General features: G+C 62.8%; 49 protein-coding genes, 1 tRNA gene and 2 pseudogenes (1 of these 52 only partly in view). 22 read left to right on the top strand and 30 right to left on the bottom strand.

Annotated elements, in window-relative coordinates; genetic code table 11:
• The coding region (locus tag HU750_RS21875) for an IS3 family transposase (protein WP_186679064.1) at positions 1–82 on the top strand (82 nt) is incomplete at its 5' end.
• Between the two features lie 70 nt (positions 83–152).
• Here the strand turns inward: HU750_RS21875 and nagZ are convergent.
• The 3 genes from nagZ to HU750_RS21890 are packed head-to-tail and all read right to left on the bottom strand — an operon-like array spanning position 153 to position 2449.
• A complete protein-coding gene (gene nagZ / locus HU750_RS21880) occupies positions 153–1151 on the bottom strand; it encodes a beta-N-acetylhexosaminidase (RefSeq protein WP_172961393.1) in 999 nt (332 codons plus the stop codon).
• A 22-nt stretch (positions 1152–1173) separates the two neighbouring features.
• Positions 1174–1698, bottom strand: a complete 525-nt coding sequence (locus tag HU750_RS21885; RefSeq protein ID WP_186682341.1) for a L,D-transpeptidase — start codon at positions 1696–1698, stop codon at positions 1174–1176.
• Positions 1699–1738: 40 nt separating this feature from the next.
• The gene (locus tag HU750_RS21890) at positions 1739–2449 is read right to left on the bottom strand and encodes a TetR/AcrR family transcriptional regulator (RefSeq protein WP_027596622.1); all 711 of its coding nucleotides are present in this window, start codon (positions 2447–2449) and stop codon (positions 1739–1741) included.
• A gap of 206 nt (positions 2450–2655) precedes the next feature.
• Here HU750_RS21890 and lexA point away from each other — a divergent pair, with 206 nt between their 5' ends.
• Positions 2656–3264, top strand: coding sequence for a transcriptional repressor LexA (gene lexA, locus HU750_RS21895; protein WP_027596623.1), 609 nt, complete (start codon positions 2656–2658; stop codon positions 3262–3264).
• Positions 3265–3277: 13 nt separating this feature from the next.
• A complete protein-coding gene (gene sulA / locus HU750_RS21900) occupies positions 3278–3754 on the top strand; it encodes an SOS-induced cell division inhibitor SulA (protein ID WP_027596624.1) in 477 nt (158 codons plus the stop codon).
• Between the two features lie 50 nt (positions 3755–3804).
• On the opposite strand, the gene HU750_RS21905 is transcribed toward sulA, so the two are convergent.
• The 7 genes from HU750_RS21905 to HU750_RS21935 form a co-directional block, all read right to left on the bottom strand.
• Positions 3805–4038: a hypothetical protein gene (locus HU750_RS21905; RefSeq protein WP_004376430.1), complete on the bottom strand. Its 234-nt coding sequence runs from the start codon at positions 4036–4038 to the stop codon at positions 3805–3807.
• A gap of 50 nt (positions 4039–4088) precedes the next feature.
• Positions 4089–4604 carry a DUF6586 family protein gene (locus tag HU750_RS21910; protein ID WP_027596625.1) on the bottom strand — a complete coding sequence of 172 codons (516 nt, stop codon included), beginning with the start codon at positions 4602–4604 and terminating at the stop codon, positions 4089–4091.
• A gap of 221 nt (positions 4605–4825) precedes the next feature.
• Positions 4826–7435, bottom strand: a complete 2610-nt coding sequence (gene topA / locus HU750_RS21915) for a type I DNA topoisomerase (RefSeq protein ID WP_186682343.1) — start codon at positions 7433–7435, stop codon at positions 4826–4828.
• A 100-nt stretch (positions 7436–7535) separates the two neighbouring features.
• Positions 7536–7787 carry a DUF1653 domain-containing protein gene (locus tag HU750_RS21920; RefSeq protein ID WP_186682345.1) on the bottom strand — a complete coding sequence of 84 codons (252 nt, stop codon included), beginning with the start codon at positions 7785–7787 and terminating at the stop codon, positions 7536–7538.
• Between the two features lie 77 nt (positions 7788–7864).
• Positions 7865–9040 (bottom strand): acetyl-CoA C-acyltransferase FadA, encoded by a 1176-nt coding sequence (gene fadA / locus HU750_RS21925; RefSeq protein ID WP_027596628.1) that lies wholly within the window; start codon positions 9038–9040, stop codon positions 7865–7867.
• 21 nt (positions 9041–9061) lie between these two features.
• The gene (gene fadB, locus HU750_RS21930; RefSeq protein ID WP_186682347.1) at positions 9062–11209 is read right to left on the bottom strand and encodes a fatty acid oxidation complex subunit alpha FadB; all 2148 of its coding nucleotides are present in this window, start codon (positions 11207–11209) and stop codon (positions 9062–9064) included.
• 514 nt (positions 11210–11723) lie between these two features.
• Positions 11724–12161: a hypothetical protein gene (locus tag HU750_RS21935; RefSeq protein WP_027596630.1), complete on the bottom strand. Its 438-nt coding sequence runs from the start codon at positions 12159–12161 to the stop codon at positions 11724–11726.
• A 110-nt stretch (positions 12162–12271) separates the two neighbouring features.
• On the opposite strand from HU750_RS21935, the gene HU750_RS21940 reads away from it, so the two are divergent.
• Complete coding sequence (locus HU750_RS21940; protein ID WP_099453382.1) at positions 12272–12712, top strand: universal stress protein; 441 nt, start codon at positions 12272–12274, stop codon at positions 12710–12712.
• Between the two features lie 128 nt (positions 12713–12840).
• Here HU750_RS21940 and HU750_RS21945 read toward each other — a convergent pair whose 3' ends face one another.
• Positions 12841–14769: an ATP-binding cassette domain-containing protein gene (locus tag HU750_RS21945; protein ID WP_027596632.1), complete on the bottom strand. Its 1929-nt coding sequence runs from the start codon at positions 14767–14769 to the stop codon at positions 12841–12843.
• Between the two features lie 220 nt (positions 14770–14989).
• Between HU750_RS21945 and HU750_RS21950 the strand changes: the two genes are divergently transcribed.
• Complete coding sequence (locus tag HU750_RS21950) at positions 14990–16918, top strand: transglycosylase SLT domain-containing protein (RefSeq protein ID WP_186682348.1); 1929 nt, start codon at positions 14990–14992, stop codon at positions 16916–16918.
• A 100-nt stretch (positions 16919–17018) separates the two neighbouring features.
• On the opposite strand, the gene HU750_RS21955 is transcribed toward HU750_RS21950, so the two are convergent.
• A complete protein-coding gene (locus tag HU750_RS21955; protein WP_186682350.1) occupies positions 17019–17819 on the bottom strand; it encodes an MOSC domain-containing protein in 801 nt (266 codons plus the stop codon).
• 55 nt (positions 17820–17874) lie between these two features.
• Entirely contained in the window at positions 17875–18810 is a 936-nt protein-coding gene (locus HU750_RS21960) for a chemotaxis protein CheV (RefSeq protein ID WP_027596634.1), read from the bottom strand.
• Positions 18811–19160: 350 nt separating this feature from the next.
• Here HU750_RS21960 and HU750_RS21965 point away from each other — a divergent pair, with 350 nt between their 5' ends.
• The 3 genes from HU750_RS21965 (at position 19161) to HU750_RS21975 (ending at position 21584) form a co-directional block, all read left to right on the top strand.
• Complete coding sequence (locus HU750_RS21965; protein WP_085274207.1) at positions 19161–19667, top strand: histidine kinase; 507 nt, start codon at positions 19161–19163, stop codon at positions 19665–19667.
• A 371-nt stretch (positions 19668–20038) separates the two neighbouring features.
• A complete protein-coding gene (locus HU750_RS21970) occupies positions 20039–20935 on the top strand; it encodes a sensor histidine kinase (protein ID WP_085274206.1) in 897 nt (298 codons plus the stop codon).
• Entirely contained in the window at positions 20925–21584 is a 660-nt protein-coding gene (locus HU750_RS21975; protein ID WP_099430045.1) for a response regulator, read from the top strand. The genes HU750_RS21970 and HU750_RS21975 overlap by 11 nt, the downstream gene beginning before the upstream one ends.
• On the opposite strand, the gene yegS is transcribed toward HU750_RS21975, so the two are convergent.
• Positions 21568–22455, bottom strand: coding sequence for a lipid kinase YegS (gene yegS / locus HU750_RS21980; protein ID WP_186682352.1), 888 nt, complete (start codon positions 22453–22455; stop codon positions 21568–21570). The genes HU750_RS21975 and yegS overlap by 17 nt on opposite strands.
• 314 nt (positions 22456–22769) lie before the next feature.
• On the opposite strand from yegS, the gene HU750_RS21985 reads away from it, so the two are divergent.
• Positions 22770–24017: a glycosyltransferase family 4 protein gene (locus HU750_RS21985; protein ID WP_186682354.1), complete on the top strand. Its 1248-nt coding sequence runs from the start codon at positions 22770–22772 to the stop codon at positions 24015–24017.
• Here HU750_RS21985 and HU750_RS21990 read toward each other — a convergent pair.
• Together HU750_RS21990 and moaB are read right to left on the bottom strand one after the other, a co-directional pair.
• Complete coding sequence (locus HU750_RS21990; RefSeq protein ID WP_172960421.1) at positions 24006–25193, bottom strand: molybdopterin molybdotransferase MoeA; 1188 nt, start codon at positions 25191–25193, stop codon at positions 24006–24008. The genes HU750_RS21985 and HU750_RS21990 overlap by 12 nt on opposite strands.
• Positions 25194–25215: 22 nt before the next feature.
• Entirely contained in the window at positions 25216–25755 is a 540-nt protein-coding gene (gene moaB, locus HU750_RS21995) for a molybdenum cofactor biosynthesis protein B (protein WP_027596641.1), read from the bottom strand.
• Between the two features lie 185 nt (positions 25756–25940).
• Between moaB and HU750_RS22000 the strand changes: the two genes are divergently transcribed.
• Together HU750_RS22000 and HU750_RS22005 are read left to right on the top strand one after the other, a co-directional pair.
• Entirely contained in the window at positions 25941–26162 is a 222-nt protein-coding gene (locus tag HU750_RS22000) for a YgdI/YgdR family lipoprotein (protein ID WP_027596642.1), read from the top strand.
• Positions 26163–26243: 81 nt separating this feature from the next.
• A tRNA-Pro gene (locus HU750_RS22005) sits at positions 26244–26320 on the top strand.
• Between the two features lie 181 nt (positions 26321–26501).
• Here HU750_RS22005 and mqo read toward each other — a convergent pair.
• From mqo to HU750_RS22020, 4 genes and pseudogenes are all read right to left on the bottom strand, one after another.
• Positions 26502–28070, bottom strand: a complete 1569-nt coding sequence (mqo, locus tag HU750_RS22010) for a malate dehydrogenase (quinone) (RefSeq protein ID WP_186682355.1) — start codon at positions 28068–28070, stop codon at positions 26502–26504.
• A gap of 378 nt (positions 28071–28448) precedes the next feature.
• On the bottom strand, positions 28449–29216 hold the full coding sequence (locus tag HU750_RS27635; protein ID WP_420876205.1) for a methyl-accepting chemotaxis protein: 768 nt from the start codon (positions 29214–29216) through the stop codon (positions 28449–28451).
• Between the two features lie 165 nt (positions 29217–29381).
• Positions 29382–30167, bottom strand: a pseudogene (locus tag HU750_RS27640) (methyl-accepting chemotaxis protein); the annotation flags it as partial.
• Positions 30168–30259: 92 nt separating this feature from the next.
• Positions 30260–32031, bottom strand: a pseudogene (locus tag HU750_RS22020) (ABC transporter transmembrane domain-containing protein).
• A gap of 211 nt (positions 32032–32242) precedes the next feature.
• Here HU750_RS22020 and HU750_RS22025 point away from each other — a divergent pair.
• Positions 32243–32416 (top strand): PA1571 family protein, encoded by a 174-nt coding sequence (locus HU750_RS22025; RefSeq protein ID WP_186682357.1) that lies wholly within the window; start codon positions 32243–32245, stop codon positions 32414–32416.
• A 53-nt stretch (positions 32417–32469) separates the two neighbouring features.
• On the opposite strand, the gene pdxB is transcribed toward HU750_RS22025, so the two are convergent.
• From pdxB to rlmM, 3 genes are all read right to left on the bottom strand, one after another.
• Positions 32470–33612 (bottom strand): 4-phosphoerythronate dehydrogenase PdxB, encoded by a 1143-nt coding sequence (gene pdxB, locus HU750_RS22030; RefSeq protein WP_186682358.1) that lies wholly within the window; start codon positions 33610–33612, stop codon positions 32470–32472.
• A 60-nt stretch (positions 33613–33672) separates the two neighbouring features.
• Positions 33673–33915 carry a sulfurtransferase TusA gene (gene tusA / locus HU750_RS22035; RefSeq protein WP_027596647.1) on the bottom strand — a complete coding sequence of 81 codons (243 nt, stop codon included), beginning with the start codon at positions 33913–33915 and terminating at the stop codon, positions 33673–33675.
• Between the two features lie 74 nt (positions 33916–33989).
• Entirely contained in the window at positions 33990–35054 is a 1065-nt protein-coding gene (gene rlmM / locus HU750_RS22040; protein WP_186682359.1) for a 23S rRNA (cytidine(2498)-2'-O)-methyltransferase RlmM, read from the bottom strand.
• A gap of 222 nt (positions 35055–35276) precedes the next feature.
• Here rlmM and acnA point away from each other — a divergent pair, with 222 nt between their 5' ends.
• Together acnA and aer are read left to right on the top strand one after the other, a co-directional pair.
• Entirely contained in the window at positions 35277–38021 is a 2745-nt protein-coding gene (acnA, locus tag HU750_RS22045) for an aconitate hydratase AcnA (RefSeq protein ID WP_186682360.1), read from the top strand.
• Positions 38022–38552: 531 nt separating this feature from the next.
• A complete protein-coding gene (gene aer / locus HU750_RS22050; protein WP_027596650.1) occupies positions 38553–40118 on the top strand; it encodes a methyl-accepting chemotaxis protein Aer in 1566 nt (521 codons plus the stop codon).
• A 135-nt stretch (positions 40119–40253) separates the two neighbouring features.
• Here the strand turns inward: aer and HU750_RS22055 are convergent, their stop codons facing one another.
• The 5 genes from HU750_RS22055 to HU750_RS22075 all read right to left on the bottom strand — a co-directional run bounded on the left by HU750_RS22055 (position 40254) and on the right by HU750_RS22075 (position 43632).
• Positions 40254–41138, bottom strand: a complete 885-nt coding sequence (locus HU750_RS22055) for a pseudouridine synthase (protein WP_186682361.1) — start codon at positions 41136–41138, stop codon at positions 40254–40256.
• Positions 41139–41189: 51 nt separating this feature from the next.
• The gene (locus HU750_RS22060; protein ID WP_027596652.1) at positions 41190–41498 is read right to left on the bottom strand and encodes a hypothetical protein; all 309 of its coding nucleotides are present in this window, start codon (positions 41496–41498) and stop codon (positions 41190–41192) included.
• Positions 41499–41570: 72 nt separating this feature from the next.
• A complete protein-coding gene (locus HU750_RS22065; protein WP_186682363.1) occupies positions 41571–42002 on the bottom strand; it encodes a D-Ala-D-Ala carboxypeptidase family metallohydrolase in 432 nt (143 codons plus the stop codon).
• Positions 42003–42110: 108 nt separating this feature from the next.
• Positions 42111–42350, bottom strand: coding sequence for a glutaredoxin family protein (locus HU750_RS22070; protein ID WP_099430055.1), 240 nt, complete (start codon positions 42348–42350; stop codon positions 42111–42113).
• Positions 42351–42423: 73 nt separating this feature from the next.
• Complete coding sequence (locus tag HU750_RS22075; RefSeq protein WP_027596654.1) at positions 42424–43632, bottom strand: ammonium transporter; 1209 nt, start codon at positions 43630–43632, stop codon at positions 42424–42426.
• A 313-nt stretch (positions 43633–43945) separates the two neighbouring features.
• On the opposite strand from HU750_RS22075, the gene HU750_RS22080 reads away from it, so the two are divergent.
• The 8 genes from HU750_RS22080 (at position 43946) to dacB (ending at position 53081) form a co-directional block, all read left to right on the top strand.
• Positions 43946–44257, top strand: coding sequence for an ElaB/YgaM/YqjD family protein (locus HU750_RS22080; RefSeq protein ID WP_027596655.1), 312 nt, complete (start codon positions 43946–43948; stop codon positions 44255–44257).
• A 10-nt stretch (positions 44258–44267) separates the two neighbouring features.
• On the top strand, positions 44268–44642 hold the full coding sequence (locus HU750_RS22085) for a phage holin family protein (RefSeq protein ID WP_027596656.1): 375 nt from the start codon (positions 44268–44270) through the stop codon (positions 44640–44642).
• Complete coding sequence (locus HU750_RS22090; RefSeq protein ID WP_085274197.1) at positions 44639–44968, top strand: hypothetical protein; 330 nt, start codon at positions 44639–44641, stop codon at positions 44966–44968. The genes HU750_RS22085 and HU750_RS22090 overlap by 4 nt, the downstream gene beginning before the upstream one ends.
• A gap of 198 nt (positions 44969–45166) precedes the next feature.
• A complete protein-coding gene (locus HU750_RS22095) occupies positions 45167–46498 on the top strand; it encodes a deoxyguanosinetriphosphate triphosphohydrolase (RefSeq protein ID WP_027596658.1) in 1332 nt (443 codons plus the stop codon).
• Between the two features lie 282 nt (positions 46499–46780).
• Positions 46781–47398: a response regulator transcription factor gene (locus HU750_RS22100; protein WP_186682365.1), complete on the top strand. Its 618-nt coding sequence runs from the start codon at positions 46781–46783 to the stop codon at positions 47396–47398.
• A gap of 8 nt (positions 47399–47406) precedes the next feature.
• Positions 47407–51069, top strand: coding sequence for a transporter substrate-binding domain-containing protein (locus HU750_RS22105; RefSeq protein WP_186682367.1), 3663 nt, complete (start codon positions 47407–47409; stop codon positions 51067–51069).
• 12 nt (positions 51070–51081) lie between these two features.
• Positions 51082–51426 carry a YggL family protein gene (locus tag HU750_RS22110; RefSeq protein WP_027596660.1) on the top strand — a complete coding sequence of 115 codons (345 nt, stop codon included), beginning with the start codon at positions 51082–51084 and terminating at the stop codon, positions 51424–51426.
• A 197-nt stretch (positions 51427–51623) separates the two neighbouring features.
• Entirely contained in the window at positions 51624–53081 is a 1458-nt protein-coding gene (gene dacB / locus HU750_RS22115; protein WP_186682369.1) for a D-alanyl-D-alanine carboxypeptidase/D-alanyl-D-alanine endopeptidase, read from the top strand.
• Positions 53082–53204: 123 nt separating this feature from the next.
• Here the strand turns inward: dacB and HU750_RS22120 are convergent, their stop codons facing one another.
• Positions 53205–55610: a sensor domain-containing diguanylate cyclase gene (locus tag HU750_RS22120; protein WP_186682371.1), complete on the bottom strand. Its 2406-nt coding sequence runs from the start codon at positions 55608–55610 to the stop codon at positions 53205–53207.
• 94 nt (positions 55611–55704) lie between these two features.
• Positions 55705–57408, bottom strand: the 3' portion of a protein-coding gene (rlmKL, locus tag HU750_RS22125; RefSeq protein ID WP_186682373.1) for a bifunctional 23S rRNA (guanine(2069)-N(7))-methyltransferase RlmK/23S rRNA (guanine(2445)-N(2))-methyltransferase RlmL. The gene runs 489 nt beyond the window's last position; 1704 of the gene's 2193 nt are visible here — the last part of the coding sequence; the start codon falls outside the window, past its right edge — the gene reads right to left on this strand; the stop codon is at positions 55705–55707.

Genomic DNA, 57408 nt, shown 5'->3' on the forward strand with positions numbered 1-57408 from the left:
TCATTACTACAACCATGACCGCATCAAGCTAAGGCTTAACGGCCTGAGCCCTGTTGATTACAGGGCTCAGGCTGCTAGCTGAAACTGTCCAACTTTCTGGGGGCAGTCCAGTCCTGTGGGAGCGGGCTTGCCCCGCGAAGAGGCCGGATCAGTCAATCGACCAGCTGCGCCTCGCGCAACGCCCCCAACGCCTCCAGCCAACGCGGCTGCTGGCGATAATCGGTGCGCGCAAAGCCCTGCCCCTGCATCCGTGCAATGCGCGGCGAAGGCTTGACCTTCAGCCGCTGCGCCGCACTCAATGCCAGCTCTGCCGCCGCCCGGTCGTTGCACACCAGGCCCATGTCGCAGCCAGCACTCAACGCTGCTTCGATGCGGTTGGCCGCATCCCCGACCACGTGCGCACCGGCCATGGACAGGTCGTCACTGAAAATCACCCCGTCAAAGCCCAGCTCACCTCGCAGGATGTCCTGCAACCAACGCCGCGAGAAGCCGGCCGGCTGGTTATCGACCTGCGGGTAGATCACGTGGGCCGGCATCACCGCTGCCAGCTGGCCGCTGAGCCGGGTGAAGGGCACCAGGTCCGCCTGACGCAACTGTTCAAGGCTGCGCTCGTCCGTGGGAATGGCCACGTGCGAGTCAGCCTCGGCCCAGCCGTGCCCCGGGAAGTGCTTGCCGCAGGCCGCCATACCCGCAGCGTTCATGCCGCGAATGAAGGCCGCCGCCAGCTGCGTGGCGCGCTGTGGGTCACCCTCGAAGGCGCGGCTGCCGACCACCGCACTGCGCTGGTGGTCCAGGTCGAGCACGGGGGCGAAGCTCAGGTCCAGGCCTACCGCCAGCACCTCGGTGGCCATCAACCATCCGCACTGCTCCGCCAGGTAATCGGCGTTGTCGTTGTCGGCCAATGCACGCATGGCCGGCAGGCGCACGAAGCCTTGGCGCAGCCGCTGCACACGCCCGCCCTCTTGGTCGACGGCCAGGATCAAGTCCGGGCGAATCGCGCGAATGGACGCGCACAGTTCGCGCACCTGGCGCGGGCTGTCGATATTGCGGGCAAAGATGATCAAGCCGGCCACTTCAGGTTGGCGCAGCAGGTGACGGTCTTCGGCGGTCAGCCATTTACCGGCGATGTCCACCATCAAGGAGCCTTGCAGGCTGACGGTCATGGGAAATCCTTCATTGAAGACTTAAAGAAGCCCACTGGGGGCAAGCCGCCTCTTCGATGCGCACCCGGCAATGGGCCGGCACGCGGTCGAACAGGCCAAGCAAATCGGTGTTGTGCAGGCGTATGCAGCCATGGGACAGCGGCACGCCCAAAGGTTCGGTCTCAGGTGTGCCATGCAAGTAGATATAGCGGCGGAACGTGTCGACGGCGCCGAGGCGGTTGACGCCCGGCTCGCAGCCGCTGAGCCAGAGTATGCGGGTGAGGACCCAGTCCCGCCCGGGAAACCGCGCCTGCAGCTCAGGCGACCAGACCTCACCGGTCCAGCGCCGCCCACGCAACACTGCGTTCAGCGGCAGGCCCGCGCCAATCTTCGCCCGTACCTGATGCAGGCCACGCGGCGTGCAGCCCGAACCCTTGCGCTCGCCGGCGCCGTTACGCGCCGTGGACACCGCCAGGCGCAGGCACAAGCGGCCCTGGGCGAACCCATAGAGGCATTGGTCGGCAAGGGAGATGTGCAATAGATCGAGATCGGGCATGGGCGCTAGCTTAGCCGAAGCGCCCTGCCCCGCCCAGCCTTCAGGCCTTGGCGGTGGCTGTGCTGCTGGTCTTGCTGCGCGGGCGCAGTTGGGCGGCTGCCATGGCTTCGTCGGTGACCCCGCTGTCGGCACGCATGCCTGCTGCCAGGAACGGCACCATCAGGCGCATGACCTGTTCGATCGAGGTATTGATGCCAAAATCGGTTTCGGCGATGGCGCGCAACGCCTTGATGCCGGACATGCTGAACGCTGCGGCGCCGAGCATGAAGTGCACGCGCCAGAACAGCTCCAGCGGCGGAACCCGTGGCGCGGCTTCGTTGACCAGCAGCATGTAGCGGCGGAACACCTTGCCGTACATGTCTTCCAGGTAACGCCGCAGGTGCCCCTGGCTCTGGCTGAAAGCCAGCCCCAGCAGGCGCATGAAGATAGACAGGTCATTGTTGCTGCGCGGCTGCACGGCCAGGGCCTGCTCGACGAGCATTTCGAGCAGCTCCTCGAGGCTGGGCTTTTGCTCCGGGCGCGCCTGGCGACGCTCGAGTTCACGTTCGAGGCTGGCACAGAAAGGGCCGAGGAAACGCGAGAAGACCGCCTGGATAAGGGCCTTTTTGGAACCGAAGTGGTAGTTGACCGCCGCCAGGTTCACCCCGGCCTTGCTGGTGATCAACCGCAACGAGGTTTCAGCGAAGCCTCTTTCCGCGAACAGCTGCTCGGCAGCATCGAGAATGCGTTCAACGGTTTCCGATTGGGCCATGATTATTCCGCCAGACAAACAGGTGTTTGAAACATACGTTTCAGGCCTGCGTCTGTCAAGGCTCGGTGACTGGGTGGTCGCCATTTAAAAACGCCAATCATCGCGCTGCAAGCGCCATTCTCGCTGTTTCTTCGTACAGGGTGCTTGCAGCTCATCCAGTACTGTATATAATCCCAGTCACTGTATAAAAAGACAGAGCGCTCACCATGTTGAAACTGACGCCACGCCAAGCTGAAATTCTCGCGTTCATCAAACGTTGCCTTGAAGACAACGGCTTTCCACCGACACGCGCTGAAATCGCTCAGGAGCTGGGCTTCAAATCGCCCAACGCCGCCGAAGAGCACCTGAAGGCCCTTGCTCGCAAAGGCGCCATCGAGATGACCCCCGGCGCATCCCGCGGCATCCGTATCCCCGGGTTCGAGGCCAAGGCCGACGAAAGCGGCCTGCCGATCATCGGCCGGGTCGCAGCGGGCGCACCGATCCTCGCTGAGCAGCACATCGAGCAATCCTGCAACATCAACCCTGCCTTCTTCCACCCTCGCGCCGACTATCTGCTCCGCGTGCACGGCATGAGCATGAAGGATGTCGGCATCTTCGACGGTGACCTGCTGGCAGTGCACACCTGCCGCGAAGCCCGCAATGGCCAGATCGTCGTCGCCCGCATCGGTGACGAAGTGACCGTCAAGCGCTTCAAGCGCGAAGGCACCAAGGTCTGGCTGGTTGCCGAAAACCCCGAATTCGCCCCCATCGAAGTCGACCTGAAAGAACAGGAGCTGGTGATCGAGGGCTTGAGCGTCGGCGTCATACGCCGCTGATCCAGGAGGCGCCATGCAGCAGTTCATTCACGCACCCGAGCAAGCCCAGTTGCCATTGTTCGAAGCATTCCTTGCCCAGCCCATTCTGCCGGGCCTGAAGGCCAGCGAGCAGACGCGCAAGAGCAGCCACCCCGAGCTGTTCAGCGAGCTGTCACTGCGCGGCGCTGCCGAGCATTGCCAGAGCCTGTTGGCCCCGGTCCTGCGCGAACTGAGCGAAGAGGAAGACGCCCGCTGGCTGACCCTGATCGCCCCACCCTCGAGCTTGACCCAGGCCTGGTTGCGCGATGCTGGCCTCAACCGCGAACGCATCCTGCTGCTGCACCCTCGTGGCAATCAGAGCCCGCTGCAACTAACCTGCGAAGCGCTGCGCCTTGGCCGCAGCCACACCGTGGTCAGCTGGCTTGGCAGCGTCAATGCCAGTGCGCGTCAACTGCTGCTGCGCTCAGCCAGCACCGGAAACGCACAAAGCCTGAACATCCGCCTCGGCTGATGTTCAGGCTTTGCCTGTTACTTCAAAAGCACTGATACCAAGCAACGCGATCAATGCAGAACGCGAGGACCTTCGTCGCGTTCGAGCTCGCCATCCATCAGGCGACCGGCCATCTGCACGCCGACACTGAGCATGGCCTTGGCCACTTCTACATGCTGACCCTGCAGGAACGCCTTGGCGTCTTCCGAGAAATCCAGGGTTACCAGAGAGCCCTCATCCTCCGCACGACGCAGTTCGATCCGGCCATCAGGCAACTCGACAATTTCCAGAAAAGACGTAGACATAAAAGGCTGTTCTCCACGAAAGGCCAACATTGTATCAGCCGCAGCGGCTATCAGCACTCACTCAACGCGTCACGGAAACGTCTCACCAAGCTTTTAAGGTTGCTGCGCCAGCTTTCCAGCTCTTCACGCGACAGCGCAGGCTGCTCGGGCTCATCGAGATTGACGGCCTGAATCAGCGGCTGGGTGACATCGGTTTTAGGCGTTTTTTTCGCGACCGGTGGTCGGAACAAATCGGCATAAGCACTCAGCATTTGCGCCAGCCAGGTTTCACGCTGACGGGCCAATTCCAGCAGCTCGGCCACCTCGGGGATAGCGATGCCATTCAGCGCATCGCCTTCAAGCAGTTGCTCGACACTCGACGCCGTTGGTAGGCGGTAGTAGCCACCAATTTCATGGCACAGGCCCAGAAGCGCGCCGTACAAGTGGAACAGCGCCGATTCGCGTTCGGCCTGGACCAAGCCCTGAGCGTTCATGGCCTGGCCCTGTTCGGCTTTGGCCATGGACTCGAGCGCGAGCCCGGCGAAGAACAGTTTCTGGTTGGTGCGGGTGTAGAGTTCCTGGGCCATCTCGAGTGACCTCCCTAAAGGCTGGTAAGCGATTAGGATCAGTTTCAGGGATGGCCTGGCTGGCCGCAAGCTGAATGTCGCATAAACAACTGGGGCCGCTTTGCGCCCCATCGCCGTCAAGCAGGCTCCTACAGGGGGAGCGCCACCGTTGAAATGGCGCTGCACCTGTGGGAGCCGGCTTGCCGGCGATGGGGCGCAAAGCGGCCCCCGTTCAACGCCAATCAGCGCTTGTCTTCAACCTTCCACGTGTTGCCGTCGTAGAACGCCTTCCACCCCGTCGGCTTGCCATCGACCTCGGACTGCACGTACTGCTCCTTGGTCTTGCGGCTGTAGCGAATCACCGCTGGGCGGCCTTCCGGGTCCTTCTGCGGGGCATCGCAGAGGAAGTGGTACTTCGGATCGATCTCATGCTTGTGCGGGACGATCTCCAGCACCAGCGGCGCACGGGTCTCGCGGTTTTTCGGGAACTGGCTGGCCGCCAGGAACAACCCCGAAGCACCGTCGCGCAACACATAGGTGTCATCGACCTTCTCGCACTTCAGCTCTGGCATTTCCACCTTGTCCATCTTTGGTGGCGCCGCCTCACCGCTTTTGAGCAGCTTGCGGGTGTTCTTGCAGGCAGGGTTGGTGCAACCGAAGAACTTGCCGAAACGGCCAGTCTTGAGCTGCATCTCGCTGCCACACTTGTCGCACTCCAGGCTCGGCCCTTCGTAGCCCTTGATGCGGTAGCTGCCCTCTTCGATCTCGTAGCCCGCACAATCCGGGTTGTTACCACAGATGTGCAGCTTGTGCTTCTCGTCCAGCAGGTAGGCGTCCATCGCCGTGGCGCAGATCGGGCAACGGTGCTTGCCCAACAGCACGCGGGATTCCGATTCACCCTCGTCATCCGCGGCAATCTCGTCACCTGGCACCAGGTTGACGGTTGCCTTGCAACGCTCCTTGGGCGGCAGGCTGTAGCCCGAGCAACCGAGGAACACGCCGGTGGAGGCGGTGCGAATCATCATCGGGCGGCCACATTCCTTGCACGGAATGTTGGTCATGGTCGGCTGGTTGGCACGCATGCCGTTTTCGGCCGACTCGGCCGTCTGCAGCTTTTTGCTGAAGTCGCCGTAGAACTCGTCGAGCACGTTCTTCCAGTCACGCTCGCCCTGGGCCACGTCGTCGAGGTTCTCTTCCATGCCGGCGGTGAAGCCGTAGTCCATCAGATTGGAGAAGCTCTCGGACAGGCGCTCGGTGACGATGTCGCCCATCTTCTCGGAATAGAAGCGGCGGTTGTGCAACGTCACATAGCCACGGTCCTGGATGGTCGAGATGATCGCCGCGTAGGTCGACGGGCGACCGATGCCGCGCTTTTCCATTTCCTTGACCAGGCTGGCTTCAGTGAAGCGCGCTGGCGGCTTGGTGAAGTGCTGGCTCGGGTCGATCTGGATCAGCTTGAGCGCTTCACCCTGGACCATTTCCGGCAGCACATCGTCTTCGCCAGGCTTGCTCTGTTGCGGCAGCACGCGGGTGTAACCGTCGAACTTGAGGATACGGCCCTTGGCACGCAGCTCGAAGTCGCCAGCCGCCACCGTGACGCTGGTGGACAGGTACTGCGCCGGCGGCATCTGGCAGGCGAGGAACTGGCGCCAGATCAGCTCGTACAGGCGCTCTGCATCGCGCTCCATGCCGCTGAGCTTGGTCGGATGGGTGTTGACGTCAGAAGGACGAATCGCTTCGTGCGCCTCCTGGGCGCCTTCCTTGCTGCCATACACCAGCGGGTTTTCCGGCAGGTACTGCTTGCCGAACTCGCGCTCGATGTAGCTGCGCGCCATGTCCAGGGCATCGGCCGACAGGTTGGTGGAGTCGGTACGCATGTAGGTGATGTAACCCGCTTCGTACAGACGCTGGGCCATCATCATGGTTTTCTTCACGCCAAAGCCCAGGCGGTTGCTCGCGGCCTGCTGCAAGGTGGACGTGATGAACGGCGCCGAAGGCTTGCTGCTGGTCGGGCGGTCTTCACGCTTGACCACGCTGTAGCTGGAAGCCTTGAGCTTCTCCAGCGCTGCCATGGCCTGTGTTTCGTTAAGCGGCTTGAAGGCCTCGCCTTTCTCGCGCGCCACTTCGAAACGCACTTTGGCGTTCTTGGCGGTGCCCAAATCGGCGTGGATCTCCCAGTACTCTTCGGGGATGAAGGCACGGATCTCGCGCTCGCGCTCGACCACCAGCTTCACCGCGACCGACTGTACACGGCCTGCAGACAGGCCACGGGCGATCTTGGCCCACAGCAGTGGCGAAACCATGTAGCCCACCACGCGATCGAGGAAGCGCCGCGCCTGCTGGGCGTTGACGCGGTCGATGTCCAGCTCGCCCGGTTGCGAGAAGGCCTCTTGAATGGCCTTCTTGGTAATTTCGTTGAACACCACGCGCTTGTAGCGGGTGTCGTCACCACCGATGGCTTCGCGCAGGTGCCATGCAATGGCCTCCCCTTCGCGGTCCAAGTCGGTTGCGAGGTAGATGGTGTCAGCATCCTTGGCCAGGCGGCGCAGCTCTTCGATCACCTTTTCCTTGCCAGGCAGGATCTCGTACTTGGCCTTCCAGCCGTGGTCGGGGTCGACACCCATGCGCGCCACCAACTGGCGGCGTGCCTTTTCTTTCGGCGAAAGGGCCGGCGCCTCACCCGCAGCCTTACCACGCTTGGCGGCCGGCTCTTTGCTAGCGCTGGCCGAACCGCTGGTGGGGAGGTCTCGGATATGGCCGATACTCGACTTCACCACGTACTGGTTGCCCAGGTACTTGTTGATGGTCTTGGCCTTGGCCGGGGATTCCACAATGACCAGCGATTTGCCCATGGATCGGAGTATTCCTGAATCTGAAGATGAAAAACGCGTCAGGTGCCAGACGCGGCACCGCTATATATAGTGGCAAAACAGTGAGGTCAAGCGCGGTCGATCACTCGTGCGACTTGGTCAGCAGCCCAGGCAACCCTTCTTCGGCCTTGACCAAAGCAAAGCGTGGCACCTGCTCGCCGTCAACCTCGACGGACTCCTGGAACATCGAAAGAGGCCGTACCCAGAACCCGTATTCACCATACAGGCATTGGTAGAAGACCATCCACTCTTCAGTTTCGGAGTGCTGCGCAACACTGAAGACACGGTACTCAGGCCCCTTGTAGTGCCGGTATACGCCTGGCTGTATCTGCATGTCGCTCACCCTTTTTAATAAAACCTGTAAAAAACAAAACCGGGGCACAAGGCCCCGGCTGCTGTCCCGCGACGCGATCAGACGCGTTCGAAGACAGTGGTGATGCCCTGGCCGAGGCCGACGCACATGGTCGCCACCCCCAGAGTACCGCCATTCTGCTTCATGACGTTGAGCAGGGTGCCGGAAATACGTGCACCCGAGCAACCGAACGGGTGGCCCAAAGCAATGGCGCCGCCGTGCAGGTTAACCTTCTCATCCATCTTGTCGAGCACTTTCAAGTCTTTCAACACAGGCAAGGCTTGTGCGGCGAAGGCTTCGTTGAGCTCGATGAAGTCGATATCGGCCATGCTCAGGCCGGCACGCTTGAGGGCTTTCTGGGTCGATGGCACCGGGCCGTAGCCCATGATTGCCGGGTCGACACCGGCCACGGCCATGGCGCGAATCACCGCCAATGGCTGGATGCCCAGGTCCATGGCGCGCTGGCCAGACATGACGATCATGCACGAAGCACCGTCGGTGATCTGTGACGAAGTACCCGCGGTGACGGTGCCACCTTTCGGGTTGAACGCAGGCTTCAGCGAGGCCAGCCCTTCGAGGGTGGTTTCCGGGCGAATGGTCTCGTCAAAATCGAAGACCTTCAGGAAGCCATTCTCGTCATAGCCCTGCATCGGGATGATCTCGTCCTTGAACTTGCCTTCGACCGTCGCCTTGTGAGCGAGCTGGTGCGAACGCAGGCCAAAGAGATCCTGCTGTTCACGGCTGATACCGTGCATTTTGCCGAGCATCTCTGCAGTCAGGCCCATCATCCCGGAAGCCTTGGCAGCATGCAAGGACAGGTGCGGGTTAGGGTCGACGCCATGCATCATGCTGACGTGGCCCATGTGCTCGACGCCGCCAACCACGAATACATCGCCGTTGCCGGTCATGATCGCCTGGGCGGCGGTGTGCAGCGCACTCATCGACGAGCCGCACAGGCGGCTGACGGTCTGCGCCGCCGAGGTGTGCGGGATCGGTGTCATCAGCGACGCCATGCGGGCAATGTTCCAGCCCTGCTCCAGGGTCTGGTTGACGCAGCCCCAGATCACGTCCTCGACTTCTTTTGGGTCGACCTTGCCGTTGCGTTCCAGCAGTTTGGTGATCAGGTGCGCAGACATGTCTTCGGCGCGGGTGTTGCGGTGCATGCCACCCTTGGAGCGGCCCATTGGCGTGCGACCGAAGTCGACAATCACCACGTCTCTTGGATTCAGGCTCATATCAAATCTCTCGCTCTACGCTCAGTTGAAGAAGCGCTGGCCATTTTTGGCCATTTCGCGCAGCTTCGCGGTCGGGTGGTACAGCGGCCCCAGGTCAGCGTACTGATCGGCCAGGGCGACGAATTCGGCGACACCGATCGCGTCGATGTAGCGCAATGCACCGCCACGGAAGGGAGGGAAACCAATGCCGTAGACCAGGCCCATGTCGGCTTCGGCGGCGGTTTCGACGATGCCGTCTTCCAGGCAACGCACGGTCTCCAGGCACAGCGGGACCATCATCCAGTTGATGATGTCTTCGTCAGTGACTTCACGCTGCTCGAACACGATCGGCTTGAGCACGTCGAGCACGGCGGGGTCGAACACCTTCTTCGGCTTGCCACGCTTGTCGGTCTCGTAGGCGTAGAAGCCCTTGCCGTTCTTCTGGCCCAGGCGGTTGGCCTCGTACAGGGCGTCTACCGCCGAACGGCGCTCGTCCTTCATGCGGTCCGGGAAGCCTTCGGCCATCACGTCGCGGCCATGGTGGCCGGTGTCGATGCCGACCACGTCCATCAGGTAGGCGGGGCCCATGGGCCAGCCGAACTTCTCCATGACCTTGTCGATGCGCACGAAGTCGACGCCAGCGCTGACCAGCTTGGCGAAACCGCCGAAGTACGGGAACAGCACGCGGTTGACCAGGAAGCCCGGGCAGTCGTTGACCACGATCGGGTTCTTGCCCATTTTCTTGGCATACGCCACGGTGGTGGCAACCGCCACTTCACTGGACTTCTCGCCGCGAATGACTTCGACCAGCGGCATCATGTGCACCGGGTTGAAGAAGTGCATGCCGACGAAGTTTTCTGGGCGCTTGAGCGCTTTGGCCAGCAGGTTGATGGAGATGGTCGAGGTGTTGGAGGCGAGGATGGCATCCTCTTTCACCTGGCCTTCGACTTCTGCCAACACGGCTTGCTTGACCTTCGGGTTCTCGACCACGGCCTCGACGACGATGTCGACGTGGGCGAAATCGCCGTAGGACAGGGTCGGGCGGATGGCGTTGAGTGCTTCAGCCATCTTGGCGGGGGTCAGGCGGCCTTTTTCAACGCGATTGCCCAGCAGCTTGGAGGCTTCGTTAAGGCCCAGTTGAATGGCGTCTTCGCGGATGTCCTTCATCAGGATCGGCGTGCCCTTGACCGCCGACTGGTAGGCGATGCCGCCACCCATGATGCCAGCGCCGAGCACGGCAGCCTGCTTCACGTCACGGGCGATTTCGTCATGGGCCTTGGCCTTGCGCTTGAGCTCCTGGTCGTTCAGGAACAAGCCGATCAGGCTCTGGGCAACCGACGTCTTGGCCAGCTTGGCAAAGCCTGCGGCTTCGATTTCCAGGGCCTTGTCACGGCCGAAGTTGGCGGCCTTCTGAATGGTCTTGATGGCTTCGACCGGCGCAGGGTAGTTCGGCCCAGCCTGGCCTGCGACAAAGCCTTTGGCCGTCTCGAACGCCATCATCTGCTCGATGGCATTGAGCTTGAGCTTTTCCAGTTTCGGCTGGCGCTTGGCCTTGTAGTCCAGCTCGCCGCTGATGGCGCGCTTGATCAGGTCCAGGGCACCGGCTTGCAGCAGCTCAGGGGCGACCACGGCGTCGACGGCACCGACCTTGAGGGCGTCTTCGGCACGGTTTTCCTTGCCGGCGGCAATCCACTCGACCGCGTTGTCCGAACCGATCAGTCGCGGCAGGCGCACGGTACCGCCGAAGCCTGGGTAGATGCCCAGTTTGACTTCAGGCAGGCCAATCTTGGCAGTGCTGGCCATGACCCGGTAATCGGCCGCCAGGCACATTTCCAGGCCACCGCCCAGGGCGATGCCATTGATGGCGGCAACGGTTGGCACTTCGAGGTCTTCGAAGGCATTGAAGATGCGGTTGGCTTCCAGGCTGCCAGCTACCAGCTCGGCCTCGGGCAGCTTGAAGTTGTCGACGAACTCGGTGATGTCGGCGCCGACGATGAACACGTCCTTGCCGCTGCTGACGATTACGCCCTTGACCGAAGCGTCGGCCTTGATGTCATCGACCGCTTCGCGAAGCTCGTTCAGGGTCAGGCGATTGAATTTGTTGACGGACTCACCCTTGAGATCGAACTTGAGTTCGACGATGCCACTTTCAAGAGCCTTAACCGTGATGGCTTTACCTTCGTAAATCATCAACTGATCTCCACGATATGGAAGCTAACTGTACACGCCGGTCGCTGCTGCATCAGGCAGGCCATGCCGCCCTGCCCCAGGCACACCCGTCAGCGCGCTAGTCGGGACTATGAACGAGCCGTGTGACATACAAACGCTCAATTCATACGCCCGTTTGATTTGGGTGTGCACACATTCTCCGAAAAGATCAGCGTTGTCAAATGCTCACGCACTGAGTGAAAACGCGACTTTCCGGTCATTTTGTAGGGTCTGGGTACAAAGCATGACGTCAGTGATCGCTGCACATTCATGTCAGCAATTGACCATGGGAAAACAGGCCCGTGCCTGCCAGGGGAAGATTTTTTTCAGCAGATCGCTGGCAGCCGACTACACTGCCAATGGCTTCAAGCATTCCCGGCCTGCCTGGCCTTTTCTGCGCAGCAGAACGCAAAGCGGCGACTTGGCACCCCACCCCTTCAGGGGCTCTGCCAAGCCGCCGCTTTGTCGTTTAACGCGCTTTTTAATTGGCGAGGGGTCAGGCGAGGGTTTCGAGGACGTGCGCAATATCCTGCAATACAGATTTATCGCCCCGCTCGGTCCAGTACAAAGCGATCATACGGGGGTCGGCCTCAACCTTGTAGACACTGGCCGGCAAGCGCGCAAAGGCCTCGGCAAGGCGCGGATCCTCACACGGCTCGCGCCATTGGTTCCACCACACGCCTGGCGTGACCTGCCAGTAGCAGAAGCTGTCCTCGCGCCCCTTGCGCCGCCCACGGTGGTACTGCGGGCAGGGGCTTGGCGGCTCCTTTTCCAGCCAATGTGGCCATTGCTGAGGCGCCAGCTGCATGGCCAGGCCCATGCGACGCGCTTCCAGGCGCAGGTTCATCTGCTCGCCCTGCTTACGCGACGTGCGCAACCAGGAAAGCGGGCTGAGAATCAGTGCAAGGATTGACACCACCAGCAATACCGTCATATCAGTAGACCCCATAAAGCGTTGCAAATGAGCTGGTTAGCCATTTTTCACGGAAGACCCGCCCGAAAGCGACCATACTTCTTCTATCGCGATTGTCAGGAGTACCGCTCATGCAATACGAACATTTGTTGGTCGCCGTCGACCTGACCGAAGAATGCGACCCGGTGATCAAGCGCGCCATGAAGCTCGCGGAACCCTCAGGCGCCAAGGTATCCCTGGTACACATCGTCGAACCGATGGCCATGGCATTTGGCGGCGACGTGCCCATGGACCTCTCACAGCTGCAACAGCAGCAGTTCGATCAGGCCAAAGAGCGAATGGAGCGCTTGTTCAACAAATACCCGGACATCAACCGCGGCGATTCCCACCTGACCTACGGCCAGCCCCGCCAGGAAATCCACCAACTGGCCAAGGACCAGAAGTGCGACCTGATCGTGGTCGGCAGCCATGGCCGACATGGCCTGGCTTTGCTGCTGGGCTCCACCGCCAACGACGTGCTGCATGGCGCGCCATGCGACGTGCTAGCGGTGCGGCTACAGAAGAAGGAATGATTTAACCTGTACTGGCCTCTTCGCGGGGCAAGCCCGCTCCCACAGGTACGCCACAGGCCTTGAGGTATGTGGCGATCCTGTGGGAGCGGGCTTGCCCCGCGAAGGGGCCGGCTCAGGTTAACCGCTGATCAGCCTTCCAGCTCAGCCCAGCGCTCTACCAGCACATCCAGCTCGCCTTGCAGCTTCTCGATCTGCGCCAGCACCGCCGAAGTCTCGGCGATTGGCCGCTGATAGAAGCCCGCCGCATTCACTTCTTCCTGCGCCTCAGCCATGCGCTGTTCGATCGCATCGATCTGCCCAGGCAACATCTCCAGCTCACGCTGCAGTTTGTAGCTGAGTTTCTTCTTCGAGGCGTCGGCCACGGCTGCCGCTGGCGCCGGTGCGGCTTGCACGTCCTGCTTCTCCACTACCGCGCTGTTGAGCTCGGACTTGCCGCCCTTGCTTTCGGTCACGCCCAGCAGCTTGGGCGAGCCGCCCTGACGGATCCAGTCCTCATAGCCACCGACATACTCGCGCACCTTGCCCTCGCCTTCGAACACCAGGGTGCTGGTGACGACGTTGTCGAGGAAGGCCCGGTCGTGGCTGACCATCAGCACGGTGCCCTTGTAGTTGGACAGCACCTCTTCGAGCAGCTCGAGGGTTTCCACATCGAGGTCGTTGGTCGGTTCGTCGAGCACCAGCAGGTTGGCCGGCTTGCTGAACAGCTTGGCCAACAGCAGGCGCGCACGCTCGCCACCCGACAGCGCCTTGACGGGCGTACGGGCACGCTGGGGGCTGAACAGGAAGTCGCCCAGGTAGCTGAGCACGTGGCGGTTCTGGCCATCGATCTCGATGAAATCGCGGCCTTCGGCCAGGTTGTCGATCACGGTCTTTTCCAGATCGAGCTGATGGCGCATCTGGTCGAAGTAGGCCACTTCCAGCTTGGTGCCACGCTCGACCTTGCCCGAGATAGGCTCCAGGTCACCGAGCATCATCTTGAGCAAGGTGGTCTTGCCGGTACCGTTGGCACCCAGCAGGCCGATACGGTCCTGACGCTGCAGGACCATGGAGAAGTCCTTGACCAGCATCGGGCCGTCGGCATGGGCGAAGCTGATATTTTCCAGCACCATGACCTGCTTGCCGGACTTGTCCGCCGCCTCGATCTGGATGTTCGCCTTGCCCTGACGCTCACGGCGCTCGCCGCGCTCGACGCGCAAGGCCTTGAGGGCACGTACGCGCCCTTCGTTACGGGTACGCCGGGCCTTGATGCCCTGGCGGATCCACACTTCTTCCTGGGCCAGGCGCTTGTCGAACAGCGCGTTGGCGGTTTCCTCGGCGGCCAGCGCCGCTTCTTTGTGCACCAGGAAGCTGGCGTAATCACCGTTCCAGTCGATCAGCCCACCGCGGTCCAGTTCGAGGATGCGAGTGGCCAGGTTCTGCAGGAAGGACCGGTCGTGGGTGATGAACAGTACCGCGCCATTGAACCCGCGCAGCGCCTCTTCAAGCCAGGCGATCGCACCGATGTCCAAGTGGTTGGTCGGCTCGTCGAGCAGCAGCAGGTCAGGCTCCGACACCAGCGCCTGGGCCAACAGCACGCGGCGGCGCCAGCCACCGGACAGCTCGGCCAGGGTCTTGTCGGCAGGCAGTTGCAGACGGCTCAGGGTGCTTTCGACCACCTGCTGCAGGCGCCAGCCGTCACGGGCTTCGAGCTCGTGCTGAACGTGCATGAGTTTTTCCAGGTCTTCGTCGCCCTGGATGTTCTGGCTCAGGTGATGGAACTCGGCCAGCAACGCGCCAACGCCATCGAGGCCCTCGGCCACCACATCGAACACGCTGCGCTCGTCGGCCAGCGGCAATTCCTGCGGCAGCTCGCCGATCTTCAGGCCCGGAGCGCGCCAGATCTCGCCGTCGTCGCCCTTCTGCTCGCCTTTGACCAGGCGCAGCATGCTCGACTTGCCGGTGCCGTTGCGGCCGATGATGCACACCCGCTCGCCACGAGCGATCTGCCAGGACACTTTGTCCAGCAGCGGCATGGCGCCGAATGCGAGGGACACATCGCTGAATTTGAGCAGGGTCATGTTGGTCTCCATAAATCGGGCGCGCATTCTACCTGACTTGGGCCCCCACGGCATTAAGTTGACCACCCGGTGAGGGCTTTACGACATCTGGTCGAACATAATGTCTTGATACAAGCGCTGTGCTTTCATCTGCCGCCGGCAAACGGCTAAGCTAAGGCATAGCTTCCAACAGTGCTGGCTTCGCCGTCACTTCCCCATGGTTCAACTGCCCGGACGTATCATGCGCAGCCGCCTGTTACAGATTGCATCCTGCTTGCTGCTTACCGCCGCCACCGCCAGCGCGGCGCAGGCCCTCGACCTCACTCAACAGCGCCAGTACTACGACGAGGCCAAGCGCGCCCTGGCCAAGGGCGACAAAGGCCCGTACCTGCGCTATGCCCAGCAATTGCGTGATTACCCGCTGACGCCCTACCTGACCTACGACGAGCTGACCGCACGCCTGAAGAGCGCGAGCAACGAAGAAATCGAAGGGTTCCTGGCCAAACACGGCGACCTGCCCCAGGCCAACTGGATGAAACTGCGCTGGTTGCGCTGGCTGGCCGAGCGCGGCGAATGGAACACCTTCGTCAAGTACTACGACCCCAAGCTCAATTTCACCGAACTGGACTGCCTCAACGGCCAGTACCAGCTCAGCCACGGCCTGCGCGCCGAAGGCTATGCCACGGCCGATAAACTGTGGAATGTCGGCAAGTCGCAACCGGCGGCCTGTGACACACTGTTCGGCATGTGGGCCGCCGAGGGCCAGTTGACCGAGGCCAAGCGCTGGAACCGCACCAAGCTGGCGGCCCAGGCGCGCAACTACGGCCTGGCCAACAACCTGGTCAAAACCCTGACCACCCTCGGCCCGCAAGGGCGCCTGCTGATCGATGTGGCACAGAAGCCCGAGCTGCTCAACCAGCCGTCGCGCTTCACCCCGGTCAACGAGGCCATGTCCGACGTGGTCAGCCTCGGCTTGCGCCGACTGGCCCGGCAGAACCCGGAGCGGGCAATGGCCCTGCTCGACGACTATGCCCAGCGCATGCACTTCTCCCGCGACGAGAAGGTGGCCATCGCCCGCGAGATCGGCCTGACCCTGGCGCGCCGCTACGACCCACGCGCGCTCGACCTGATGACCCGCTACGACCCCGAGCTGCGCGACAACACCGTCAGCGAATGGCGCCTGCGCCTGTTGCTGCGCCTGGGCCGCTGGGAAGATGCCTACGAGCTGACCAAGCGCCTGCCCCAGGACCTGGCCAGCAGCAACCGCTGGAAGTACTGGCAGGCACGCAGCCTCGAACTGGCCCAACCGAACAACCCGCAGATTCCACTGCTGTACAAGACCGTGGCGCGCGAGCGTGACTTCTATGGTTTCCTCGCTGCCGACCGTGCACAAACCCCCTACCAGCTGAACAACAAGCCCCTGGTGCTGAGCCAGCAGTTGGTCACTAAGGTGCGCAATACCCCGGGCATTCAACGTGCACTGGAATTCCATGCCCGCGGGCAGATCGTCGAAGGGCGCCGCGAGTGGTACCACGTCAGCCGCCACTTCACCCGTGACGAGATGGTCGCGCAGGCACGCCTGGCCTATGAACTGCGCTGGTACTTCCCGGCCATTCGGACCATCAGCCAGGCCCAGTACTGGGATGACCTGGACATCCGCTTCCCGATGGCCCACCGCGACACCCTGGTGCGCGAGGCCAAGGTCCGCGGCCTGCATTCAAGCTGGGTGTTCGCCATTACCCGTCAGGAAAGTGCCTTCATGGAGGATGCGCGCTCCAGCGTGGGCGCCAGCGGCTTGATGCAGCTGATGCCGGCCACCGCCAAGGAAACCGCGCGCAAGTTCAGCATCCCGCTGGCCTCGCCGGCGCAGGTGTTCAACCCCGACAAGAACATTCAGCTGGGGGCCGCGTACCTGAGCCAGGTGCACAGCCAATTCAATGGCAACCGGGTACTCGCTTCGGCGGCCTATAACGCCGGCCCCGGGCGGGTACGCCAGTGGCTCAAGGGCGCTAAACACCTGAGCTTCGATGTGTGGGTGGAATCGATCCCGTTCGACGAGACGCGCCAGTACGTACAGAACGTGCTGTCGTATTCGGTGATCTACGGGCAGAAGCTCAACTCGCCGCAGCCGCTGGTGGATTGGCACGAGCGCTACTTCGACGATATGTAAGCTACCCCTTGTAGGAGCAGCCTTGCGCTGCGAAGAGGCCGGTAAAAACACCCTGGATCTTCGGTGTTGTTACCGGCCTCTTCGCAGCGCAAGGCTGCTCCTACAGGACTTCGACCTTCATCCCCACTTCCAGCACGCCACTGCCATCCGCCGCCAGGTTCTGCCCGAACAACACATCCCCTTCTCTCTCGCGGAACGTTTTGAGCGTGGTCATGGGCTCGCGGTCCGGGCTGCGTTCGCCGGTCCGTGGATCGATGGTGGTGAAAATGCACCGCACGCTGGGCTTGAGCACGCGAAACTCGAGGGTGCCGATACGAACCCGCTTCCAGCCGTCCTCGGCGAACGGCTCTGCGCCTTGTACCACCAGGTTGGGCCTGAACCGTAGCATCTCCATGGGCCGGCCAACGCGCCGACTGAGCTCGTCCAACGACCCCTGGCCGATCAACAGCAGCGGAAAACCATCCGGAAACGCCGCACGGTCACTGTTCAAGCCATAACCATTGGGCAGGTAACGCGCCCGTTGCTCCGGGCAATACACCAGCCGCACGTCCTTGCCCAGCAACGCCGACAGCCAGTGCGCCGCAACCTCGCCAGCATCGGGCACCCGCAGGGTGTCGCGCCAGATAGTCACGCCCCGCAAGTCATCGTCGGTAAGCGGTACAGGCACCCGCAATGGCACCTGCCCTGGGGCCTCCAGCAGCAACTGCCCAGCATCGTCATCGCTCGCCCTGAGCTGGCCGAGCTGTGGCCAGGCACGCTGGGTGAGGAAGCGGCCATTTTCCGCCTCCACCACCATCCAGCGACGGTCACCCAACAACCCCAACTGGCCGACCGGCGAAGCCTGCAAGCTTTGCGCCTGCCCCGACTTCACCGGGTATCGATACAACTCACTCAGAAACATCCCTGCCGCCTCGCGTCATTCGAAACGCCAAGCTTATACCCGGCAGGGCCAGGGATCACGCAGTAGCCGTATCCAGCAGCAGGCGCTGCTTGACCACCTCGACCAGGCGATCCGGCTGGAACTTGGACAAGAAGTTATCGCAGCCCACCTTCTTGACCATGGATTCGTTGAAACTGCCCGACAACGAGGTGTGCAGCACCACGTAGAGCTGACGCAAGCGGGCATCGCTACGGATCTCGGTGGTCAACCGGTAACCGTCCATCTCCGGCATTTCGGCGTCGGTGAACACCATCAGCAGCTTCTCGCACACATTCTCACCGGCGTCAGCCCAGCTTTTGAGCAGGCGCAGCGCCTTCAAGCCATCACTGGCCACGTGCAGCTTCATGCCCAGTTGCGACAGGGTGTCACGCAGCTGTGCCAAGGCAACGCTGGAATCGTCCACCAGCAATACTTCACGGCCTCTGGCGCGGGCCAGCACGGGGTCGGCAAGCCGTTCGCCGGAGACCTTGGCGTTGTACGGGACGATTTCTGCCAGGACCTTCTCCACATCAATCACTTCGACCAGTTTCTCGTCGACCTTGGTGATGGCGGTCAGGTAGTGCTGGCGCCCGGCACTGGTCGGCGGCGGCATGATCGCTTCCCAGTTCATGTTGACGATGCGGTCAACGCCCCCCACCAGGAAGGCCTGCACCGAGCGGTTGTATTCCGTGACGATGATAGTGCTGTCCGGCCCGGGTTGCAGGGGCCGCATGCCGATCGCCTGGGACAGGTCGATCACCGGCAGGGTCTGCCCACGCAGGTTGACCACGCCGCAGACAAAGGCATGGCGCTGCGGCATCAGGGTCAGCTTGGGCAGTTGGAGCACTTCCTGCACCTTGAACACGTTGATCGCGAAGAGCTGCCGACCTGCCAGGCGGAACATCAGAATTTCCAGGCGGTTCTCGCCCACCAATTGCGTGCGTTGGTCTACTGTGTCGAGAATGCCGGCCATTGGAAACCCCCAGGCTTGAGTCGAAAAAGTGTATTCATCCACCCTGTATCGGCGGGTTCACGCGCACCTTGACCCTTGCGGGAAAATGCCGAGAAGGTAATTGATATCACTTTACCATCATGCTTTACTGCGGGCACATCGAGGCAGGCCAGTGCCCGTTAGCACCTTGTTGCACCCTGGCCTCCCATCAGGGAAACCCTTAGATGCAATCGGGTGCAACCTGATGTTCGCGATATCCATTAGCCATTAATGTGACGCCATTCTCATTGCATGAATGGAGTCAGGCTTTTGTTCGCTATCGTATCGCCGTGCCCGCCCCTTGCCCGCGCCCAACGCGCCCGAGCGTCCTGATGGACAGTGCCTTATCGTTTGAAGGTGCGTTGCAAGACTTTCTGCTGGATGCGCAAGTCTTGCTGAGCCAGTCCCAGGAATGCCTGCAGCACCTGGAACTGATCGACAACGACGCAGACGCCTGCGGTTGCCTGAACACCGCCCTCGACACGCTCGCGAGGCGCGCCACCCGGCTGGACCTGCTCGAAGTTGCCCACTACGCCACCGTTCTGCAGCAATTGCTCGCACCGGCCTGCCAGCAGCAGCGCCTGCAACGTGAAGCCCTGCCCGCAACCGACGCTTGCCTGACCCTGCTGGCCTGGCAACTCGAGCTGATCGACCCGCGCACCGGGCAGCTGAACCTGGATACCGGCGAACAAATCACATTGCTCAATGAACTGGCCAGCGTGCTCGATCAACCATTACCGCAAGCCTGTGCCGCCTGCGATGAGCGCGGCAGCCACTGCACTCACCCGCATACAGCCACAACAGCCGCCCAAGGCACGCACCCCCGCGTTTCACAATAACTAACAAAAGAGCAACTAAGGGCGTTGTTGGCCAAACTTGGAAGTTTCGCCAACTGTCGCCAGGACTGCGCGCGTGATTATTGCCCTAGTTACACTCGGCATGATTGACAGACGAATAGTGGCTGGCACTTTGCTATTGACTCGAGTCGGACGAACGTGCCGAAACAGCCCGTAAACATGAGGTTTCAAAGCATTGCCCAACAGCGACCAACGCCGTGTGAAGTGTTACCATGCTCGCCAGCGACCGCCTTCAGCCGGCATCAAGGCTGATTGAGGACGTGCCCCGCAAAACATATAAAGTACTGCGCCAAAGCCTCTGCTAAGACTTGTGCAAGGCCTCCATCAGCAATACTTCAGTGGCTTTTCTATCTATGCTCCCACGCTTGAAGACTCTTCTGCGCTGCTGCTCCCGCACTGCCCTGCTGCGCTGGATGACGATCGTGCTGTGCGTGGCCTCCATGGTCGCCAACCTGCTGCTGTACATGGCCGGCCAAGCGATACCGGCCAGCCTGTTGATGCTGCAGGTCGCGGCGATGCTTGGCGTTGGCCTGCACGTGGGCCTGGGGGCCGGGTCGATCCGCCTGCACCCGGCAGAACTGGCCAAGCGCATGCTGATGGTGCAGGAAAGCGAGCGCCAGCACCTGGGCCGCGAACTGCATGACGACATCGGGCAACTGCTCACCGCAGCCAAGCTTCAGTTGCAATGGCTGCAACGGCGTATGCCCGATGAGTTGCACAGCCACTGCGACACCCTGCGCACCACGCTCGACAACGCGCTGAGCAACGTGCGCGATGTCTGTGCCCTGCTCAACCCTCGGCAACTGGCCAGCCTGGGCCTTGAGGCCAGCCTGCGTGCGCACCTGCTGCGCACGCTGGAAAAAACCGATGTGCACTGGAGCCTGGTCTGCAATCAACGCCTGGGCGGCATTGACGAAGCCGTCGCCATGGCGGTGTTTCGCATCACCCAGGAAGCCGTGACCAACATGCTGCGCCATGCCCAGGCGCGCAATCTGTCGATCCGCCTGCAACGCAGCCCCGCAGGGCTTGCCTTGATCATTCAGGACGATGGCCGCGGCTTTGTCCCCGCCAGGCACCCGGCCGAAGCAGGGCAACGCGGTTTGGCCGGCATGCAGGAACGGGTGACGGCCTTACAGGGGCGTCTCGACATCACCAGCCAGCTTGGCGTGGGCACGCAGATCGAAGCGCTGTTCCCGTGGCCGCCACGCACCCAGGAACGCGCCAGGAGCTTTACCGCCCATGACCTGTAGACTGCTGTTGGTGGACGACCACTCGCTGATCCGCGCCGGGGTCCGCGCACTGGTCTCCGACATCCCGGGCTACTGCGTGGCCGGTGAAGCCGATGACGGCAACCAGCTGCTTGAGCACGTGCGCAACCTGGCACCCGACATCGTCCTGCTGGACATTTCCATGCGCTCGACCAGCGGCCTCGATGCCCTGACACAGCTGCGCGCCAGCGGCAGCACCTGTAAGGTACTGATCCTGTCGATGCACACCGACCCGGACCTGATCATGCGTGCCCTGGAAAGCGGCGCCCATGGCTACCTGCTCAAAGACACCAGCGCGACCGAGCTGGAGCAGGCCTTGTGTGCCCTGCGCAACGGCGAGCGCTACCTCAGCCCGGCGATCGCCCACACCGTCATCAACCAGGCGCTGCTGCATACCCAGCACCGCAAGCAACCGAACCGCGACCGCCACAACCTGACCGCACGCCAGCTGGAAATCCTGCGCCTGATCGTGCGCGGCAAATCCACCCGGGAAATCGCCAGTGGCCTGGGGCTCTCGATCAAGACTGTGGAAACCCACCGTTCGCAAATCATGAAACGCCTGCAGATTCACGATGTGGCGGGCCTGGTGCTGTACGCGGTACGCGAAAAAATCATCAGCCTGGACGACTGAGCAACGGCGAGTCGACCGGCAAGTGCACCTGCAACGCGGCGGGCTTTGCCTCGAAGCGCAGGCTGTCGACCTGCAGCGGCTCACCGTCTAGGTTGATGTCCAGCCCCTGCGAGCTCTTGATCTCCACCCAGGGCAGCCTGGCCCGGACAAACAACCCATCCCCGGCCAGCAGGTCGCGCAACGCCCCCACCACTTCCTGCGGCGCTGGCAGTATGGCGACATCCAGCAGGCCATCGTCTGCCAGCGCCTCCGGGCACAGTGCCTGCCCACCGCCGGCCTGCCGGCCATTGCCAATGCCCAGCGCCAGCAGATCACCCTGCCAATGGAAGTCGGGGCCCTGTAGTTCCACTGAGGCCGCCTGCAACTCGCTGAAGCGCGACAGCCCCGTGAACAGGTAGGCCGCAGCCCCCAGGACCTTTTTCAGGTCCTCCGAGGTGTTGGCCGTAACCTGGCTGCCGAAGCCGCCGGTGGCCATGTTGAGGAACAGGTGATCACCGACCTGGCCCAAGTCGATAGGCCGCGCCGGGGTATTCAGCAATGCCAGTGCGGCATCCGGCTCCAGTGGCACGCCCGCAGCCTTGGCGAAATCATTGGCGGTGCCCAAAGGCAACAGCGCCAGGCTGGCCTGGGCCGCTGCCAAGCCCATGGCTTCAGCGACATCGCGCAACGTACCATCGCCGCCGCCCGCGACAATATGGGTGTAACCAGCGGCCAGCGCCTCGCCCACCAGGCGCTGAGCGTCCCCGGCTTCCCAGGTGACCCGCACATCCAGCACCCAGCCGCTCTCGCGCATCGCCAGCACGGCACTGCGCAGCGCTTCGTTCATCGCCTGCTTGCCGTGCAGGATCAACATTGCCTTGCGCCCTTGCATCGCGCTTCTCCATGAAAAAATAGCTAACCCAGATCTCGACCACCGGCACACACCGATCGTTGCATGCCCCGCACAATAACACTGGATTTCACCCATTTTTTACACGCCCGCAAATGCGCGGCTATGCTCAGGAAAGCCACCTTTGACAAGTATTTGACCCAGGTGAATATATCTAGAAAAAAGTCAAACTATTGACTTTTCATCACCTAAGTTCTGCTTCACCGACAGCCATGGACGCGCCCCAGCAGCAGTGATCGGCTGACTGCCGACGGGCGCGTCTTTTTATCCGCGATCTGTAACGAGGGTTCCGGGTCATGCGCATTCTCTGGACACTGCCCTACTTACCCTGGCCGACCACCAGCGGCGGCAAGACTCGGCAATACCACCTGCTGCGCGAACTTGCCCAGCGTGGCCACCGGATCACCCTGTTGGTGCAGTCCAAGATCCCCCTGAGCGATGCGGCCCGTGAAGCCCTTGAACCCTGGGTCGAACGCTTGATCGTGTTGCCCAGGCGCGCCCTGCACAGCCCACTCAACCTGCTGGCGTCACCGATCATCGACTATCCCATGCGGGCGATCATCAATGGCTTGGCGCCCTGCCTGAGGCACCGCTTCGAGCAACTGCTGGACGAACCCTGGGACGTCATCCAGATCGAGCACAGCTACAGTTTCCAGCCGTTCGAAAAAGCCCTGCAGGCACGCGGGCTGCCCTTCATGCTCAGCGAGCACACCCTGGAATCGGTGATGGGCGGCGCCTGCCATGACCGCCTGCCGCTGTGGCTGCGCCCGCTCAATGCATTCGACCGCTGGCGCTATCGGCGCTGGGAGCAGCGGGTGCTGCGCCAACCCAGCGAAGTGGTGGCGGTCAGCAGCCACGACGCCGAACTGATCGCCCAGATCAGTGGGCGCCCGGTAAATGTGGTGGTCAGTGGCGTGGACTGCGATTTCTACCAGCACGTGCAACCGGCGTTGCACAGCCAGCGTCTGCTGTTTGTCGGCAACTTCGAATATGGCTCGAACCTTGAGGCCATCGAATGGGCGCTGGAAGAGATCATGCCGCAGGTGTGGATGAGTAACCCGGCCGTGCGCCTGGCCATAGCCGGCCACGCCCTGCCAGCCAGCTGGAAGCTGCATTGGAACGACCCACGCATCGAGTGGGTCGGCTACCGCCCCGACCTGCGTGAACTGCAACGTCGCTCGGCACTGTTCTTCGCCCCACTGCTGTATGGCGGAGGGTCCAAGGTGAAGCTGCTCGAGGCGATGGCTGCGGGGCTGCCGGTCATCACCACCAGCAAGGGGGTATCAGGGCTGGCCGTGAACAACGGCGAACACTACTTGGGCAGTGACGATGGTGACCAACTGGCCCTGCTGATCACCCAACTGCTCAACCAGCCTTGGCGCATGGCCCAATTGAGCGAAGCCGGCCGGCAATTCGCCCGCCAACGTCACGATTGGAGCATTGCCGCCCAGCAATTGGAAAACGTGCACATGCGCCTCAGCCAGGTGCAACCCGCCAGCGCCACGCCACTGGCGGGCGGCTGGCTTGGGCGCTCAACCAAGTAGCTCGCTGAAGGGGATGAACGGCACACTGTCGCCCTGCTTCGGCGTACTGCCTTCACGTACCTCGACCAAGCCCTCGGCCCAGGCCGCGCTGCGCAGTACGCCAGAGCTCTGGTTTTTGTAGATGCGCACCTGGCCCTGCTCGATGCGTGCGCGCAGGTACTCGCGGCGCGTACCTGGCTTGGGCCAGTCGAAGCCCGCTGGCATGTCGAAGCGCAGCGGCGTGACATCAGCCACGCCCTGACGGCGCAACAGATACGGCCGGGTCAGCAACCCGAACGTGACCAGCGTGGACGCCGGGTTGCCCGGCAAACCGATCACCGGGACGCCACGAAAGTGCCCGAACGTGAGCGGCTTGCCCGGTTTGATCGCCAGCTTCCACAAGGCCAGCTCGCCGGCCTCGCGCAGGGCGGCACCCAGGTAATCAGCCTCGCCCACGGAAACGCCACCGGTGGACAGAATCAGGTCGACATCGCCCAATGCCGCCAGGCATTCACGGGTGCGCGCCAGGTCATCGGGCAAAATCCCCGCATCCCGCACCTCACAACCCAAGCGTTGCAGCCAGCTGACCAGCAAGCGGCGGTTGCTGTTGTAGATTTGCCCTGGCCCCAGGGGCAGGCCAGGCTCGATCAGCTCGTCACCGGTCGACAGCACTGCCACACGCACCTTGCGCACCACATCCAGACGGGCCTGGCCAAGGGTCGCAGCCAAGCCCAGCTCGATCGGGCCCAAGCGTGTACCGGCGCTCATTACCTGCTCGCCCTGGCGTGTTTCCTGGCCTTGCGGGCGAATGTTCTGGTCGACCTTCAGCGGTTCGAGGAAGCGCACCCGGCCATCGTCAGCCACTTCGGCGTTTTCCTGCATTTCGACGCAGTCGGCGCCAGCCGGCACCGGCGCGCCGGTGAAGATGCGGGCACAGGTACCCGGCTGCAGCGGCTGCGGCGCATGGCCGGCAAAAATCCGTTGGCTGACCGGCAAGGGCTCACCCTGCCAATCCGCCAGGCGCAGGGCATAGCCGTCCATGGCGCTGTTCGGCCAGGGCGGCAGGTCGAGCGAGGCCACCAGGTCACGCGCCAGCACGCGTCCCTCAGCGTCGGCCAGCGACACATTTTCGGTTTCCTGGATGGGTGCGGCTTCTGCCAAGGCCAGCAGCCGCGCCAATGCGTCTTCCACCGGCATCAGGGGCCGGGCCTGGGTAGACTCAACCACGGCTTTCACAGGCCGCTGCCTGCTTCAGGTGGGGCACGAAATTGCACGGGCGATGGCGGGCATCAAGCTGCTCGGCCAGGATGCCGTCCCAACCGGTGCGTACCGCATTGGTCGAGCCCGGTAAGCAGCACACCAGCGTGCCATTGGCCAGGCCAGCGAGGGCCCGCGATTGCACGGTGGAGGTGCCGATGTCGGCCACGGAAATCTGCCGGAACAGTTCACCGAAACCATCCACCTGTTTGTCCAGCAGGCAAGCCACGGCCTCCGGGGTGCTGTCGCGGCCGGTGAACCCAGTACCGCCGGTGATCAATACCACTTGCACTGCGTCATCGGCGATCCAGGTCGCGACCTGGGCGCGGATCTTGTACAGGTCGTCCTTGAGCAATACCCGCGATGCCAACTGGTGGCCGGCCGCAGTCAGGCGATCGACGAACAGCTGACCGGAGGTGTCATTGTCGAAGGTGCGCGTGTCGCTGACCGTCAACACGGCGATGTTCAGGGGCACGAAGGGGGTATCTGCCTTGGCTTTCATGGGGGTCCGTCACAAGAAGATGGGATGGCGCATTTATAACACAGCACCCCCCGATACAACCTCGTGCCCCTGTGGCTTGCCCTTGGTCAATACCCTGGCTTTACCGCTATGCTGCACTGGAAAGGAACTTGCGTGGACGCCCTGCGTCTTAAAGTCATCTAGCACTGTCGCACTGGAGAAACACGATGATTCAACGGACCCTTCCCGCCTTCCTGCTTGCCTTGGGCCTGGGCGCCCTCGCCGGCTGCGCATCGCCGACCGTCATTACCCTGAATGATGGCCGCGAGATCCAGGCAGTGGACACCCCGTCCTTTGACGAGGACTCTGGTTTCTACGAATTCGAGCAACTCGACGGCAAGCGTACGCGCCTGAACAAAGACCAGATTCGTACCGTCAAAGAGCTGTGATTCAGCCACCCTTTTTGGCAAACGCCCTTTTAACAACAAGGGCTTGCGTGCCAAAAAGGGATGCAGTAGGATTTCGTTCATCGGAGTGTAGCGCAGCCAGGTAGCGCGTCTCGTTCGGGACGAGAAGGCCGCAGGTTCGAATCCTGTCTCTCCGACCAAATCCTATTCAAAAAGCCCGCCTTGCGCGGGCTTTTTGTTGTGCGCGAGAAAATCCCCCTGACTTATAGGAGCAGCCTTGTGCTGCGAAGAGGCCGGCGCAGGCCTACCCATCAGTCGGCGTCTGTACCGGCCTCTTCGCAGCACAAGGCTGCTCCTACAGTCAGTGACCTGCAACGCTAGTTATTGCTCGGCTTGTACCGGCACATACAGCAGTTGCAGGCGCTCGCTGCTCCACGCTCGGGTCTGGTTGGTCAGCGCCAGGTCGTTGTTCAGCTTTTGCCCATAGCTGGGCACGATCTGCTTCAGCTTGGCCTGCCATTCAGGGGTCTTGAGGCGGTCCTTGAAGGTCTTCTCCAGCACGGTCAGCATGATTGGCGCGGCGGTCGAGGCGCCCGGAGAAGCCCCCAGCAGTGCAGCAATGCTGCCATCCTGGGCGGCGACCACTTCAGTACCAAACTGCAGCACGCCACCGAGCACGGGGTCCTTCTTGATCACCTGCACGCGTTGACCTGCCTGCAGCAGCTTCCAGTCTGCGTTCTTGGCATTGGGGAAGTACTCGCGCAACGCATTCATGCGGTCATCGAAGCTGAGCATCAACTGCCCCATCAGGTAAGTGCTCAGGTCGATGTTGTCGATGCCGGCGTTCACCATCGGCAGCACGTTATGGCTGTTCAGCGAAGCGAACATGTCCAGCAGCGAGCCCTGCTTGAGGTACTTGGTGGAGAAGGTCGCGAACGGCCCAAACAGCAACACTTGCTTGCCGTCGATCATCCGGGTGTCCAGGTGCGGGACCGACATCGGCGGTGCGCCGACCGAGACTTTGCCATACAACTTGGCCTGATGGCGTGCAACCACGTCCGGGTTATCCGTCATGAGGAATTGACCGCCCACCGGGAAGCCGGCATAGCCTTCGGCCTCGGGGATGCCCGATTTTTGCAGCAGCTTGAGCGCACCGCCCCCGGCACCGATGAACACGAACCGGGCATTGACCGCCACCTCGTGACCGCCCTTGGCCAGGTCGGCCACCACCACACGCCAGGTGCCATCGTCGTTGCGCACGATGTCACGCACTTCGTGGCTGAGGTTCAGGGTGACGTTGGGGTTGCGGGTCATCGACGCGAACAGTTGACGGGTGATCTCGCCGAAATTCACGTCGGTGCCGATTGCCATGCGCGTGGCGGCGACCTTCTGCGCAGGGTCGCGGCCTTCCATCACCAGCGGTGCCCAGTGGCGGATCTGCTCGTGGTCTTCGCTGATTTCCATGCCACGGAACAGCGAGCTGTGCTGCAGGGCAGCGACGCGTTTGTGGAGGAAGGCAATGTTGTCGTCACCCCAGACGAAGCTCATGTGCGGCACGTTGTTGATGAACGACTTCGGGTTGCTCAGCACGCCTTGCTCGACCTGGTAGGCCCAGAACTGCTTGGACACCTCGAACTGCTCGTTGACCCCCACGGCCTTGCTGATGTCGATGCTGCCATCCTTACCGACACTGGTGTAGTTCAGCTCGCAAAACGCGGAGTGGCCGGTGCCGGCGTTGTTCCAGGCGTTGGAGCTTTCTTCGGCGACCTGGTCCAGGCGCTCGTAGACGTCGACCTTCCAGTTCGGCTCAAGCTCCGTGAGGTAAGTGCCCAGGCTTGCACTCATGATGCCGCCGCCAATCAGCAGGACGTCGACGGTCTTTTCCGGCTCCGCGGGTTTGGAGCAGCCGATGACGCTCAGGCAAAGGAGCGTCAGCAGTATTTTTTTCATTAGCTCAATCCAATTGATGTGAAGGATTGGCAGTCGTTGGCCCCGGCGTGCACGCCCGGATGTTGTTGTTTTTTAGCTGGGTGTTTCGCGGGATCGGGGCACGATCGCCTCGGGCCGTGGCCCGGGCGCGCTTAAGCAGGGAATGTGCCAACCTGTCTTAGACCAATGGCTAAGGGGTGAGACAGCGGGTCGCATGGCGACAATCCGCCACACTTACGCCAGGTTCGCTACGTTGATGGCGGATTTCCCCGGGGCCGCTGCGCGCCCCATCGCCGGCAAGCCGGCTCCCACACCGACACTGGATTGCTTGAGACTTGCGCCATCCCTGTGGGAGCCGGCTTGCCGGCGATGGGCCGCGCAGCGGCCCTGAACAGCAGGTCAGGCCGTCAGCCGCGACGTCACTTCGCCCAACTGCCCCGACAACCCATGCAAACGCTGCCCAGCCTGTTCGGTCTGCTGCACCGCTTCTTGGTTAGTGGTGGCGATGCGGGTGATCTCGATCAGGTTGCGCGAAATATCCTCGGCCACACTGGTCTGCTCCTCCGCCGCCGTGGCGATCTGCCGGTTCATGTCGCGGATGGCCTCCACCGCCAAGGTGATGCGCTGCAACATCTGCCCGGCCTGCTGGACCTGCTCGGCCCCCTCTTCGCTGCGCTGCTGGCCACTTTCGATGGCTTTGACCGCCTCCACCGCACCCGACTGCACCGCCTCGATGATCTGGTTGATCTCGGCAATCGACGCGGCCGTGCGCTGGGCCAAACTGCGCACCTCGTCCGCCACCACCGCAAAGCCTCGTCCGGCCTCGCCCGCGCGGGCTGCTTCGATGGCCGCGTTGAGCGCCAGCAGGTTGGTCTGCTCGGCAATGCCACGGATGACTTCGAGCACCTTGCCGATCCGCGTACTGTCATGTTCCAGGTCGCGAATCACCGCCGCCGTGCCGGCGATTTCGCGGTTGACCACGCCAATGATGTCGATGGTCTGCTGCATCACCTGCTCACCAGCCTGTGCACTGTGGTCGGCATCATCGGCAGCGCGGGCGGCGTCGACGGCGTGGCGGGCCACTTCCTGGGCAGTGGCGGACATCTCATGCATGGCCGTCGCCACTTGGTCGGTGCGCTGGAACTGGTCATGCGTGCCGCGCGCCATGTCGGCGGCGATGCTGCGCAACTGGCCACTGGCGCCTTCCAGCTCTTGGGCGTTGTCCTGCAGCCGGCCGACGGTCTCGGCCAAGAAGTCACGCAGGGTATTGGCCGCCCGAGCCAAACGCCCCAGCTCATCCTCGCGGCGGCTGTCGACGCGGGCGCCGAAGCGGCCCTGGCTCAATTGCGCGACATAGTCGATCAACTGGCGGATCGGTTCGATCAGGCTGCGGTTGATCAGCCACAGGCTGAACAGGCCAACCAGTACCGCCGACGCCAGCATCACCAGCAGTCCCAGCCACACGGTGCGCTCGGCGCTGGCATTGATGGCCGCAGCCCGTTCACGGGCATCGCCGCGCAGTTGTTCGACCAGCTCGCTCATCTGTTCGCTGGCGGCACGGTCCACGCCCTTGACCGCCAGGTCGCCTGCTACCGGGTCGCCCCCTGCAGCGATAAACGCCTGGCGGCCCTGCGCATAGGCCTGGCCCAATTGCCGATGGCTATCTCGCAGCTGCTGCAAGGGGGCTTTGAGCCTAGTGTCACTGCTGTCGATCAATTGCCCCAGCAACTGCTGAACCTGCTGCTCGCGCGCCTGAAACTGCTGCCAATACTTGTCCAGCTCGGCGGGCTGGCGACCGCGTAACAGCACGTTCTTCCATTCCTGCACCTGGATCTTGAACTGCAGGTTGGCTTCATCGATCAATTGCGAAGCGCGCAGCGGGCCATCGACCAACTCGGCATAGCCACGCACGCTGGAAGACAAAAACTGGAAACACACCAAGGCGATCAGCAGCATGGCTGCCAGGCTGCCGCCAAGCAGGGCGAGAATTTGCACTCTGAGGGATTTACGCAACATCGCGGATCTCAAGACCAGTAGGGAAGGAACAGCGCACAACGGCAGCGCTGGGAAAGACACTCCATGTCCTCGTAGGCTGGCGTGCAAAAAAAAGGCTGCCATCGTTCGATAGCAGCCAGCTTGAGCACTTGCGCAACAGTTGAAGCCAATAGTGTCAGGCAATTCCTACAGAAATGTTACATAACCAAGACAGGCTAGCCTGTGGTGAACTGCAGCGAGGCCAGCCGGGCATACAGCGGGCTTTCTTCAATCAGCTGGCGATGTGTGCCAACTGCCACCACGCGCCCCTTGTCGATCACCGCGATGCGATCAGCGTGCTGCACCGTGGCCAGGCGGTGGGCAATCACCAGCGTGGTGCGACCGGCCATGAGGCTGGGAAGGGCTTGCTGAATCAGGTGTTCGCTTTGCGCGTCGAGGGCGCTGGTGGCCTCGTCCAGCAACAGGATCGGCGCATCTACCAGCAACGCACGGGCAATTGCCAAGCGCTGCCGCTGCCCGCCAGAAAGGCCAATGCCGCCCTCCCCCAGTTGCGTCTGGTAGCCCTGCGGCAATTGCTGGATAAACCCGTCGGCATGCGCACCACGGGCCGCTGCTTCGACTTCCGCCAGCGTTGCTTCTGGCCGGCCATAGCGAATGTTGGCCTCTACCGTGCCACGAAACAACGAAGGGTTCTGCGCCACCAGGGCGAACTGCCGGCGCAGCTCGGCGGGGTCGAGTTGGGTAATTGCCTGCCCGTCGAGCAGGATGCGCCCCTGCTGAGGGTCGTAAAACCGCAGCAGCAGGTCGAACAGGGTGGATTTGCCAGCGCCCGAAGGCCCGACCAGCGCCACGGTCTGCCCCGGCTCGATTGTCAGGCTCAGGCCGTCGATGGCAGCGACTGTGGGCCGTGACGGGTAGGCAAAGTGCACCTGCTGTAACTCGATATGCCCAGTCACACGGCCGTGCGGCAGCGAGGCCGCTACGTGGGGCGGCAGAATCACACTGCGCGCCGCCAACAGCTCGGCAATGCGCTCGGCCGCACCTGCGGCACGCTGCAGCTCGCCAATCACCTCGCTGAGGGTGCCGAAGGCGCTGCCGACGATCAGGCTATAGAACACGAAGGCGGCCAGTTCGCCTGCCGAAATACGCCCGGCGATCACGTCCATGCCACCGACCCAGAGCATGACGCCCACAGCGCCCAGTACCAGCACGATGACCAGGGTGATCAGCCAGGCGCGCTGGGCAATACGCTGCCTGGCCACGTTGAAGGCCGCCTCGACAGTGCCCGCGAACAGCTCGCGATCGAGCGGTTGGTGGTTGTAGGCCTGGACGGTCTTGATCTGCCCAAGGGTCTCGGCCACGTAGCTGCCGACATCTGCCACGCGATCCTGGCTCTGCCGCGACAGGCTGCGCACACGACGGCCAAACAACAGGATCGGTGCTAGCACCAGTGGCAAGGCCACGACCACGATGCTGGTCAGCTTGGGGTTGGTGATAAACAGCAGCACCCCCCCCCGATTACCATCAAGGCATTGCGCAGGAACATCGACAGCGAAGAGCCGATCACCGACTGCAACAACGTGGTGTCGGCCGTCAGCCGCGACTGGATCTCGGAGCTGCGGTTGTCCTCGAAAAAGCCTGGGTGCAGGCCGACCAGATGATCGAACACCGCGCGGCGAATATCAGCCACACAGCGCTCGCCTATCCATGAGACCAGGTAGAAGCGGCTGAACGTCCCTACCGCCAGTGCCAGCACCAGCAGCAGGAACAGGCCTATGGTCTGGTTGAGCTGGTGCGCGGAACGGGTCATGAAACCCTGGTCCACCAGCAGGCGAATGCCCTGCCCCATCGACAGCGTGATAGCAGCGGTGACCACCAAGGCCAGCAACGCCAGCAACGCCAGCAGCATCTGCCGGCGGTACGGGCGAACGAACTGCCAACTCAGGCGCAAAGCGCGACGTTGACCTGCAGAAACGGATTCGGGCATGGCGGCAACCAAAACGGCGAGGATGCAGCAGACTACCACTCATCGGCACGCGAGGAGCGCCCGAGGGTGGCTATAGCTTTTCGATCTAAACAGCCTCTGGAGCTTTAGCGCCGTTTCTGTTGGACTGTTTCTGCCGTGACGCCCAAGGGGCTGTCACTGGCCAGTCATCGCACAGGGTTACCCTGAGTTTGAACCTGATGAGGAGACCGATATGAGCTTGCAACATGGCAGCGACACCGCAAAACCGCAGAACACCCCGCAACCTCAGGCGTGCGGTTCGATCATCGACGCCCACGGGCGCGAGGTTCCGATCACCGAGCAGATGATCCAGAAAGCCTGCGAGAAGCTGGAACAAAGCCGGGTCGGAAAAGCCCAGAAGGGCTGATCGGCGAATTCATTACAACCCGGCGCGTGCGCCGGGTTTTTATTGCCCGTCACTCAGACCAACACCCCACCCAACGCACTGACCAACTGCGCCAGTTGCGGCGACTCGCCACGAATCCGCACCGCCAGCCCTTCGACCTCACGCCGCGGCGGATACTGCTTGCGCAACTGATCGAACGCCGCGCGCTGCTCGGCCGGGTCGTCGCTCAAGCTGCGGCGGAAGTCCGCGTCGTCACGGCGCGGGTCGTACACGGCGCGGCACAGGGTGGCCAAGGCCCAGGCCGGGTCGGTACTGGCATCGAGCTCGATCTGCGCCAGCGGCGGCTTGGGCAGCAGGTCGGCCAGGCTCACGCGCTCAGCTTGGCCGAGGAAGCGGCACAGCGCCTGATAGATCTGCGCCGTGCCACGCTGCCGGCCATCGAGGCTGTAGCCGGCGATGTGCGGCGACGCCAGCGTGCACAGGTCGGCCAGTTGCAGGTCGACCTGCGGTTCGCCTTCCCACACATCGAGCACGGCGTGCACGTCTTCACGGTCCAGCAGCAGCTCACGCAAGGCCGCGTTGTCCACCACCGGGCCACGGCTGGCGTTGATCAACCACGCGCCGGGGCGCAGCTGCGCCAGTTGCGCCTGGCCCAGCAGATGCCAGGTAGGGTGCTCGCCGCCGCGCTGCAAGGGGGTGTGCAGGCTGATGACATCGCACTGTTCCAGCACCGTCTCGAGGCTGACGTAATCGCCCCCTTCGGCGGCCTGACGCAGCGGGTCACACACCAGCACCTTCCAGCCCAGGCCATGCAGTACACGCACCAGGCGGCCACCGACCTCCCCTGCGCCCACTACGCCATACGTGCGCGCGGGCAGCGCCACACCGTCCAGCTCGGCCAGGGTCAGCAGGCTGCCCAGCACGTAGTCCACTACACCGCGGGCATTACAGCCCGGCGCGCTGCTCCAGTGGATACCCGCTTCGGCAAAGTAGTCCAGGTCGAGGTGGTCGGTGCCGATGGTGCAAGTGCCGACAAAACGCACCCGGCTGCCTTCGAGCAGTTGGCGGTCGACCTTGGTCACCGAACGCACCAGCAGTACGTCGGCGTCCTTGACGCTGGCGGCATCGAGGCTTCTGCCCGGATAGCGGCGGATCTCGCCGAAACCTTCAAAGAAGGCATCGAGCAGCGGAATGTTCTCGTCGGCAACTATCAGCATGGCGCTCTCCTGTCAGGGGAACGCAGTGTAGGCGCTACGCGCGGCGTGTTCCAGAGCGGGTCAGTCGGCTTTCTTGCGGATCCAGTACAGGAAGGTGCCCGCATCCTCTTGCTGCTGCAGCAGCTCGTGGCCGAGGAAGTTGCAGAACTTGGGGATATCGCGGCGGGTCGACGGGTCGGTGGCGATGACCTTGAGCAGGCCACCAGCAGCCAGGTCCCGGACGTGCTGGTGCAGCATCATCACAGGCTCCGGGCAGTTCAGGCCGGTGGCATCGAGGACGGCGTCGGGGGTGAAGTCAGTCATGGGTGGCTCCAAAAATGATCGTCATTGTCGCGCATCGTGCGGCGCGGACCAAGGGCCACGCGCCGCACCTGCACTCAACGCGGCTTCAGGTCCAGCCTGCGCAGGTGGCAGGTCACTTCCTCACGGTCGTGATACAGCTGCTTGCAGGCGATCGAAACCCGGATCTTGCGCGCCTTGAACGTGGCTTCCATGCGGTCGAGCAGGCGCCGCACCTCGGCGTAACGCTGCTTCATCGGCAGTTTGAGGTTGACCACCGCCTCGCGGCACAGGCCTTCCCCCAGCCAGGTCTCGATCAGCGAAGTGGTCCGCGCCGGCTTCTCGACGATGTCGCAAACCATCCAGTCCACCGGCTGCTTCGGCTGCCAGGTAAACCCATCTGCCATCAGGTGCTGGACCAGCCCGGTGTCCATCAGACTTTCGGCCATCGGGCCGTTGTCGATGGCGGTGACCAGCATGCCGCGGCGCACCAGCTGGTAGGTCCAGCCACCCGGCGAGGCGCCGAGATCGACCCCGGTCATGTCGTCGCCCAGGCGCTGCTCCCACTGCTCGCGGGGGATGAACTGGTGCCAGGCTTCTTCCAGCTTGAGGGTTGAACGGCTGGGCGCCTCACGGGGAAACTTCAGGCGCGGGATGCCCATCGGCCAGAGGGCGCTGTTGTTGCCTGCGGCCAGGCCAACAAACACGCGCCGGCCAGTGATGAAGGTCAGCAACAGCCGCGGGCGGCTGGCGTCTTCAACCAGGCGGCCGGCCTTTTCCAGGGCCTTGCGCAGGGGCACTTCGAATTTGCGGCAGAACGTCGACAGTTCCTTGCCGTCGTTGCTGTCGAGCACCTCCAGCCACAGGCTGCCGAAGACAGGCAGGTGGGCCAGGTGCTCCAGCAACACGCTGATGCGGTCGCTCTCTGGCAACTCGACATAACCGCCACGGGCCCACTGACGCGGGAAGATCAGCTCAGCGAAGCGCAGTTCCCCCATCAGTCGCTCGGCGCCGTTGGCCTCGGTGCAGACAAACTCGGCGCTGGCGCTCTGCGGTTTGCCTTTGGCATAGCCGGCAACCCCCAGGCGGGCAGCGTGTTCGCTGATTTCGGCGCAGACCTCGCCCTCGAAACCGGGCCGGCAATGCATGAACAGGGTACTCATCTCTCACTCCACTACGGCGGGCGCGCAACAGGCGCCGGCAGGGCGGCGATAATAAAGGAAGTTCGGAACCTGCGACACGTCCCGCCGGTCCAGAAAAGGGTCAGCCAAGCCAAACCGGTCTAACCTGACCATTCAGCCAGGTCCGTACCGTGCGGATCGAAACAGAGCGGTGACACCGGCAAACACCCGATTTGCCGGGCACCGGCGCAGAAGGAGTTGGCAATGCCCTCGCTCGATAGCCTGAACACGCTCAAAACCCTCAAGGTCGATGACCTTACGTATCACTATTACAGCCTTACCGAGGCCGCCCGCCAGCTGGGCGACCTGCAACGCCTGCCCATGTCGCTGAAAGTGTTGCTGGAAAACCTGCTGCGCTGGGAGGACGGCAAGACCGTCACCGGCGATGACCTGCGCGCCATCGCCCAATGGCTGGAGGCGCGCCGCTCCGACCGGGAAATCCAGTACCGGCCGGCCAGGGTGCTGATGCAGGACTTCACCGGCGTGCCCGCCGTGGTCGACCTGGCGGCCATGCGTGCCGCCATGGCCAAGGCCGGTGGCGACCCGCAGCGGATCAACCCGCTGTCGCCGGTCGACCTGGTGATCGACCACTCGGTGATGGTCGACCGCTACGCCACCCCGGAGGCCTTCACCCAGAACGTCGACATCGAGATGCAGCGCAATGGCGAACGCTATGCCTTTTTGCGCTGGGGCCAGAACGCCTTCGACAACTTCCGCGTCGTGCCGCCGGGCACCGGCATCTGCCACCAGGTCAACCTGGAATACCTGGGCCGCACCGTCTGGACCCGCGACGAAGACGGCCGCACCTACGCCTTCCCAGACACCCTGGTCGGCACCGATTCGCACACCACCATGATCAACGGCCTGGGCGTGCTGGGCTGGGGTGTTGGCGGCATCGAGGCCGAGGCGGCCATGCTCGGCCAGCCGGTGTCGATGCTGATCCCGGAAGTGATCGGCTTCAAACTCACCGGCAAGCTGCGTGAAGGCATCACCGCCACCGACCTGGTGCTGACCGTGACACAAATGCTGCGCAAGAAGGGCGTGGTGGGCAAGTTCGTCGAATTCTACGGCGACGGCCTGGCCGACCTGCCCCTGGCCGACCGCGCCACCATCGCCAACATGGCCCCCGAGTATGGTGCCACCTGCGGCTTCTTCCCGGTCGACGAGGTGACCCTTGACTACCTGCGGCTTTCTGGCCGCCCGAAGGCAACGGTGCAACTGGTCGAGCAGTACTGCAAAGCACAAGGCCTGTGGCGCCTGCCAGGCCAGGAACCGCTGTTCAGCGACACGCTGGCGCTGGACATGGACGAGGTCGAGGCCAGCCTGGCCGGGCCCAAGCGCCCTCAGGACCGCGTCGCCCTGGGCCAGGTCAGCCAAGCGTTCAACCACTTCATCGAACTGCAGCCCAAGCCGCTGGCCAAGGAAGTCGGCCGCCTGGAAAGTGAAGGCGGCGGCGGTGTGGCGGTGGGCAACGCCGACCAGGCGGGCGAAATCGACTACAGCCACGCAGGCCAAACCCACACCCTGCGTGATGGCGCGGTGGTGATCGCCGCGATCACCTCGTGCACCAACACCTCCAACCCAAGCGTGATGATGGCCGCCGGGCTGGTGGCGAAAAAGGCCCTGGAAAAAGGCCTGCAGCGCAAACCTTGGGTCAAGAGCTCGCTGGCCCCTGGCTCAAAGGTGGTCACCGACTACTTCGAGGCAGCCGGGCTGACGCCGTACCTGAATGAGTTGGGCTTTGACCTGGTGGGCTATGGCTGCACCACTTGCATCGGCAACTCCGGCCCACTGGATGAGGCGATCGAGAAAGCCATTGGCAGCGCCGACCTGACCGTGGCCTCGGTGCTCTCGGGTAACCGTAACTTCGAGGGCCGCGTGCACCCGCTGGTCAAGACCAACTGGTTGGCGTCGCCGCCGCTGGTGGTGGCCTATGCCCTGGCCGGTAGCGTGCGCGTGGACCTTACCCGCGATTCACTGGGTACCGGCAAGGACGGCAAGCCGGTGTACCTGCGCGACATCTGGCCCAGCCAACAGGAAATCGCCGCCGCCGTGGCCAAGGTCGACACCGCGATGTTCCACAAGGAGTACGCCGAAGTCTTCGAGGGCGATGCACAGTGGCAGGCCATCGAGGTGCCGCAAGCGGCCACCTACGTCTGGCAGGACGCGTCCACCTACATCCAGCACCCGCCGTTCTTCGACGGCATTGGCGGGCCACCGCCAGCGATCAAGGACATCCAAGGGGCACGCATCCTGGCCCTGCTGGGCGACTCGGTCACCACCGACCACATCTCCCCGGCCGGCAACATCAAGGCCGACAGCCCTGCCGGGCGCTACCTGCGCGACAAGGGTGTGGAGCCGCGGGACTTCAACTCCTATGGTTCGCGGCGGGGCAACCATGAGGTGATGATGCGCGGTACGTTCGCCAACATCCGTATCCGCAACGAGATGCTCGCGGGCGAGGAAGGCGGCAACACCTTGTACGTGCCCACGGGTGAAAAACTGTCGATCTACGATGCCGCCATGCGCTATCAGGCAGAAGGCACGCCGCTGGTGGTGATCGCCGGCCAGGAATACGGCACCGGCTCCAGCCGCGACTGGGCCGCCAAAGGGACCAACCTGCTGGGGGTCAAAGCAGTGCTGGCGGAAAGCTTCGAGCGTATCCACCGTTCAAACCTGGTGGGCATGGGCGTGCTGCCGTTGCAGTTCAACACCGGGCACGATCGTAAGCAACTGGCGTTGACCGGAAAAGAGAAGATCGATGTGCTGGGCCTGAACGACGCGCACATTCGACCGGGCATGAGCCTGAAACTGCGCATCACTCGTGAGGACGGGCAACAGGAGCAGATCGACGTGCTGTGCCGGATCGATACCTTGAATGAGGTCGAGTACTTCAAGGCCGGGGGGATCTTGCATTACGTGTTACGTCAGCTGATTGCTGGGGGGTAGGTATGACGGTGGTTCTGCGGCGCTCTTGAGATCGAGCGCCGCCCGCGCGGCGCATCGCGAGCAACGCTCGCTCCTACGTTTGTTTCGGGCCAATTATTCCTGGGGCAACCGCGCGCGACCGCCTTGTTTGTTCGACGCGATATCGCGCCATGCGCCAAGGCGGTCGCGCGCGGCTGTCACAGGCGTTATTTGCCAAAAACAAACGTAGGAGCGAGCGTTGCTCGCGATGCGCCGCACGGGCGGCGCTCGATCTCACAGGCGACAACGCTCTGCTGGCATACACACTACACCCCCTCCCCAATCACGCACCACTAGGATGCTGGCTCTTTGCCGCCCACTAAGTCATCATCCGACCCGCTCGTCATTAATTAGCAATAATGCCGCTATCTTCATCGAAATCAGCCGCTCCCTAGCGCAAATCAGAAGATGGCTCATTGCCACAAATCAAGCAGATTAAATATCCATTCAATAAAACCAGTGGCTTGCCGATACCTCATCAAAGCCTTGCGGATTCTTGCGGATTACCCACCCATGCGTAACAACCAGCCGATTACCCAGAGAGAACGGACTTTCCCTGCCCAGCAGCGGTTGATCTCCACCACCAACGCCAAGGGCGTGATCAGCTACTGCAATGACGCGTTCATCGACATCAGTGGCTTTACCCGCGAGGAGCTGACCGGCGCGCCGCACAACCTGGTGCGTCACCCTGACGTGCCGGCCGCGGTGTTTGCCCACATGTGGCAGACCCTCAAGCAAGGCCAGCCGTGGATGGGCATCGTCAAGAACCGCTGCAAGAACGGTGACCACTACTGGGTCAACGCTTATGTCACGCCGGTTTTCGACAACAACCAGGTGGTCGGCTTCGAGTCGGTGCGGGTCAAGCCCACCGCCGAACAGATCCGCCGTGCCGAAGCGCTTTACCAGCGCCTCAACCAGGGCAAGTCGGCGGTGCCACGTCGCGATCAGTGGCTGCCGATTCTGCAGGACTGGCTGCCGTTCATCCTGGTCAGCCAGGTGGGCTTCCTGATCGGCAACTGGCTGGGCCACTCCTGGGGCTTTGGCCTGGCCGCCGCCCTGTCGGTACCACTCGGCCTGCTCGGGCTGACCTGGCAACAGCGTGGCCTCAAGCGCCTGCTACGGCTGGCCGAGCAAACCACCTCCGACCCGCTGATCGCGCAGATGTATACCGACAGCCGTGGGGTTCAGGCCCGCCTGGAAATGGCCATGCTCAGCCAGGATGCACGCATGAAGACCTGCCTGACGCGGCTGCAGGACAGTGCCGAACACCTCAGCGAACAGGCACGGCAATCCGACGCCCTGGCCCACCAGAGCTCATCCGGGCTGGAGCGCCAACGCGTGGAAACCGAACAAGTGGCAGCCGCCGTCAACCAAATGGCCGCCACCACCCAGGAAGTGGCCAACCACGTACAGCGCACCGCCGACGCCACCCAGGAAGCCAATCGCCTGACCAGCCAGGGCCGGCAGATTGCCGGTGAGACCCGCGAAGCCATCGAGCGCTTGTCGGCCGCCGTGGGTGAAACTGGCCAGACGGTGACGCAATTGGCCAAGGACAGTGACGAAATCGGCGGTGTGGTCGATGTGATCAAAGGCATCGCCGACCAGACCAACTTGCTGGCACTGAACGCTGCCATCGAAGCGGCCCGCGCCGGTGAGATGGGCCGTGGCTTTGCCGTCGTGGCCGATGAAGTACGCCAGTTGGCCCAGCGCACCGCCGAGTCCACCGGGCAGATCCACAACCTGATCGCCAAGCTGCAGCAGACCGCCAGCAATGCGGTGCTGACCATGGAAACCGGCCATCGCCAGGCGCAGGAAGGGGTCGACCGGGTGATGCAGGCCGATGAGGCTTTGGTCGGGATCAGCGAAGCGGTGGCCAACATCACCGACATGGCGACCCAGATCGCCGCCGCTACCGAAGAGCAGACCGCTGTGGCCGACGAGATCAGCCGCAACATCAGCACCATCGCCACCCTGGCCGACCAGACCGCCGAACAGGCACAGCACTCGGCACAGCTCAGCGAAGAGCTGACCAGCACGGCGGGGAGCCAGTACTCGCTGGTGGAGCGCTTCAACCGCTGAGACGCTGCGCTTTTGTAAGAGCAGCCTTGTGCTGCGAAGAGGCCGGTGTGGGCTGCAGATACCTGCCCTGCCTGTACCGGCCTCTTCGCAGCGCAAGGCTGCTCCTACAGAGACCGCGGATAGCAGGTTGGGGCGTTACCAGTCCAGGCGCAACCGGGTCTCGAAGTAGCGCTCTTCCCCCGTCAACGGGTCATCAAAACGCAAGCTCTGCGCCAGCAACTTCAACGGCTTTTGGTAATCGTCTTCGACCTGGAGCAGTTCGGGGTAGAACGGGTCGTTGCAGATCGCCGCCCCCAACGCCGCCATGTGTACACGCAACTGATGGGTCTTGCCGGTTACAGGCGACAAACCGTAACGCCACAAATCGCCCTGCGTTTCCAGCACTTGGGCAAAGGTTTCGCTGTTGTCCGCGCCCTCGACCTCATGCATGCGAAAAAACGGCTCGCCATGCACCAGACGGCTTTTATGCACTAGCGGGAAATCATGCTGCGGCATGGCTGCGGCGATGGCCTGGTAGCGCTTATCGATCCGTCGCTCGGGGAACAAGCGCTGATACGCACTGCGAGTCTGCGGATTGGCAGAAAACAGGACCAGCCCTGCGGTATGCCGGTCGATGCGGTGCAATGGCACCAGGTGCGGATTGTCCAGGCGCCGGATCAGCCGGCGCAACAGGGTCTGCTCGACGTATTCACCGGTGGGGGTAACCGGCAGAAAATGCGGTTTATCAGCGACCACCAAATGCTCATCCACGTGCAGGACGGCCTCCTGCACAGGGATAGGCCGCTCGTTCGGCACCTCGCGAAAATAATGCAAGCGCATGCCACGTCGGTAAGCCAGTTCGGCAGGGATGGCCTGCCCCTGGGCATCCAGCACCCGGCCACGGGCAAAGCGGTCAAGCCACTGCGCACGATCAATGGCCTTGAAATGGTCACACAGGCAATCGAGCACCGTCGCCCAGTTGCCGGGGGGCAGGCACACCGTGCTGGCTTGCTGGCGGGCGGGGTCGAAAGGCGGGGTCATGGCAGCGCTCGAAAGGTACAAGGCCGCGCATTATCCCCCAAGCCCGCCACCTCAACCAGCCTGATCCCGCGCCTCGCTGCGCTCCTTCAACCAGCGCAGCACCTGCACCGCCTCCCAGCGGCCGGGGTCATACAAGGCATACAACAACCCCTGATAACCCACCACATCCAGCCCCCGGTGGTAGCCGGCACGCTGGAACAACGCCTCGATTTCGGCAAAACAGGTGTTGAAGTGGACCTTGCCGAACGGTGTACGGTCATCGGTCACCAGGCCCTCGAGGCGCAGTTCCAGAACGGCGTCGCACACCCGCTCGACAGGCATGCGGTTGACGCTGTACTTGAGTTGCTCGACGTTGAGCATGGCTTTACCCCGGATACTGTATTTATATACAGCATACGGACTTGCCCTCGTCGTCGTCAATTCACCCTCGGCTCATTGCAGCCCCGGCAGGTACCCCGTGCCCTTACGAATGGTCAGCACTTGGCGCCGTGGGGTGCCATTGACCACGGACAGATGCACCCACCGGTCAAACTCCAGGATCAACTGGTCGAAAGGCACGTCGCTGTCGCAGATCTTGCGTACCGCCTCCCGCGGGCTGACTTTAATCACTGTGAAGTCGGCCGCCAGCCCCAGCACATGCTGACTGGTCGGTGAACCGCCGATACGCCGGTTGAGTGCACTGCTGCGGTAACCGCTGCTGACGATAACCGGTGTGCCGAACAGCGCGCGTATCCTTTCAAGCGCGCCACACAGCACCTGCAAATTGGCCAGTGCCTCGGGCGTTGGGGTGTTGTCGAGCCCTTCCCTTGCGGCAATTTGTGAAACGGTCATCTCATCCAGGGTGAAATGAGGGGTAATGAACATGGTTGAATTCTCGATGACAGTGTAAGGACACCGGCAGCAGTGCGCCGGCACCTGATCATCGACCTGCAGTCTCAACCATGGCGTGAGGCAATCATTCCCCTGATGCCTTCACGGCGCGAGAAACGTCACCACTTGCTCGGCATCGAACGGCCAGTGCAGCTCAGCGCCGGTGTCACACCGCCGCAGCACGGGAATGATCAGGCCGTAGCGCTCGAACATGGCCTCGTTATCGGCAATGTCGACCAGTTCCACCAACAGGCCATGGTCGACGAAAGGCATCAGCACGGCCTCGGCCACTTCGCACAGGTGGCAGCCGAGGGTGCCGAACAGTTGGCATTCAGGCAGCATGGGGGCGGGTCTCGGTTTGGCTTTGGAAAAGCCTATTCTAGGTCTGTACCGCCCTGCGCGCACCTGACCTCGCTCAATCCTGACTGGTTGCACCGATGCGGTGCAGCGACAGGTCCGCGCCCTGGAACTCCTGCTCGTGGCTCAAGCGCAAGCCGTGCACTGCGCGGATTGCACCGTAGATGGTAAAGCCCCCCAGCAATGCCACCAGCACACCCATCAAGCTGCCCAGTAATTGGCTGACCAGGCTCACGCCACCCATGCCACCCAGCGCCGCCTGGCCGAACACGCCGCAGGCAATGCCACCCCACACGCCACACAGGCCGTGCAACGGCCACACGCCCAGCACGTCGTCGATTTTCCAGCGGTTCTGCGCCGCGGTAAAACTCCAGACGAACAGCACCCCGGCCACCAGGCCGGTGGCCAGCGCGCCAATCGGGTGCATCAGGTCGGAGCCAGCACAAATCGCCACCAGCCCGGCCAGCGGCCCGTTATGCAAGAACCCTGGGTCATTACGCCCGGCCAGCAGCGCCGCCAAGGTGCCCCCGACCATGGCCAGTAACGAGTTGATCGCCACCAGGCCGCTGACCCCCTGTAAGGTCTGGGCGCTCATGACATTGAAGCCGAACCAGCCAATGATCAGGATCCACGACCCCAGCGCCAGGAACGGAATGCTCGACGGTGCGAAGGCCACCAGGCGCCCATCGCGGTACCGCCCGCGCCGGGCGCCCAGCAGCACGACAGCGGCCAGTGCCAGCCAGCCGCCCATGGCATGCACCACGACGGAACCAGCAAAGTCATGGAACGGCGCGCCAAAGCGTGCCTGCAGCCAAGCCTGCACACCCAGGTTGCCGTTCCACACCACGCCTTCGAAGAACGGGTAGACAAACGCCACGATCAACGCCGTGGCACACAGCTGCGGGACAAAACGCGCCCGCTCGGCAATCCCTCCAGAGATGATCGCCGGGATGGCCGCCGCGAACGTCAACAGAAAGAAGCATTTGACCAGCGCATAGCCATGGTCGGCTGCCAGTGCCGTCGCCGGCTGGAAGAAGTTCACGCCATAGGCGATCCAGTAGCCGATGAAGAAGTACACCAAGGCCGAGATAGCAAAGTCGCTGAGAATCTTCGACAAAGCATTCACCTGGTTCTTGTGCCGCACGGTGCCCACTTCGAGAAAAGCGAAGCCAGCATGCATGGCCAGCACCAGAATGGCGCCCATGAGGATGAACAGGGTATTCGAACCGTGGACCAGAGAGTCCATCGCGCTGTGCATGTGTTCCATGAAATAGGCAGACCTGCTGAAATGGCACCAGGACAGTTCAAGAACCTGCATCCCTGCACCGAATCGGTGCCAGCCCCCTGCCCTATTGGATGACATGGGCGAGGCCTGCGTGGTTTTTTCTTGGGTTTGTCGTGGATTGGGTTAAGGTTTAACGGTACACGTCACGCAGGGTGCCCTGAATCGGCGCAATGCCCGCCGGTGGCGCCCCGCAACGTGGCAAAGACTTAGCAAAGCCCATACCAGCACAGGCACTTGAACCTTCCGCGCGTGCTATCACTCGAACTACCATCACACATTGACAGGGAGAGACCCCATGGCCAGCAAATCGGCAAAGACTGCGCAAGAGATATTGATGGCTGACTTCCAGGCCCTGGTCCGCGATACCGAGAAGCTGCTTGCCGACACGGCCAACCTGGCCGGCGACCAAGCGGATGAATTGCGCGAGCAGATCCACGACCGCCTGACCCAGGCCCGCGAAACCCTGCAATTGACCCAGGAATCGGTGCGCGACCGTGGCCAGGCGGCCCTCGGCAGCGCCGAGCAGTACGTACAGGAGAACCCCTGGCAGGCCATCGGTATCGCCGCAGGCGTCGGTCTGTTGATCGGCTTGCTGGCCAGGCGCTGAGAGGTCACCCATGGAGAATGACGCCATCGGCACCAGCGCTTCCGGCAAGCGCCTGGGCGCGGCCATGCTCGGGCTGCTGCACAGCCACATTGAACTGTTCGGGATTGAGCTGCAGGAACAGAAAGGCCGCACCTTGAGCTTGTTGCTGTTCGCAGGCTTGGCACTGGTGTTCGCCCTGCTCTTGCTGACAGCGCTGTCAGGGTTGCTGTTGGTGCTGCTGTGGGACAGTTATCGCCTGGCGGGCATCATCGGCCTGTGCGTGTTCTATGGATTAGCCGCGCTGTACTGCGGGTTGCGTTTGAAAGCGGCAGTGTTCGACGAGTCATCGCCTTTCGGCGCGACCCTCGAAGAACTCGCCAAGGACCGGGAGCGCCTGTTGCCATGAGCCTGCCTGAACTCCCCAACACCCGTAACCCACGCGAACTGCGCAAAGCGCTGCTGCGCCTGCGCATGGAGATGCACCGCCAGGAAATCCGCCACGAGTCGGGGCAACTGCTCGAACCCCTGCAGCGCATACGCGGCATGGGCAGTTCGCTGCACGGGGGGCTTGGCATCAAGCACGCCCCGCTGTGGGGCATTGGCGCCGTGGTCGCCTTGGGCTTTTTGACCGGCAAGGGCGTGCGCAGCGGCAACCTCACCCGGCTGGTGCGCCTAAGCAGCAGCTTGCTGCCGCTGATCCGCCTGTACCTGCAAAATGGCCGGCGACCCTGACATTTAGCCCTCAACGCGCCCCGTGTAGGGGCGGCCTTGTGCTGCGAAGAGGCCGGTGTGGGCTGCAGGTATCTGCTTTGCCTGCACCGGCCTCTTCGCAGCACAAGGCTGCTCCTACAAAAACCGCGTCAACCTTCAGCTTGCATGGTGCCTCTCGACACAGGAAGCTATGCCCATCGAACGACAGGAGATCGAGCCTTGGACTGGCATACCCTGCTGACCCGCGAACGCCTGGGCAAAGCCCTGTACAGCCCCGAAGAACTCGGGCGCAGCCCCTTCCACAAGGACCACGACCGGATCATCTTCTCCGGCGCCTTCCGCCGGCTTGGACGCAAGACCCAAGTACACCCCGTCTCCAGCAACGACCATATCCACACGCGCCTGACTCATTCACTGGAAGTCAGCTGCGTCGGCCGCTCGCTCGGCATGCGGGTGGGCGAAACCTTGCGTGACAGCCTGCCTGACTGGTGCGAGCCCAGTGACCTGGGGATGATCGTGCAATCGGCCTGCCTGGCCCACGACATTGGCAACCCACCGTTCGGCCATTCCGGCGAAGACGCCATCCGCCACTGGTTCCAGCAGGCAGCGGGGCGTGGCTGGCTGGACGACATGAGCGACGACGAACGTGCCGATTTCCTCAACTTCGAAGGCAACGCCCAAGGCTTTCGTGTCCTCACCCAACTGGAGTATCACCAGTTCGACGGCGGCACCCGGCTGACCTACGCCACCCTGGGTACTTACTTGAAGTACCCCTGGAGCGCCCGTCATGCCGACGCCCTAGGCTACAAGAAACACAAGTTCGGCAGCTACCAGAGCGAACTGCCACTGCTCGAACAGATCGCCCGCAAACTGGGCCTGCCACAATTGGAGGACCAGCGCTGGGCACGCCACCCTCTGGTCTACCTGATGGAGGCCGCAGATGACATCTGCTACGCGCTGATCGACCTGGAAGACGGCGTGGAAATGGAATTGCTGCAGTATGCGGAAGTCGAGGCGCTGCTGCTCGACCTGGTGGGCGACGATCTGCCGGAGACCTATCGCCAACTCGGCCCGCGCGACTCGCGCCGACGCAAGCTGGCGATCTTGCGCGGCAAGGCCATCGAACACCTGACCAACGCCGCCGCCCGCGCCTTCGTCGAGCAGCAAACGGCACTGCTTGGCGGGCACCTGAGCGGTGACTTGGTCGAGCACATGCACGGCCCGGCCAAGCACTGCGTGCTGCAAGCCAAGGACATGGCGCGCAACAAGATCTTCCAGGATAAACGCAAGACCCTGCACGAGATCGGCGCCTACACCACACTCGAGATCCTCCTCAACACCTTCTGCGGCGCGGCCCTCGAACAGCACGGTGGCCGCACACCCTCGTTCAAGAGCCGCCGAGTACTCGACCTGATTGGCAACAATGCACCGGACCCACACGCCTCATTGCACAGCGCGTTCCTGCGCATGATCGACTTCATCGCCGGGATGACCGACAGCTATGCCAGCGAAATGGCCCGCGAAATGACCGGGCGCTCCAGCCCGACCTGAGCCAGGCAGGTGCAGCCTGTGCTCAGGCGCTCGCTGCACCTGTCTACCTAGGAAACTTCCTACCTATGCCCATCGCTGATAAACACCACGACTAACAATCAACGAAAAGTTACTAAACAAGGTTTGACATCGAGTTTCATGCGCTCATTGCGTAGCCAGATTTGTTTTATCTTGTAAGCCATTTCCCATATAGGGCTAATAGCCCTTCCTCGCATGCCCGATGACTTCCAACTGGGATAAGGTGCCAGCCGTCACCCTCACTCGCCCGCAGGGAAGTTGAACATGCATTCCGTATTTATAGTCGACGACCATCCCGTTATCCGTCTGGCCGTCCGTATGTTGCTGGAGAATCAGAACTACAAGATCGTCGGCGAATCGGACAATGGCGTGGATGCCATGCAGATGATTCGCGAGACCACACCCGACCTGGTCATCCTCGACATCAGCATCCCCAAGCTAGACGGGCTGGAGGTACTTTCCCGGTTCCAGGCCATGTCCCTGCCTCTGAAGGTGCTGGTATTGACCGCCCAGTCTCCGGCGCTGTTTGCCGTGCGCTGCATGCACTCGGGCGCTGCAGGCTATGTGTGCAAACAGGAAGACCTGAGCGAACTGCTCAGCGCAATCAAAGCCGTGCTGGCCGGGTATAACTATTTCCCCAGCCAGGCCATCAAACACAATCAGACGGTCAATGACGACCTGCAACTTTTCCGACAAGTCAATGACCGTGAATTGATGGTGTTACAACTTTTCGCTCAAGGCCGAAGCAACAAGGAAATCGCCAAGGGCATGTTCCTTAGCAACAAGACGGTCAGCACCTACAAGAAGCGCCTGATGCACAAACTCCAGGTCGACACCTTGGTGGACCTGATCGAAATGGCCAAACGCAACGCGCTGGTCTGAGGGTTTTCATGGCGCGCCTTCTCGCCCGGCTGTTACTCGCCCTGGTGCTGTTCAGCGCTGGGGCCCAGGCCAACCACCACAGCGCGTCTGCCTACGCGCTGCTGGCACGCTCACCGGCAAAACCAGCTCCGCTTTCGCTCACGCCCCAACAACACCAGTGGCTCGAAAGCCGTCACGAGCTGGTGCTGGGCACTTCAGCACCCGACTACCCGCCTTTCGACATCACCAGTGGCGGGCGTGACTATCAAGGTCTCACCGCCGAATATGCCAACCTGATCGGCCTCGCCTTGCAGTTGCCGGTACGGGTGCTGCGCTTTTCAAACCGGCAGGCTGCCGTCGATGCACTCAAACGCGGCGACATCGACCTGCTCGGCAGTGCCAATGGCTATGAGGCAACCACGGACGGCTTGGCACTTTCGCACCCTTATGCCGTTGACCAGCCAGTGCTGGTTACCCGTGAAAATGAAGGCCGCGCACTGGACATGGGCCTGGAAGACATGCGCCTGGGCATGCTCTACCACTACCTGCCAAGGCAGGAGGTTGGCAGCGCCTACCCGAAAGCCCATCTGCTGGCGTTCGGCTCGTCTTCCCAAGCCTTGAATGCCGTGGCATTTGGCCAGGCCGACGTGTTCATCGGCGACACCATCTCCACCCACTATCAACTCAACCGCGGCCACCTGCCTGGCCTGCGCATTGCCAATTTCAGCAAGCACGAAGCCATCGGTTTCAGCTTTGCCGTGCGCCAGCAGGACACCCTGCTGATGGAGCTGGTGAACGCCATACTCGACAGCCAGCCGGCCACCTTGCGCACCAGCATCTTCAAACGCTGGAGTGCAGGCAGCGACCTGCTGTTGACCGACCGCAAGCTGCAGTTGACGGAGACTGAAGAATTCTGGCTGCAACGCCACCCCGTCATGCGCGTGGCGATCGACGACACGGCAGCCCCGGTGTCCTTCTTCGACAGTTCGGGCTATTTCAGGGGCATCACTGCCGACCTGCTGGAGCTCATCCGCCTGCGCACCGGCCTGCGCTTCGAGGTGCAGCGTGCCAGCGGTATCGCCGACATGATCGCCCGGCTCAAGGACGGCCGGGCGGATGTGATTGCGGCGCTCACCACGGATGGCGTAGCCAAGCAGACCCTGCAAATCAGCCGCCCCTACCTGGACAGCGTCTATGTACTGGTCAGCCTCGCTGACAAGGGGCAATTCGCCACCCTGGAACAGCTGAAGGACCGACGGGTCGCGATTACCCGATACAGCGCGATGGACCTGATGCTCTCCACGCGCTATCCGCGCATTGGCCGGATCGAAACCGAGAGCACCTTCTATTCCATCGCCTTGCTCAAAAGCGGCGCTGTCGATGCCATGATCACCACCTTGATCGATGCCAACCATGCCGTGGCCGCCAACCCCGACCTGGTCATACGCACCACGGTCGGCAGCGAGCCTGCCAGCTACGCCATGGCAGCCAGCGACCAGTCGCCGACGCTCGTCTCGATTCTGGACAAAGCACTGTTGAGCATTTCGCCGGAAGAACTGGGGGTGATCAATAACCGCTGGCGTGGCTACAGCCTGCATGACGACAGCACCTGGCAGAAATTTCGCCGGCTTGCCTGGCAAGTGCTGCTGGGCACGGCGCTTCTGTTGCTGCTGGCACTGATCTGGAATGCCCGCCTGCGCCTGCAGATCAGGCAGCGGCAAAGCGCCGAGCGGGCATTGAACGACCAGCTGGCGTTCATGCGCGCGCTGCTCAACGGCACCCCCCACCCCATGTATGTGCGTGACCGTGAGGGCTGCCTGCAAAGCTGCAACGACAGTTACCTGGAGGCTGTACAGGCCTGTAACGAGGAAGTCATGGGCAAGCACCTGGAAGAAAGCCTGTTCGCTGACCGCGAGCAGACCCGCCAGATCCACGCTGACTACCTGCAGGTCATGGCGGCAGGCACCCCGCTGATCATCGATCGCCCCTTGCGGGTCAAAGGCCGGGAAATGACCATCTACCACTGGATACTGCCGTACCGTGACTCGCTGGGCGAGGTACAAGGCATCATCGGCGGCTGGATCGATATCAGTGACCGTCGCCAACTGGTGCTGGAGCTGCGCCAGGCCAAGCAGCAAGCCGAGGATGCCAACCGTGCCAAGAGCACGTTCCTGGCCACCATCAGCCATGAAATTCGCACCCCGATGAACGCGGTCATCGGCATGCTGGAGCTGGCCGTCAAACGCGCCGACCAAGGGCGGGTGGACCGCTCAGCGCTGGAGCTGGCCCATCACTCGGCCAAGGACCTGTTGGGGTTGATTGGTGACATCCTCGACATCGTGCGCATCGAATCCGGGCACCTGTCACTCGCGCCAGAACCGGTCGACCTGGCGGCACTGGTCGAGTCGGTGGGGCGCATTTTCGATGGCCAGGCACGGCAGAAAGGCCTGGCGCTGGAAGTGATCATCGAGCCATCGGCCCGCTGCCATGCATTGCTCGACCCGCTGCGCTTCAAGCAGGTGCTGTGCAACCTGGTCAACAACGCCATCAAGTTTACCGAGCATGGCCAGGTGCGCATCTGCGTCTGTTTGCATGACGAAGGTACGCCCTCCTCCCCGATGCTCGAACTGGAGGTGCGTGACAGCGGCATCGGCATTCACGCCGATGACCTGCAGCGCCTGTTCAACCACTTCATCCAGGCCAACCCGCACAGCCCGGGTGCCCGCGCAGGGACCGGGCTTGGGCTGGCCATCTGCCGAACCCTCTGCGACATGATGGGCGGCACCTTGACGATCAAAAGCCTGGAGGATGTTGGCACCCAGGTTCGTCTTAAGATGCCTTTGCAAACCGTCAGCGCCGTGTCGGTCGGGCTGCCGGTTATCGAGAACGTCGACGTGCCCGATCCACGCTTGAATGTGCTGGTGATCGACGACCACCCCGCCAACCTGCAGTTGATGGCCCAGCAGCTGAGCTACCTGGGCCTTGGCCATACGTGCGCCAGAGATGGCCGCGAAGGCCTGAGCAGCTGGCGTGCCGGCACCTTCGATGTGCTGGTGCTCGACTGCAACATGCCACACATGAACGGCTATCAGCTGGCCAGTGCGATACGCGCTGAAGAACGGCAACGCGGGCGACCGCGCTGCACCATCCTCGGCTATACCGCCAACGCGCAACCCGAGGTCATGCGCAAGTGCCTGGATGCCGGCATGGATGACTGCCTGCTCAAACCCATCAGCCTGAGTACGCTCAGCCAGCGCCTGGCCGGCCTCAAGCCGCAGAGCCGGCAGCCGTGGCGACGCAAACCCTTTGATCTGAATGGCCTGGGCGCGATCGTCGGGCCGGACCCAAAGGACCGCGAGCGTTTTCTCACGGCGCTGCACCAGAGCCTGCGCACCGACCTGATGATCTTGATGGACCTGCCCCCCGAAGACGCGACCGCCGTTGCCGACCAGGCGCACAAGATTCTCAGTGCCGCGCGCCTGCTGGAAGCCACGCCGCTGATGGCGGCGTGCGAGGCGCTGGAAAACATGGGTTTAACAACCCCGCAACGGCAGCTAAGGCGTCAGGCGCTGGCGCGGCACATGCGCCGGGTGGACATGGCCCTGGCGGGAGAGCTTGCAGGTACCGACGAACGTCAATCAGGAAGGCAGCCAAACGCCGAAGCTGGTAGACTGCGCGGCGATATTACCTAAGAGGATTGTTTCATGGCCACTAACCGCTCCCGTCGCCTGCGCAAAAAGCTGTGTGTCGACGAGTTTCAGGAATTGGGCTTCGAGCTGAACCTGGACTTCAAGGAAGATCTGGATGACCAGGCAATCGATGCATTCCTCGATGCCTTCCTGGAAGAAGCCATGGACGCCAATGGCCTCGACTACGTAGGCGGTGACGATTTCGGCCTGGTGTGCTCGGCCAAACGCGGTTCGGTCAGCGAAGAACAACGCGCTGCCGTCGAAGCCTGGCTCAAAGGCCGTGGCGAACTGACCAAGATCGAAGTCAGCCCACTGCTCGACGCCTGGTATCCGGACAAGCCGATCAACGCGGCTGAGTGATACCTGCGCGGTACCCAGCGGCTTGAACGCTGAAAAGGCCACCCTTTGCGGTGGCCTTTTTTGTGGGTGGCGTTTTCCGTCGAACGTGGCCCATCGTGGCTACGCTTGGGGCATAATGCGCGTTCTATTACGTTCTGGGGCCATCATCTCTTACAGCCCCAATGTCCTTTTCCCTCGCCGCAGGGTATTTACTGAATATGATCAAAACGCTCCGTCCCCTCGTTCTAGCCGGCCTGCTGCTGCCCTTCGCCTTGCCTAGCCAGGCCGCCGCCGTCAATACCAGCCTGCCGCCCAAGGTGCAGCAGGCGCTGAAAGCCAACAAATTGCAGGACACCGCGCTGTCGCTGGTGATGCTGCCGCTGGATGGGCCTGGCACGGCGACGGTGTTCAATGCCGATGTGTCGGTGAACCCGGCCTCGACCATGAAACTGGTCACCACCTACGCGGCTCTGGAACTGCTCGGCCCGACCTTCCAGTGGAAGACCGAGTTCTACACCGACGGCACCCTGAGCAACGGTGTGCTCAACGGCAACCTGTACCTCAAAGGTGGCGGCGACCCGAAGCTGAACATGGAAAAACTTTGGCTGCTGATGCGTGACCTGCGCGCCAACGGCGTGCGCACCATCACCGGTGACCTGGTGCTGGACCGTAGCCACTTCGTGCAGCCTAACCTGCCGCAGTTCAACGATGACGGCGGTGACGTCAACAAGCCCTTCCTGGTCAAACCCGACTCACTGCTGGTCAACCTCAAGGCACTGCGCTTCGTTGCCCGCAACGATGGTGGCAAGGTGACGATCGCGGTCGAACCGCCGATTGCCAACATCCGCATCGACAACCAGGTCAAAGCCGTGGCGTCCAAGCAGTGCACCGGTGACGTGCGCTACAACCCTGTGCAACAGGCCGATGGTGTCAGCGTGGTGGTCAGCGGCCAGCTGGGTGATGGCTGCAACTCGCAGACCTATCTGTCGCTGCTCGATCACCCGGCCTACGCCGCCGGTGCCGTGCGGGCGATCTGGAACGAGCTGGGTGGCAGCATTCAGGGCAGCGACCGCGTCGAGAACGTCCCGAAGAGCGCACGCCTGCTGGCACGGGCCTTCTCGCCTGATCTGGTGGAAGTGATCCGCGACATCAACAAATACAGCAACAACACCATGGCCCAGCAGCTGTTCCTCAGCCTGGGCGCGCAGTTCCGTACCGATGCCGATGGCGATGACGCCCGCGCGGCGCAACGTGTAGTGCGTCAGTGGTTGGCGAAAAAGGGCATCACCGCGCCACACCTGGTGATGGAAAACGGCTCCGGCCTGTCGCGCGCCGAGCGGGTCAGCACCCGCGAGATGGCGGCGCTGCTCCAGGCCGCTTGGAAGAGCCCCTACTCCGCCGAGTTCATCAGTTCGATGCCGCTGGTGGGCATGGACGGCACCATGCGCAAGCGCCTGAAACGTACGGCAATGACCGGTGAAGGCCATATCAAGACCGGCACGTTGAACACCGTGCGCGCCATCGCGGGCTTCAGCCGTGACAGCAATGGGCATACCTGGGCAGTGGCGGCGATTTTGAACGACCCGAAACCGTGGGGGGCATCGCAGGTGCTGGACCAGGTGCTATTGGACCTGTATCGCCAGCCGAAGCTGGGTGCGAGCGCTGCGGCCAACTGAGGGTAGGAGCGGCCTTGCGTCGCGAAAGGGCTGCGCAGCGGCCCCCTGATTTCAGTGTTAACGCATAAAGTGCGGGGCCGCGTTGCGGCCCTTTCGCGACGCAAGGCCGCTCCTACACGACGCTCAGGTCAACTCCGCTTCGACCCGGTCCCGTCCTGCCTGCTTGGCCGCATACACCCCGGCATCCGCCCGCAACAGCAACGCGTCAGCCCCCTCCCCTGGCCGCCAGCCCGCCACACCAAAGCTCGCCGTGACCTCGCCCACGCCCTCGATCGGGACGTTGCGCACGCTTTGCCACAGCTCAAGCGCCAGCAACCGCGCCTGCTCGGCATCGCTGCCTGGGCACAGCACCATGAACTCTTCCCCTCCCAACCGGCAGAACACGTCGGTTCGCCGCAGGCGATGGCCGATGCGCTGGCACAGGCTGCGCAGCACCAGGTCGCCCACCGCATGGCCGAACTGGTCGTTGATGCGCTTGAAGTGATCGATATCGAGCATGATCACCGCCAGCGCCAGGCCATCGCGCTGGGCGCGGTCCAGCTCGGCCTTGAGCCGCTCCTGGAAATAGCGCCGGTTATGGATACCGGTCAGTGAATCGGTCACCGACAGGGCACGCAACTCCTCCTCCACCCCCTTGAGGTCGGAGATGTCGGTCAGGTAGCCATGCCACAAGGTACATCCCGCCTCACCCACCTCCGGGGTCGCCTCGCCACGCACCCAGCGCAACCCCGCCTGCGGCAGGCACACCCGGTATTCTTCGCGCCACGGCGTAAGGTGGGCGGCGGAATAGCCCACCGAACGGCGCACGCGCTCCAGGTCATCGGGATGAATGCGCTCGAACACCACCGTGGCATCCTCACGCAACTGCTGCAGGTCGACCTCATAAATGTCGTAGAGGCCTTTGCTGGCATACGGGAAGCAGGAATGGCCATTGGCATCCAGGCGGTACTGGTAGATGCCGCCCGGCACTTCGGCACTGAGTTTTTCCAGCAGCCGGTCACGCGCGGCCAGCGCCTCGTGCACCCGGCGCCGCTCGGTGACGTCGATGCAGATGGCCAGGTAGCCAACCCACAACCCTTGTTCATCGAGCATGGCGGTGACCAGCATGTTGGCCACAAGGTGACTGCCATCGGTGCGTACCAAGGTCCACTCGCCAGGCTCTTCACCCCTTTCCTGCACCGTTTCGGCAAACATGGCCTGGCCGCCGGCGATGTGGCGCCCGTAGCGCAAGCTCAAGGCGTGGGCGCGCTGGCTGAGTTCGTCGGGCAACACCAGGTCCTCGAGGCGCAAATGGCCGATCGCCTCGTTGGCCGAATAGCCGAGCATGCGCTCGGCACCGGCATTGAAGGTGCTGACCACCCCCTTGAGGTTGGTGGCGATGATCGCCACCTGGGTCGCTGCATCCAGCACGCTGCGCAACTGGTTGTGGGTGCCGCGCAAGGACTGCTCGCTGACCCGCAGCTCGGCCGTGCGCTGCTCGACCAGGGTCAAGGCGCGCTGGCGCTGGCTGAACAGGTTGTAGAGCAAGGCACTGAGCAGCACGCTCAACAGCCCACCCAACAGGCCGACGGTCAGTGCAGCCGAAGAGTGATTGGCCTTCAGAAAAGCCTGGCTCGGCCGAATGAGCAACTGGAAAGGGTGATCGGCCAAGTACAACAACTGGCTGCTGGCCAGGGCCAGGGGCGCGGCCTCATTTCGTGAGTCGAACACCACTTCAGGTCCTTTCAGCCCGGACGGGTCTTCGATACGCACGACCAGGTTGTCATCGGCCGCCGCCGGCAGGCCATCGCTGATGAGATCGCGCAGGTTGAGCAACGCCATCACATAGCCCACCGCCGCGCCTTGGGGGGCGGCGTCGGAGAACACCGGTGCCACCATCAACAGGCCGCGTGCATCCGCTGCCGGCCGAACAGCGCCAGTCTCCGATATGGCCAGAGGCTCCGACACCGCCATGCTGCCAGGTTCCAACGCACGCGCCAGGGTGGCCTGCGGCGCACCTTTGCCAGCCAGGTCAAGCCCGTAAGGAAGCGCAGGCGCGTCTGTCGACTGGGTGAAGCGCACAGGAAAGTAGTGATCACGCAGGGGCGCCGGTTGCCAAGCGCCCTGTGCATCCTGATCGCGGATCACATAGTTCTGGCCCAACCAGGTAGCGGTGCTGTGCTCGAATTCGGCGCGCTGCGCGGCCTCGACCCGCGGCGCCCAAGCGTAAGCCAGGGTGCGGCGCAACAAGGGCCGTGCGTAGCCCTCGAATTCGCGGGGGGTAACCTCGTTGGAGAAGCTGAAAAACCGCCGCAGCCCGTCCAGGCGCTGCTGCTGATCGTCAAAGCGCTCAGCGATGCGGCTGAAGCGCTCGCTGGCCAGCAACTCGAAGCGCTGGCGCAACTGCTGCTTGTAGAACGCCTGCGCGGCAAGGGCCAGGATGGCCGACAACAGGCAGCCGGCCACCAATGCCACCAGCGCCACCGCCCACGCGGACACGCCTTCGGTGCACAGGCCAAGCAACCTCGCACGCACGCCAAACTTGGACATACACCCATCTCGTCACGTCAGCGTCCTGCGGATTATCTTGCCCTGGCATCAGTTATAGCTATTGGCCACTAGCTGCGCAATGTACCTCGTCGCCTCAACGCAATTGCAGGCGCCACGCCCGATGAATGCGGTTGTTGCGGGCGAAGTCCGGGTCCAGGGTCTGGGCGCTGATTTCCTCCACCGCGTAGCGCGCCATCAGGTGCTCATCGAGCTGGAACTTGCGGAAGTTGTTGGAGAAATACAGCACGCCACCCGGCGCCAGGCGCGCCATCGCCAGGTCGAGCAGCTGCACATGGTCACGCTGAACGTCGAACACCCCTTCCATACGCTTGGAGTTGGAGAAGGTCGGCGGGTCGATGAAGATCAAGTCATAGCTGTCACGGTTGGCTTCCAGCCAGGCCATCACATCGCCCTGCTCCAGGCGGTTACGCTCGGAGAAGCCATTGAGCGCAAGGTTGCGCCGCGCCCAGTCCAGGTAGGTTTTCGACAGGTCGACGCTGGTGGTGCTGCGAGCACCGCCCTTGGCCGCATGCACAGTGGCCGTGGCGGTGTAGCAGAACAGGTTGAGGAAGTGCTTGCCGGCGGCCTCGCGCTGGATGCGCATGCGCATCGGGCGATGGTCGAGGAACAAGCCGGTGTCGAGGTAGTCGGTGAGGTTGACCAGCAGCTTGACGCCGCCTTCGTTGACTTCCTGGAAGCGCCCCTCGGTGGCTTGGCGCTCGTACTGGCGGGTGCCGCTCTGCCGCTCACGGCGTTTGAGCACCACGCGCTGAGGGGAAATACCCAACGCCTGCGGGATCGCCGCCAGTGCATCGAGCAGGCGCGCCTGGGCCTTTTCCGGGTCGATCGAGCGTGGCGCGGCGTACTCCTGCACGTGCACCCAGTCGTGGTAAAGGTCGACTGCCAGGGCGTACTCGGGCATGTCGGCATCGTACAGACGGTAGCAGTCGACCTGCTCGCGACGGGCCCACTTGCCCAGTTGCTTGAGGTTCTTCTGCAGGCGGTTGGCGAACATCTGCGCGCCTTCCGACAAACGCGCCGGTTCGCTGGCCTGCGGCTCCTGACGACGGGCATCGGCGGGTTCAGCTTGGGCGTCACGGCGCTCGCCAGTCACGAACTGGTCAGGCTGCACCTTGAACAACAGCAGCTTGCACGGCAATGCACCGTTCCAGAAGGCGTATTGCTTGTGGCTGCGAATGCCCATGCGCTTGCCCAGCTCCGGCGCCCCGGTGAACACCGCGGCTTCCCAGCCCATGCACGCCTGGCGCAGACGCTCGCCAAGGTTCTGGTAGAGGTACAACAGGCTGGCTTCGTCACCCAGACGCTCGCCGTATGGCGGGTTGCTGATCACCAGGCCTTTCTGGTTCTGGTCAGGCCGCGGCTCGAAGGTGCTGACCTCGCCCTGGTAGATCTTGACCCAGTCGCTCAGGCCCGCACGCTCGACGTTGTTGCGCCCGGGCTGGATCAGCCGCGGGTCGGCCTCGTAGCCACGGATCCACAGCGGTGGCTTGGCCAAACCGGCCTGCGCACGCGCTTGCGCCTCGTCGTGAACCTTGCGCCACAGTGCCGGCACATGGCCAAGCCAGGCGCTGAAGCCCCAGCGTTCGCGCTTGAGGTTAGGGGCGATGTCGGCGGCGATCATGGCGGCTTCGACCAGGAAGGTACCCACACCGCACATCGGGTCGGCCAGGGCGCCGCCTTCGGCAGCGATGCGTGGCCAGCCGGCGCGGATCAGCACCGCTGCCGCGAGGTTTTCCTTGAGCGGCGCGGCGCCTTGCTGCAGGCGATAGCCGCGCTG

The sequence above is a fragment of the Pseudomonas sp. SWRI50 genome, assembly GCF_014269095.1.
GTDB classification, from domain to species: domain Bacteria; phylum Pseudomonadota; class Gammaproteobacteria; order Pseudomonadales; family Pseudomonadaceae; genus Aquipseudomonas; species Aquipseudomonas kermanshahensis.

Excerpts from the sequence above, each read along its gene's own strand:
- HU750_RS21955 (WP_186682350.1), bottom strand. The coding sequence starts at position 17,819 with ATGTTTCTGAGTGAGTTGTATCGATACCCGGTGAAGTCGGGGCAGGCG.
- lexA (WP_027596623.1), top strand. The coding sequence starts at position 2,656 with ATGTTGAAACTGACGCCACGCCAAGCTGAAATTCTCGCGTTCATCAAA.
- aer (WP_027596650.1), top strand. The coding sequence starts at position 38,553 with ATGCGTAACAACCAGCCGATTACCCAGAGAGAACGGACTTTCCCTGCC.
- HU750_RS22070 (WP_099430055.1), bottom strand. The coding sequence starts at position 42,350 with ATGCTGCCTGAATGCCAACTGTTCGGCACCCTCGGCTGCCACCTGTGC.
- HU750_RS22110 (WP_027596660.1), top strand. The coding sequence starts at position 51,082 with ATGGCCACTAACCGCTCCCGTCGCCTGCGCAAAAAGCTGTGTGTCGAC.
- acnA (WP_186682360.1), top strand. The coding sequence starts at position 35,277 with ATGCCCTCGCTCGATAGCCTGAACACGCTCAAAACCCTCAAGGTCGAT.
- HU750_RS27635 (WP_420876205.1), bottom strand. The coding sequence starts at position 29,216 with ATGGCGCGCGGCACGCATGACCAGTTCCAGCGCACCGACCAAGTGGCG.
- HU750_RS21940 (WP_099453382.1), top strand. The coding sequence starts at position 12,272 with ATGCAATACGAACATTTGTTGGTCGCCGTCGACCTGACCGAAGAATGC.
- fadB (WP_186682347.1), bottom strand. The coding sequence starts at position 11,209 with ATGATTTACGAAGGTAAAGCCATCACGGTTAAGGCTCTTGAAAGTGGC.
- HU750_RS21975 (WP_099430045.1), top strand. The coding sequence starts at position 20,925 with ATGACCTGTAGACTGCTGTTGGTGGACGACCACTCGCTGATCCGCGCC.
- HU750_RS22105 (WP_186682367.1), top strand. The coding sequence starts at position 47,407 with ATGGCGCGCCTTCTCGCCCGGCTGTTACTCGCCCTGGTGCTGTTCAGC.
- moaB (WP_027596641.1), bottom strand. The coding sequence starts at position 25,755 with ATGAAAGCCAAGGCAGATACCCCCTTCGTGCCCCTGAACATCGCCGTG.
- HU750_RS22085 (WP_027596656.1), top strand. The coding sequence starts at position 44,268 with ATGGAGAATGACGCCATCGGCACCAGCGCTTCCGGCAAGCGCCTGGGC.
- topA (WP_186682343.1), bottom strand. The coding sequence starts at position 7,435 with ATGGGCAAATCGCTGGTCATTGTGGAATCCCCGGCCAAGGCCAAGACC.
- HU750_RS21910 (WP_027596625.1), bottom strand. The coding sequence starts at position 4,604 with ATGGCCCAGGAACTCTACACCCGCACCAACCAGAAACTGTTCTTCGCC.
- HU750_RS21950 (WP_186682348.1), top strand. The coding sequence starts at position 14,990 with ATGCGCAGCCGCCTGTTACAGATTGCATCCTGCTTGCTGCTTACCGCC.
- yegS (WP_186682352.1), bottom strand. The coding sequence starts at position 22,455 with ATGCAAGGGCGCAAGGCAATGTTGATCCTGCACGGCAAGCAGGCGATG.
- HU750_RS22065 (WP_186682363.1), bottom strand. The coding sequence starts at position 42,002 with ATGTTCATTACCCCTCATTTCACCCTGGATGAGATGACCGTTTCACAA.
- HU750_RS21905 (WP_004376430.1), bottom strand. The coding sequence starts at position 4,038 with ATGTCTACGTCTTTTCTGGAAATTGTCGAGTTGCCTGATGGCCGGATC.
- dacB (WP_186682369.1), top strand. The coding sequence starts at position 51,624 with ATGATCAAAACGCTCCGTCCCCTCGTTCTAGCCGGCCTGCTGCTGCCC.
- tusA (WP_027596647.1), bottom strand. The coding sequence starts at position 33,915 with ATGACTGACTTCACCCCCGACGCCGTCCTCGATGCCACCGGCCTGAAC.
- rlmM (WP_186682359.1), bottom strand. The coding sequence starts at position 35,054 with ATGAGTACCCTGTTCATGCATTGCCGGCCCGGTTTCGAGGGCGAGGTC.
- HU750_RS22075 (WP_027596654.1), bottom strand. The coding sequence starts at position 43,632 with ATGGAACACATGCACAGCGCGATGGACTCTCTGGTCCACGGTTCGAAT.
- HU750_RS22000 (WP_027596642.1), top strand. The coding sequence starts at position 25,941 with ATGATTCAACGGACCCTTCCCGCCTTCCTGCTTGCCTTGGGCCTGGGC.
- fadA (WP_027596628.1), bottom strand. The coding sequence starts at position 9,040 with ATGAGCCTGAATCCAAGAGACGTGGTGATTGTCGACTTCGGTCGCACG.
- pdxB (WP_186682358.1), bottom strand. The coding sequence starts at position 33,612 with ATGCTGATAGTTGCCGACGAGAACATTCCGCTGCTCGATGCCTTCTTT.
- HU750_RS21945 (WP_027596632.1), bottom strand. The coding sequence starts at position 14,769 with ATGACCCTGCTCAAATTCAGCGATGTGTCCCTCGCATTCGGCGCCATG.
- HU750_RS21935 (WP_027596630.1), bottom strand. The coding sequence starts at position 12,161 with ATGACGGTATTGCTGGTGGTGTCAATCCTTGCACTGATTCTCAGCCCG.
- HU750_RS22025 (WP_186682357.1), top strand. The coding sequence starts at position 32,243 with ATGAGCTTGCAACATGGCAGCGACACCGCAAAACCGCAGAACACCCCG.
- HU750_RS21920 (WP_186682345.1), bottom strand. The coding sequence starts at position 7,787 with ATGCAGATACAGCCAGGCGTATACCGGCACTACAAGGGGCCTGAGTAC.
- HU750_RS22060 (WP_027596652.1), bottom strand. The coding sequence starts at position 41,498 with ATGCTCAACGTCGAGCAACTCAAGTACAGCGTCAACCGCATGCCTGTC.
- HU750_RS21985 (WP_186682354.1), top strand. The coding sequence starts at position 22,770 with ATGCGCATTCTCTGGACACTGCCCTACTTACCCTGGCCGACCACCAGC.
- HU750_RS22055 (WP_186682361.1), bottom strand. The coding sequence starts at position 41,138 with ATGACCCCGCCTTTCGACCCCGCCCGCCAGCAAGCCAGCACGGTGTGC.
- HU750_RS21965 (WP_085274207.1), top strand. The coding sequence starts at position 19,161 with ATGGACAGTGCCTTATCGTTTGAAGGTGCGTTGCAAGACTTTCTGCTG.
- mqo (WP_186682355.1), bottom strand. The coding sequence starts at position 28,070 with ATGAAAAAAATACTGCTGACGCTCCTTTGCCTGAGCGTCATCGGCTGC.
- HU750_RS21990 (WP_172960421.1), bottom strand. The coding sequence starts at position 25,193 with ATGCCGGTGGAAGACGCATTGGCGCGGCTGCTGGCCTTGGCAGAAGCC.
- HU750_RS22080 (WP_027596655.1), top strand. The coding sequence starts at position 43,946 with ATGGCCAGCAAATCGGCAAAGACTGCGCAAGAGATATTGATGGCTGAC.
- HU750_RS21970 (WP_085274206.1), top strand. The coding sequence starts at position 20,039 with ATGCTCCCACGCTTGAAGACTCTTCTGCGCTGCTGCTCCCGCACTGCC.
- HU750_RS21890 (WP_027596622.1), bottom strand. The coding sequence starts at position 2,449 with ATGGCCCAATCGGAAACCGTTGAACGCATTCTCGATGCTGCCGAGCAG.
- HU750_RS22120 (WP_186682371.1), bottom strand. The coding sequence starts at position 55,610 with ATGTCCAAGTTTGGCGTGCGTGCGAGGTTGCTTGGCCTGTGCACCGAA.
- HU750_RS21960 (WP_027596634.1), bottom strand. The coding sequence starts at position 18,810 with ATGGCCGGCATTCTCGACACAGTAGACCAACGCACGCAATTGGTGGGC.
- HU750_RS22090 (WP_085274197.1), top strand. The coding sequence starts at position 44,639 with ATGAGCCTGCCTGAACTCCCCAACACCCGTAACCCACGCGAACTGCGC.
- HU750_RS21885 (WP_186682341.1), bottom strand. The coding sequence starts at position 1,698 with ATGCCCGATCTCGATCTATTGCACATCTCCCTTGCCGACCAATGCCTC.
- HU750_RS22100 (WP_186682365.1), top strand. The coding sequence starts at position 46,781 with ATGCATTCCGTATTTATAGTCGACGACCATCCCGTTATCCGTCTGGCC.
- sulA (WP_027596624.1), top strand. The coding sequence starts at position 3,278 with ATGCAGCAGTTCATTCACGCACCCGAGCAAGCCCAGTTGCCATTGTTC.